Origin of the sequence: Psychrobacter sp. GW64-MNA-CIBAN-0177 (assembly GCF_040309585.1) — a bacterium.
Taxonomy (GTDB): Bacteria; Pseudomonadota; Gammaproteobacteria; order Pseudomonadales; family Moraxellaceae; genus Psychrobacter; species Psychrobacter okhotskensis.
Map to the genome: position 1 here is coordinate 1 of NZ_JBEOOY010000017.1, position 57,671 is coordinate 57,671.

44 protein-coding genes and 2 tRNA genes are annotated in these 57,671 nt (G+C 44.8%); 18 read left to right on the plus strand and 28 right to left on the minus strand.

The features are described from left to right. Positions 1–127 precede the first annotated feature (127 nt). Complete coding sequence (locus AAEY79_RS10520; protein WP_025653236.1) at positions 128–829, minus strand: TrkA family potassium uptake protein; 702 nt, start codon at positions 827–829, stop codon at positions 128–130. A 164-nt stretch (positions 830–993) separates the two neighbouring features. Continuing rightward, positions 994–2,754: a TrkH family potassium uptake protein gene (locus AAEY79_RS10525; protein WP_201567270.1), complete on the minus strand. Its 1,761-nt coding sequence runs from the start codon at positions 2,752–2,754 to the stop codon at positions 994–996. 247 nt (positions 2,755–3,001) lie between these two features. Between AAEY79_RS10525 and cls the strand changes: the two genes are divergently transcribed. Beyond that, a complete protein-coding gene (gene cls / locus AAEY79_RS10530; RefSeq protein WP_352288286.1) occupies positions 3,002–4,453 on the plus strand; it encodes a cardiolipin synthase in 1,452 nt (483 codons plus the stop codon). A gap of 43 nt (positions 4,454–4,496) precedes the next feature. Here cls and AAEY79_RS10535 read toward each other — a convergent pair whose 3' ends face one another. The 7 genes from AAEY79_RS10535 to rsmH all read right to left on the minus strand — a co-directional run bounded on the left by AAEY79_RS10535 (position 4,497) and on the right by rsmH (position 14,257). Then, on the minus strand, positions 4,497–5,483 hold the full coding sequence (locus tag AAEY79_RS10535) for a putative RNA methyltransferase (RefSeq protein WP_352288289.1): 987 nt from the start codon (positions 5,481–5,483) through the stop codon (positions 4,497–4,499). Between the two features lie 174 nt (positions 5,484–5,657). Beyond that, positions 5,658–6,776, minus strand: a complete 1,119-nt coding sequence (mraY, locus tag AAEY79_RS10540; RefSeq protein WP_025653232.1) for a phospho-N-acetylmuramoyl-pentapeptide-transferase — start codon at positions 6,774–6,776, stop codon at positions 5,658–5,660. A 3-nt stretch (positions 6,777–6,779) separates the two neighbouring features. Next, on the minus strand, positions 6,780–8,231 hold the full coding sequence (gene murF / locus AAEY79_RS10545; RefSeq protein ID WP_201567257.1) for a UDP-N-acetylmuramoyl-tripeptide--D-alanyl-D-alanine ligase: 1,452 nt from the start codon (positions 8,229–8,231) through the stop codon (positions 6,780–6,782). A gap of 106 nt (positions 8,232–8,337) precedes the next feature. After that, on the minus strand, positions 8,338–10,047 hold the full coding sequence (locus AAEY79_RS10550; protein ID WP_352288292.1) for a UDP-N-acetylmuramoyl-L-alanyl-D-glutamate--2,6-diaminopimelate ligase: 1,710 nt from the start codon (positions 10,045–10,047) through the stop codon (positions 8,338–8,340). 70 nt (positions 10,048–10,117) lie between these two features. After that, complete coding sequence (locus tag AAEY79_RS10555) at positions 10,118–12,208, minus strand: penicillin-binding protein 2 (protein WP_101211360.1); 2,091 nt, start codon at positions 12,206–12,208, stop codon at positions 10,118–10,120. Next, positions 12,205–12,687, minus strand: coding sequence for a cell division protein FtsL (locus tag AAEY79_RS10560; protein WP_101211361.1), 483 nt, complete (start codon positions 12,685–12,687; stop codon positions 12,205–12,207). Before AAEY79_RS10560 ends, AAEY79_RS10555 begins: the two co-directional genes overlap by 4 nt. 526 nt (positions 12,688–13,213) lie before the next feature. Continuing rightward, a complete protein-coding gene (gene rsmH / locus AAEY79_RS10565; protein ID WP_407074196.1) occupies positions 13,214–14,257 on the minus strand; it encodes a 16S rRNA (cytosine(1402)-N(4))-methyltransferase RsmH in 1,044 nt (347 codons plus the stop codon). Between the two features lie 383 nt (positions 14,258–14,640). Between rsmH and gltX the strand changes: the two genes are divergently transcribed. From gltX to AAEY79_RS10585, 4 genes are all read left to right on the plus strand, one after another. Beyond that, on the plus strand, positions 14,641–16,170 hold the full coding sequence (gltX, locus tag AAEY79_RS10570; RefSeq protein WP_350588187.1) for a glutamate--tRNA ligase: 1,530 nt from the start codon (positions 14,641–14,643) through the stop codon (positions 16,168–16,170). 127 nt (positions 16,171–16,297) lie between these two features. Continuing rightward, complete coding sequence (locus AAEY79_RS10575; RefSeq protein WP_201567447.1) at positions 16,298–16,657, plus strand: hypothetical protein; 360 nt, start codon at positions 16,298–16,300, stop codon at positions 16,655–16,657. 122 nt (positions 16,658–16,779) lie between these two features. Further along, positions 16,780–16,855, plus strand: a tRNA-Ala gene (locus AAEY79_RS10580). A 155-nt stretch (positions 16,856–17,010) separates the two neighbouring features. Further along, a tRNA-Glu gene (locus tag AAEY79_RS10585) sits at positions 17,011–17,086 on the plus strand. A 317-nt stretch (positions 17,087–17,403) separates the two neighbouring features. On the opposite strand, the gene AAEY79_RS10590 is transcribed toward AAEY79_RS10585, so the two are convergent. Then, positions 17,404–18,303, minus strand: a complete 900-nt coding sequence (locus tag AAEY79_RS10590) for a DMT family transporter (protein WP_201567449.1) — start codon at positions 18,301–18,303, stop codon at positions 17,404–17,406. Between the two features lie 402 nt (positions 18,304–18,705). Here AAEY79_RS10590 and AAEY79_RS10595 point away from each other — a divergent pair, with 402 nt between their 5' ends. Continuing rightward, entirely contained in the window at positions 18,706–19,359 is a 654-nt protein-coding gene (locus AAEY79_RS10595; protein ID WP_025653219.1) for a LysE family translocator, read from the plus strand. Positions 19,360–19,538: 179 nt separating this feature from the next. Here AAEY79_RS10595 and acnA read toward each other — a convergent pair whose 3' ends face one another. Both acnA and AAEY79_RS10605 read right to left on the minus strand, forming a co-directional pair. Beyond that, entirely contained in the window at positions 19,539–22,367 is a 2,829-nt protein-coding gene (acnA, locus tag AAEY79_RS10600) for an aconitate hydratase AcnA (RefSeq protein ID WP_201582771.1), read from the minus strand. A gap of 288 nt (positions 22,368–22,655) precedes the next feature. After that, positions 22,656–23,672, minus strand: a complete 1,017-nt coding sequence (locus tag AAEY79_RS10605) for a DUF3025 domain-containing protein (protein WP_352288298.1) — start codon at positions 23,670–23,672, stop codon at positions 22,656–22,658. Between the two features lie 113 nt (positions 23,673–23,785). Here AAEY79_RS10605 and AAEY79_RS10610 point away from each other — a divergent pair, with 113 nt between their 5' ends. Together AAEY79_RS10610 and AAEY79_RS10615 are read left to right on the plus strand one after the other, a co-directional pair. Next, entirely contained in the window at positions 23,786–24,502 is a 717-nt protein-coding gene (locus tag AAEY79_RS10610; protein WP_352288301.1) for a hydrolase, read from the plus strand. Between the two features lie 44 nt (positions 24,503–24,546). Beyond that, positions 24,547–25,116, plus strand: coding sequence for a YchJ family protein (locus AAEY79_RS10615; protein ID WP_352288304.1), 570 nt, complete (start codon positions 24,547–24,549; stop codon positions 25,114–25,116). A 3-nt stretch (positions 25,117–25,119) separates the two neighbouring features. Here AAEY79_RS10615 and AAEY79_RS10620 read toward each other — a convergent pair whose 3' ends face one another. The 5 genes from AAEY79_RS10620 to AAEY79_RS10640 all read right to left on the minus strand — a co-directional run bounded on the left by AAEY79_RS10620 (position 25,120) and on the right by AAEY79_RS10640 (position 29,312). Beyond that, positions 25,120–25,584, minus strand: coding sequence for a PIN domain-containing protein (locus AAEY79_RS10620; protein WP_101210864.1), 465 nt, complete (start codon positions 25,582–25,584; stop codon positions 25,120–25,122). Then, positions 25,584–26,696, minus strand: coding sequence for an AAA family ATPase (locus AAEY79_RS10625; RefSeq protein ID WP_101210841.1), 1,113 nt, complete (start codon positions 26,694–26,696; stop codon positions 25,584–25,586). The genes AAEY79_RS10620 and AAEY79_RS10625 overlap by 1 nt, the downstream gene beginning before the upstream one ends. A gap of 73 nt (positions 26,697–26,769) precedes the next feature. Continuing rightward, a complete protein-coding gene (locus tag AAEY79_RS10630; RefSeq protein WP_101210842.1) occupies positions 26,770–27,666 on the minus strand; it encodes a class II glutamine amidotransferase in 897 nt (298 codons plus the stop codon). Further along, complete coding sequence (locus AAEY79_RS10635; protein ID WP_227523180.1) at positions 27,667–27,999, minus strand: hypothetical protein; 333 nt, start codon at positions 27,997–27,999, stop codon at positions 27,667–27,669. It abuts the gene before it with no gap. Positions 28,000–28,046: 47 nt separating this feature from the next. Next, the gene (locus AAEY79_RS10640) at positions 28,047–29,312 is read right to left on the minus strand and encodes a homoserine kinase (protein ID WP_025653209.1); all 1,266 of its coding nucleotides are present in this window, start codon (positions 29,310–29,312) and stop codon (positions 28,047–28,049) included. A 188-nt stretch (positions 29,313–29,500) separates the two neighbouring features. Between AAEY79_RS10640 and hisF the strand changes: the two genes are divergently transcribed. From hisF to AAEY79_RS10680, 8 genes are all read left to right on the plus strand, one after another. Continuing rightward, the gene (gene hisF / locus AAEY79_RS10645) at positions 29,501–30,283 is read left to right on the plus strand and encodes an imidazole glycerol phosphate synthase subunit HisF (RefSeq protein ID WP_025653208.1); all 783 of its coding nucleotides are present in this window, start codon (positions 29,501–29,503) and stop codon (positions 30,281–30,283) included. A gap of 298 nt (positions 30,284–30,581) precedes the next feature. Next, positions 30,582–31,103: a 6,7-dimethyl-8-ribityllumazine synthase gene (ribE, locus tag AAEY79_RS10650; protein ID WP_025653207.1), complete on the plus strand. Its 522-nt coding sequence runs from the start codon at positions 30,582–30,584 to the stop codon at positions 31,101–31,103. A 248-nt stretch (positions 31,104–31,351) separates the two neighbouring features. Continuing rightward, on the plus strand, positions 31,352–32,428 hold the full coding sequence (gene nusB / locus AAEY79_RS10655; RefSeq protein WP_352288309.1) for a transcription antitermination factor NusB: 1,077 nt from the start codon (positions 31,352–31,354) through the stop codon (positions 32,426–32,428). 2 nt (positions 32,429–32,430) lie between these two features. Further along, entirely contained in the window at positions 32,431–33,480 is a 1,050-nt protein-coding gene (gene thiL, locus AAEY79_RS10660) for a thiamine-phosphate kinase (protein WP_201583134.1), read from the plus strand. 3 nt (positions 33,481–33,483) lie between these two features. Beyond that, positions 33,484–34,065, plus strand: a complete 582-nt coding sequence (locus AAEY79_RS10665; protein WP_101210846.1) for a phosphatidylglycerophosphatase A — start codon at positions 33,484–33,486, stop codon at positions 34,063–34,065. 163 nt (positions 34,066–34,228) lie between these two features. After that, positions 34,229–35,605 (plus strand): bifunctional UDP-N-acetylglucosamine diphosphorylase/glucosamine-1-phosphate N-acetyltransferase GlmU, encoded by a 1,377-nt coding sequence (gene glmU / locus AAEY79_RS10670; RefSeq protein ID WP_352288313.1) that lies wholly within the window; start codon positions 34,229–34,231, stop codon positions 35,603–35,605. A gap of 191 nt (positions 35,606–35,796) precedes the next feature. Further along, positions 35,797–37,641 (plus strand): glutamine--fructose-6-phosphate transaminase (isomerizing), encoded by a 1,845-nt coding sequence (glmS, locus tag AAEY79_RS10675; RefSeq protein ID WP_201567171.1) that lies wholly within the window; start codon positions 35,797–35,799, stop codon positions 37,639–37,641. A 396-nt stretch (positions 37,642–38,037) separates the two neighbouring features. Then, positions 38,038–38,847 (plus strand): hypothetical protein, encoded by an 810-nt coding sequence (locus AAEY79_RS10680; protein WP_201575387.1) that lies wholly within the window; start codon positions 38,038–38,040, stop codon positions 38,845–38,847. 146 nt (positions 38,848–38,993) lie between these two features. On the opposite strand, the gene AAEY79_RS10685 is transcribed toward AAEY79_RS10680, so the two are convergent. The 9 genes from AAEY79_RS10685 to recG form a co-directional block, all read right to left on the minus strand. Further along, positions 38,994–39,809, minus strand: a complete 816-nt coding sequence (locus tag AAEY79_RS10685) for a sulfite exporter TauE/SafE family protein (RefSeq protein WP_201575389.1) — start codon at positions 39,807–39,809, stop codon at positions 38,994–38,996. A 66-nt stretch (positions 39,810–39,875) separates the two neighbouring features. Next, positions 39,876–40,379 carry a flavin reductase gene (locus tag AAEY79_RS10690; protein WP_025653197.1) on the minus strand — a complete coding sequence of 168 codons (504 nt, stop codon included), beginning with the start codon at positions 40,377–40,379 and terminating at the stop codon, positions 39,876–39,878. A gap of 205 nt (positions 40,380–40,584) precedes the next feature. Further along, positions 40,585–41,613: a methionine synthase gene (locus tag AAEY79_RS10695; protein ID WP_350588181.1), complete on the minus strand. Its 1,029-nt coding sequence runs from the start codon at positions 41,611–41,613 to the stop codon at positions 40,585–40,587. Between the two features lie 63 nt (positions 41,614–41,676). Then, the gene (locus AAEY79_RS10700) at positions 41,677–42,699 is read right to left on the minus strand and encodes a DUF1852 domain-containing protein (RefSeq protein ID WP_025653195.1); all 1,023 of its coding nucleotides are present in this window, start codon (positions 42,697–42,699) and stop codon (positions 41,677–41,679) included. Between the two features lie 557 nt (positions 42,700–43,256). Next, on the minus strand, positions 43,257–43,871 hold the full coding sequence (locus AAEY79_RS10705; protein WP_025653194.1) for a YceI family protein: 615 nt from the start codon (positions 43,869–43,871) through the stop codon (positions 43,257–43,259). A 168-nt stretch (positions 43,872–44,039) separates the two neighbouring features. Then, a complete protein-coding gene (locus AAEY79_RS10710; protein WP_025653193.1) occupies positions 44,040–47,144 on the minus strand; it encodes an efflux RND transporter permease subunit in 3,105 nt (1,034 codons plus the stop codon). Beyond that, a complete protein-coding gene (locus AAEY79_RS10715) occupies positions 47,141–48,502 on the minus strand; it encodes an efflux RND transporter periplasmic adaptor subunit (RefSeq protein ID WP_350588180.1) in 1,362 nt (453 codons plus the stop codon). The genes AAEY79_RS10710 and AAEY79_RS10715 overlap by 4 nt, the downstream gene beginning before the upstream one ends. Before the next feature lie 360 nt (positions 48,503–48,862). Then, the gene (locus AAEY79_RS10720; RefSeq protein ID WP_350588179.1) at positions 48,863–49,774 is read right to left on the minus strand and encodes an OmpW family outer membrane protein; all 912 of its coding nucleotides are present in this window, start codon (positions 49,772–49,774) and stop codon (positions 48,863–48,865) included. Positions 49,775–50,211: 437 nt separating this feature from the next. Then, complete coding sequence (gene recG, locus AAEY79_RS10725) at positions 50,212–52,575, minus strand: ATP-dependent DNA helicase RecG (RefSeq protein WP_350588178.1); 2,364 nt, start codon at positions 52,573–52,575, stop codon at positions 50,212–50,214. Between the two features lie 358 nt (positions 52,576–52,933). On the opposite strand from recG, the gene AAEY79_RS10730 reads away from it, so the two are divergent. Next, positions 52,934–53,953, plus strand: a complete 1,020-nt coding sequence (locus AAEY79_RS10730) for a patatin-like phospholipase family protein (protein ID WP_350588177.1) — start codon at positions 52,934–52,936, stop codon at positions 53,951–53,953. Between the two features lie 306 nt (positions 53,954–54,259). Here AAEY79_RS10730 and AAEY79_RS10735 read toward each other — a convergent pair whose 3' ends face one another. Further along, entirely contained in the window at positions 54,260–54,859 is a 600-nt protein-coding gene (locus tag AAEY79_RS10735) for a hypothetical protein (RefSeq protein ID WP_025653186.1), read from the minus strand. A gap of 468 nt (positions 54,860–55,327) precedes the next feature. Between AAEY79_RS10735 and argA the strand changes: the two genes are divergently transcribed. Further along, positions 55,328–56,650: an amino-acid N-acetyltransferase gene (gene argA / locus AAEY79_RS10740; protein WP_025653185.1), complete on the plus strand. Its 1,323-nt coding sequence runs from the start codon at positions 55,328–55,330 to the stop codon at positions 56,648–56,650. Between the two features lie 139 nt (positions 56,651–56,789). Here argA and AAEY79_RS10745 read toward each other — a convergent pair whose 3' ends face one another. Next, entirely contained in the window at positions 56,790–57,521 is a 732-nt protein-coding gene (locus tag AAEY79_RS10745) for an FKBP-type peptidyl-prolyl cis-trans isomerase (RefSeq protein ID WP_025653184.1), read from the minus strand. Positions 57,522–57,671: the final 150 nt, after the last annotated feature.

Consider the following 57,671-nt stretch of genomic DNA (forward strand, 5'->3'; position numbering starts at 1 on the left):
TGTTGGTCATACTAGTTTCCTTCTTTGGGTTATTATAACCTCTTAGAAGCTGTCCAATTTTATTATGCCACTACAGTATGTCGTCATTAATAGGTAGACAATATACCCCTTATTTAGATTTAGCCCGCTACTGCACTTTTACCCCAACGCTACGCAAAAACTGGTTAATATGCTTGTTTGCGCCATAGATTATCAAGACATCTTTATCTTGTAGCACCTGCTCAGGCTCGGCCAATCCTTCGATACTTGGCTTACGTTGCGTACGTCCAAAGCTATCTTCATAATACTCATAGCGCATGGTACTAAGCAATCGAATATTGAATTTTTGCTCAAGCTGTAAGTCGTCGACGGTCTTTCCAATCAAGGCGTTTGGAATACTAAGCTCAACGATACTAAAATGATCGGTAAGCTCAAACGAATCTACAAAGTAGCGCAGTGACAAGCGTTTTGCCCAGCGGTCGGCGGCTTCTTTTTCGGGCAAAATAAGATCGTCCACACCGATGGCTTGCAGCACTTTTTGGTGCAATGGATTGATACTGCGGCTGATCAAGCGCCGTGCTTTTAAGGTCTTAAATAGCGCCGTTGCCATGACATTTGCGCCTTGGTCTTCGCCGATTGCGACCACGACGATATCGGTATCGATAATGGGTAAACCGGTGACGGTATACTCGTCGGTGGCATCCATACAGACGGTATGCGAGATGACTTCTTTATAAGCCTCGACTTTTTGCATACTGCTATCGATAGCAATTACTTCGTGACCTTGACTGGTCAACGCTATACCCAGCGACGAGCCAAAGTTCCCCAATCCTACGATGATATATTTCATATTGTCCTTTTTGTGCCTTAATAATAGTGCCACACTTGAGGTAATAGAACTTTAATTAACAAAATCTTAGTTAACAGGTTCAATTAGCAAGAAATCATTTAATAGCACTTAGTTAATAGCACTTAGTTAATAGCACTTAGTTAATAGCACTTAGTTAATAGCACTTAGTTAATAGTAATCTCTTCCGTGGGATAGCGATAGTTACGCTCGCGCATGTTTTTGAGTAAGGCGATAAACAGGGTTAACATGCCCACCCGTCCAACGAACATAATCACCGAAATCACCATTTTGCTAAAATCCGACAACTCGGTGGTCAAATTCAAACTCAAACCGACGGTGCTATAAGCAGAAAAGCACTCAAAAACCACTTTAATCAAATCCAGCTCAGGTTGATCATAACTGATGAGCGTCACCCCAGTCCCAATGACCAATAACGACAGCCACATGATAGAAAAGGCGCGACGAATCGAAATCTCAGCGATTTCCCGTTTGAAGACTTCTACTCTCGTCTGCCCACGCGCCAAACTCAAGGTATTTAATAGCGCAATGGCAAAGGTGCTGGTTTTGATACCACCGCCCGTCGAGTTCGGTGACGCGCCAATCCACATCAAAAAAATCGTCAACATAATCGTCGGAAAGGCTAGGTCACCCATATCAATGCTATTAAACCCAGCGGTTCGCGGGGTGGCAGCGGTAAATATCCCTGTCACTAACTTGCCATAAAAACTGCCATGGTCAGCCAACACGCCATTATATTCAAACAACATGACCCCAATGAGTCCGACTAGCAACAGTGCACCCGTGGTAATCAGAGTGATTCGGCTATTGATATTGAGCAGCCACGGGCGATAAGCGTAGCGCTGATTGCGACAATATATCAGGCGCTGGGCACGATAGCGTAAATACCGCAGCACATTGACCACAATCACAAAGCCCATACCGCCAAAGATAAAGGTAATGCCAATAATCAGCTGCAGAGGATAATTAAAGCGCAGCGCGTCATCATATAAGCCCGCACTAAAAGTAGAAAATCCGGCATTACAAAAAGCCGAAACCGCATGGAAAATGGAAAAAAATAAGCGCTCGGATACGTCCATGCCGGGTAAATTGTAAATACTGGCGTAAATGAATGCCGCCGCCAACGCCTCAACAGCAAAGGTGACATATAAGATAGATTTGAGGGTTGCCACCACATTACCCGTACCGCGCATATAGGACATCTCACTGATGCTCAGCTGAGTCTCGTAGCTGACACCGCCCTTAAAGAAATAGCTAAAATATGTGACAAAGGTCAAAATCCCGAGACCGCCTATTTGGATCAGACCCATAATAATGACTTGGCCAAAGGTCGTGTAATAGGTCGCGGTGTCTACCACGATAAGCCCAGTAACACACACCGCACTGGTCGCAGTAAATAATGCATCGATAAATGATAAAGGCTGGGTCGTCGCGTTGGGCATCATTAATAGCAAGGCGCCAACCAGTACCACCGACAAAAAACTTAGAATAAAGAATTGGGCTGGGTTCAAAAAAGTACGGTCGAGATTGAAGTCGTGATCAGAGATTTCACGGATAAAGGTCACTAGTACCGCAACCTTAATCGCGACAAAGCCATCAACGGAAACCGCCAAGCCTGAGCGTATTAAATCGGTGAAATGCGCCACGAGTAAAATGACGATAGCGATACTGGTCAACAAGTCAAAGACAGCCACTTTGTTAATCGTTAGCGGTTTTTTGCTATAGAGGTAACGCCCTGCCGTGACGATAAAACCTAAAAAGATAATGACCAAATAAAAGAGATGAAAAACATGCTGTAGCCAGTTCGGTAGCGTAAAACCACTATCGAGAAGCGCCACTGCGACCCCAATGATGCTAATAAAAATCGTAAAATTATTAAGTAATCGATAGCGTATGGCGGCGTGCATAGCCTGAGTCCATGAGAGGAATAACCACGATATTTATACTCCTTTTTTTGACTATTAACTAAAACTGATTTTAGAAAATCGTAACCAGTTATGAACGAATTATCGAAAGTGATTAAATGGACTGACCGTATTGATGACAATCTGATGACAAGTTGGCTACGGTCGAAATGAGATGCCATGATAAAGTACGGATTATTAAATAAAGGCTGCAGCACCCTGCATAACAATAATCACAAAGGACGGCGCCATGGTACTGGACATCTTATTAACCATTCATTTTATATTACTCGTGCTGATATCCTTACGGATACTCTCGCGTCATGATTTGACCTCATCGGCTAGGCTAGCATGGATGGTGGTGCTGTTTATATTGCCTTATGTCGGCGTCGTGGTTTACTGGATGTTTGGTGAGATACATTTAGGGCGTAACTTTAACCGCCAGCATGAGCAAATTATTAATAAACTGCATACCCACAATCCTGAAGTGTTCGGTAGCGACGCGGCTTTAACGCAAGCGATAAAACCTGAGTATCAAGCAGCGTTTGCTTATTCTGCGAACGTCACAGGCTTTCATACTACCGTGGGCAATCATGCGGAACTAATGGCGGATGCGGCAGAAACCCACAAACGAATGCTAGCGGATTTTGAGGCGGCAATCGATCATATTCATGTGCTGTATTATATTTGGCTGATTGATGGCACAGGTATCGATATCGCCCAAGCGCTAATGCGCGCAGCACGGCGCGGTGTGACTTGTCGAGCGATGGTCGATGGCATGGGCTCACGCAAAATGGTGGGCTCAAAGATATGGCAAGAAATGAAAAATGCTGGCGTGCAAGTCAGCGTGGCTCTACCGATTAGCAATCTTATAAAGGTATTATTATTTAGCCGAATTGATCTGCGCAATCACCGAAAGATCACCGTGATCGATGGCAACATTGGCTACTCTGGTAGTCGCAACTGCGCAGATCCTGAGTTTCGCGTAAAGCCCAATTTTGCCCCGTGGGTCGACATTATGCTGCGCGTTGAAGGACCAGTGGTGGCACAGAACCAGATGCTTTTCGCCAGTGATTGGCTGATTAAAAACCCCGATACAGCGGTCGAGAGCTTTTGTTATCCTACCGCACAACCAGACTCATCAGCCTCTACAGGCTTCGCCGCACAAGTCTTTGCCGATGGTCCTACCCAACGCTCGGGCGCAACGCCACAATTTTTAGGCGCGCTTATTAGCCAAGCCCAGCAAACCCTGACCATCTCAACCCCTTACTTTGTCCCAGATTATTCCCTAATCAATGTCTTGTGCGCCACCGCCTATCGCGGCGTAAAGGTCACAATGATCTTCCCCAAACACAACGACTCCTTAGTAGTCGCTGCGACCAGCCGCAGTTATTATTGGCAATTACTAGAAGCAGGAGTAAAAATTTATGAGTACAAGCCGGGATTGCTACATGCGAAGACCTTGACCGTCGATGGCCAGCTAAGCTTAATTGGCTCGACCAACTTAGATTTGCGCAGCTTTGATTTAAATTATGAAAACAATATTGTCTTTAGCGATATCGCCTTGACCGCTGACATCATGGAACGCCAATCTCAATATATCGCTGACTCTGATGAAGTGACAAGCGAGGAGGTCGAAAACTGGCCGCTACCCTATAGAATTTGGCACAATATTGTTGCTACCATGGGGCCCATCTTATAAATAACGGTTGGATGCTAGAGCGTGTCCTCATTATTTATCAGCGCTATTTATCAGAGCTTTTTTGCAAAACATAGACCACAAATTTTGCTTCGGTACTAAATGCTTGCTGTTCAACCGCTGCCAGTAACGCTTGTCTTTTTTCGCTACGGGCACGGTAGGCATAAGGGGTCATGGTCAGCAAATCGGCTAAGTCAGACGCTGATAATGTCATCTCGGTACTGACGCGATGCGTCTCTATTAGCGTAAAGTATGGTGCTAGCTCCTGCAAAAACTTATCAGAATCATGCTCGCGCACGCTATCAAATAGTGCATCGCGCATCGTTGCTAAATGTCCGACATCGGGCTTGGCAATGATTAGAAACCCCTTATCAGCCAATACCTTGGCAAAAGCCTCAGGCAAAATAGGACTAAAAATACTGCTGATACCCGTGACACTATGAGCACGAAGTGGTAGATGCGCCGCACTAGTGACTAACGGGTAAATCACCGTCGTCTTTTCCGCTTCGTCTTTATGTTGTTGATACCACAGCTGACTGGCTGCTTTGCTCACTTTAGCCAATTCAACCAACGCGGGCTTGCTGATATCAGCCGCTATCAAAGTAGTGATACTATCTGAGCCCATCTGCACCATCGCCTGCGTGTAATAGCCTTCCCCGCAGCCGATATCCAACCAGTTGACAGGGTTTTTATCCTGAGCGTTTGCTGATGAAGTGATTGATGCAGTAATTGGCTCAGAGATGACCTCGTTTTGCGCTAATAATTGTTCCATTTGCTGACAGATCACTGTCTGTAGCGGCTCATAATGTCCAGCTGCTAAAAACCGCTTGCGCGCTTCAATAGATTGCTGACTGTCGCCCGGTGCTTTGGATTTTTTTTGTTGCACAGGCAGTAGATTGACATACCCTTGACGCGCCACATCAAACGGATGGGTGGTTTGCTTAGGGTTTAAACTACCATCACAGCGCCACGTATCGGCGGCAGGCTGCAGAGGTGACTGACAAAGGGGACAAATAAATAAGGACACAAGCATCTCAAGATCATCGCAATATGGCTGCCATTTTAACAAAAATTGCGTGGGTTAATGGATAAAAGAAGCAGTTAAAAAAAGGTCTAAGAAAAACAAAAAGCCACCTCAGTGATTGCTGAGATGACTTTTTTAATCACATAAATACTTATTTACTACAGCACCTAGGTTAATACTATTTTAGCGCAACTTCAATGTCATCAAACCAAGTATGACCAATAAAATGGCGATAATCCAAAATCTAGCGACCACTTGTGTTTCTTTCCAGCCAATTTCTTCAAAATGATGATGCAATGGCGCCATCCGAAAGACACGTTTTTTGCGCAGTTTATAGGAGCCAACTTGCAGCATAACCGATAGTGCCTCGGCGACAAATAGACCACCCATAATGGCAAAAGCAATCTCTTGGCGGGTCATGACGGCAATCGTACCGAGCATCGCACCGAGGGCAAGTGCACCCACATCCCCCATAAAGACTTGCGCGGGATGCGCATTAAACCATAAGAAGCCAAGACCAGCACCAATCATCGAACCACAGACAATAATCACTTCAGAGTTATAGGCAATATAAGGGACATGCAAATAATCGGCAAAGCGTACGTCACCCGAGACATAAGCCATCGCGCCTAAACCAGCTGCAACTAATACAACGGGCAAAATCGCCAAACCATCTAAGCCATCGGTCAAGTTGACAGCATTGGAAGCGCCATTAATCACAAAATAGGTAAAGATAATAAAGCCAATACCAAAAGGTACGGCTGAAAACGGAATCATCCAATCCTTAAAAATGGGTATTAATAAATCCTGCATCTCGCGGGTGGTGGCGATGTCCGGTTGCAAGGTGGCGATATAATATAAAGACACACCGACGAACAATGCTCCCATCGACAACCAAAAGTATTTTTTGCGAGCAATCAAACCTTTGGGATTTTTATATTTGATTTTGAGCCAATCATCGGCCCAGCCAACCGCGCCAAAGATAATCATCACGATCAGCAAAATCCACACATAAGGATTGTTAAGGCGTGCCCACAGTAAGGTCGATACCCCGATGGCGCTCAAAATCAATACCCCGCCCATGGTCGGTGTACCAGTCTTTGCCAAATGCGACTGCGGACCATCATTACGAATGGCCTGACCATACTTTAGTGCCCGTAGACGTCTGATGACCGGTCCGCCTAAAAACATACTAAATGCCAGTGCTGTGACGACCGCAAGTAACGCTCGTAGCGTCAACGAAGAAACCGCAGAAAACGGTGTATAATACTGGCCAAGCCAGCCAAACAACCAAACTAACACCGCCTACTCCTCTACTAGCGCATGAATAAGTGTTTCCATTTGCATGGAACGAGAGCCTTTGAACAACACCGTACAAGGCTCAGCCTGTTGCGCTTGCAAGTAAGACTGTAAATACTGCAGCAGACTCTCTTTATCAGCGAACGCATGAGCACTAATCTCAGAAATCTCTTGCGCACCAGCCACGGTGTAAGGCGCGTACTCACCAACACATAGCAGCACATTGATGCCTGTGGTTGCGATGGTACGACCCAAGCTTTGATGCTCGCTCACTGCCGCCTCACCCAATTCAGCAATATCCCCCAACACCATCACCTGTGTGCCAGTTTGTGCCGCCAATACTTTGGCAGCGGCGCGCACCGAATGTGGGTTGGCATTATAAGTGTCATCAATCAGACGATGCATACCAAGCAGCTGACTGTTCAAGCGACCTTTAGCAGGACGCGCGTTCTCAAGTCCGATTACAATGTCATCGACGTCGATATTCAAAGCATGGGCACAAGCCGCCGCCGCCAAAGCATTATTGACGTTATGCTCCCCTGCTAGTGGCAAGCTAATATCATGGACTTGGTTGCCAATGTGTAGCTTAAACTCACTGCGCTCAGGCTCGACATCTAAGTGACTGGCGCTGACATCGGTATTACCAAAGCCAATGACATGTGAGGTATGCTTTTCAGCAATACGGCGTAATTGATTGGTAAAGTCATCTTTATCTGGAACGATCGCAAATTGTGCATCATTCAAGGTATGATAAATCTCTGCCTTGGTCTGGCAAATCCCTTCGCGGCTACCAAACTCACCCAGATGCGCCGTGCCGATGTTCAGAATACAAGCCACATCCGGACGGACAATCTCAGTGGTATAGGCAATCTCACCAATATGATTGGCGCCCAACTCTAAGATGGCATAGCGATGGTGATCGGATAATTCGAGCAGCATCATCGGTACACCCAAGTCATTATTGAGATTGCCACGAGTGATGAGCGTCGGTGCTAATCTGCCGAAGATACTTCCAAGCATCTCTTTACAGGTGGTCTTACCACTAGAGCCAGTAATAGCAATGACGGTTAAATTTTGATGCTGTTGACGACGATACGCAGCCAATTGCCCTAGCGCTAAACGGGTATCGCTCACGACTAGCTGCGGGATATTGGTAGAGATTGGCCGTGAGACGATAGCAGCAACCGCACCTTGTTTCATAGCAGTAGCGATATAATCGTGACCGTCAAAATTGTCACCCGTTAAGGCCAAAAAGATATCACCGGATTTTATCGTGCGGGTATCAGTGGCAATGCGCGTGCTCGTAACATCATTGCTCGATCCTGCTTGTTCTTCACTTAGCTGTCCTGCATCTAGCTGCCAGTGACTATCAAGCGCCGCTGTTGCTGTAAGCAGATTACCTGCCTGCCAGACATACAGCCCTTGCGACTGTATGGTGTTATCGTTGTCGGCTGTCATAGTAGTGATTACCTTATATGATGATTACTTATTTTTTATAACTGCATGTTAAAACTTATAAATATTATTAAAAATTAGTGTTGCTAAACACTCAGACAGCACTTTTTTATACGCGGCCAGCATGCTCTAGGGCGTTTTGTAAAATAATACTGTCGTCAAAATCATAACGGACATTATTGATTTCTTGATAAGTCTCATGACCCTTGCCAGCGATGACCACAATATCATCGGTAGCCGCTTGATTGACGGCATATTCAATCGCTTTTTGCCGTGCTGGTTCGATATGGGTACGCTGATATTGCTCCGCACTCATACCTGCTTGCATATCTTGCAAAATCGCCTGTGGATCTTCAGTGCGAGGATTGTCTGCCGTTAGAATCACTTGATCCGCGCCTGCCAGCCCCGCTTGCGCCATCAATGGGCGCTTGCCAGCATCACGGTCGCCACCGCAGCCAAATACCGCCCATAATTGACCCTTACAATGGGTTTTAAGACTGGCTAATACCTGACTTAAGGCGTCGGGCGTATGCGCATAATCAACGATAAAACAACCATCATTAGATGGCACACGTTGCATACGACCTACGGCACCTTGTAGCTGTGGCACGACTGGCGCAATACGCTCCAAACTGATCTCTAAAGCTACGGCAGCTGCCATAGCCGCAAGCAAATTCGCCACGTTAAAACGTCCAAGTAATGGACTGACGATATCTAAATTATTAACGTTACCATCGCCAAAATCTGTACGCAGGCTAATCTCGACACCTTGTAAGCTGGGCTTAATTTTAGCAGCGACAAAGGTAGCCGTTTTTGTAGCATCCAAACTATAGGTCCAAACCGTCAATTCACTAGCATGGGCGGTATCCAGCATAATCTGCGCATGCTCATCGTCGATGTTGACAATGGCGTGAGTCAAATCTGGGAAGTGGGCTTTATCAAACAGTTTGGCTTTGGCTGCCGCGTACTCTGCCATATCGGCATGATAGTCTAAGTGGTCACGGCTAAGATTGGTATAAATTGCCACCGACACCGGCATGCCTTGCAAACGCTGCTGATCCAAACCATGTGAGCTGGCCTCTAACGCCAGTAGCTGTGCCCCTTCGCGACCCATTTGATATAGAAATTGCTGAACCGCTAAGGCATCGCCCGTGGTATGACTGGCTTGTACCAAAGTGCCAAGCCTACCATTACCTGCCGTACCCATGACGGCGCTGCTCATGCCAGTCAGCTGGGTTAATTGCGCCACCAGTTGACTGATGGTGGTTTTGCCATTGGTGCCCGTCACCGCCACCACTGCTGGTAATGTTACGGGCTGCTGATGCTGCAAACGCGCTTGAATTAAGTCACCCAAAAAGTCACGGATGTTGGGCGCGTATACGACGGGGCAAGGCAAGGAATCTAATTGCTGCTGCGCCGTAGCTTGAGCATTATCAATCAATTCAATATTAGCATGTGGCGGCACATTAGCCGTGGCAAGCAAGGCGATAGGATCGATTTCTGATAGGATAAAAGCCGCATTTTTAGCGGCTTGATAAAGGTAATCACGGCTTTTTTGGCAGTTTGGTGTATGGCTCTTTAGTAGTACAAACACGTCGTTTGACGCTACCTGACGGCTGTCTAAACGAAACTGCTGAAACGGTAAATTGACAAGCGTAAGTCGTTGATTGGAGGCTGATTGGTTCGTTAATGTTTTATCTGCTGCTATTCTCATTGCTGATAATGCCTGCGCTAGATGATGACTATTACAATTGCTAGCATTTATAAGCTGTTGCAGGGTAACAGTGGCACTGGTCAGCGATGAGTTGAGCATGGTCATGAGCAAATCCTAATCGGTTAAAACAAATCAAATCATTAATAGCTGAATACGTAAATATCCATATCCATGCCTACTGGGCTTCAGTTTTTAAGGGTTTATCTAATGGCACATTATAGAGACGTAGCGCTTCTTTCATGACGTTATGGAATACTGGCGCCGCTGTCAGACCAGCATAATGCAGCCCTCGAGGGTCTTCCACTAAGATAACACCGACCAGTCTTGGGTTTGATGCTGGTGCCATGCCCGCAAAGACGTTGCGATACTGATCGGTATAATAACCACCTTTTGGGTTGATACGACGCGACGTCCCTGTTTTACCCGCCACTCGATAGCCATCAATCGCCGCTGCTTTGGCGGTACCACCCTCTTCGGTGACGCTCTCTAACATCTGGACAATCGACATGGCTTGTTCGTGCGCCATGATGCGTTTGCTTGGTTGTACTTTGTCGCTCTTAACCAAGGTTAGAGGATGCATGACTCCGCCTGCCGCTAATGCCGAATAAGCCTGCGCCACCTGCGCTACAGTCGCCTCCATACCATAACCATAACTGATCGTTGCACGACGTGAGGTCTCTTTTTCTTCCGGTGTAACCACAAGCCCACTGCCTTCCGCTGGGAACTGTAGCGGTGTCTTTGCACCGAATCCAAATTGCTTTTGCATATTGGTAATGGCATCAGCGGGCAAAGATAAGGCTATCTTGGTCGAGGCCACGTTACTTGATTTTTGTAAGAGTGTGGCAAGATTGATGGTGCCCAAATTATTATGATCACGAATGGTATAGCCACGCACACGAATTGAACCCGGATTGGTATCAATTAAAGTAGTCGGTGTGTATTTGCCCGAATTGAGAGCCGCAGCCACGGTAAATGGCTTCATGACTGAACCCGGCTCAAATACATCGAGGAGCGCACGGTTACGCTGGTTTTCACCAGTCATCTCATTCAGGTTATTGGAGTTAAATGATGGCCATGTCGATAGTGCCAACACTTCGCCAGTTTGTACATCGACGACCATACCAGTTGACCAGCGCGCTTTTTGCACACGTCCTACTTTCTCTAGTTCTTTATAGAGCAGATACTGTAGACGCGAATCAATGGTCAACGCCACATCTTTGCCAGGTATTTCTGGCTCAATCTGTTTAATCTCTTTTAGGCTGTTTTGTTTGGCGTCTTTGAGTACCAGTACTTTACCATCATCACCCGCCAGCTCTTTTTCGAATTGACGCTCTATGCCTGCCCGTCCTTCGTAACCACCTTCAGGATCGTTGGCATTTTGCCCCATAAAACCCAACAGCTGCGAGTTTGGTTGTGGCTGCGGATAATAACGCTGAAAGAAGTTTTTCTCATACACGCCCGGGAAGTCAAGCGAGCTAACACTTTCGGCTATTTCAGGCGTGACTTTGTTGAGTAGTGGCAAATAATGCGAGCCTGCGCCCGATGGCAGGGCGGCTTTTACCGCTTCTTCATCAGTCACATCAATACTGTCATCGACAGCAGTGACTTTCTTTAGCTCACTGACCGGAATGTTGGCGGCCGCTGCCAGCCGAGTCAGATCCATATTATCCAGACGTTTTTGCATACGCGCTTGTAACTGTGGACTATTCGGATTGGTAATTTTGATACGTTTAAGCTCATAGTATTCGCGCGAATAATCATGCGGACTAAAGGAGACAGTCGCAAGCGGCGCACTAACAGCTAAGGGTAAATTATTGCGATCGGTAATCATACCGCGATAGGACTTTTGCGTCCGTACGCTGGTGATAAGCTCGTCACCTTTATCTTGATAAAACTGTGCGTTAGCCACTTGAATATAGTAGGCACGCCCTATCAGTAGCGCCAACACCACAAGCGCCACGCCCCAAACGGTACGGAATCGGTTTTTGTCATACTCAAAGCCGCCACGAGAGGAGGCACCAGTGGCCTTATTAAATACAATTTTTTTACGGTTTTTGACACTGGTATACGCGCCTTGATCTTCATTCTTTTTGAGGCGACCAAAGAGCTTGGCTTTGCGATTGTCTGAAGATTTGCTGTCAGTTTGCCCAGATTTAGCAGCACTGGCTCGGCGTAATGGTTTGGTTACTTTGCCACTGGCGGGTTTTTTGCTGGGGTTTTTTGCTGATGTTTTACCACCATTGGCGTTTGGCTTTTTATCACTCATTGTCCTGCCTCCGCAAGATTGGCGTCGCTCACGGGAGCATCGGTTTCGACAACGTCTGAATCATTGGCTCTAATCAGCTCTGCGCTAGTTGGCTGGGCTGGTGCCAATGCGACGGCCGCACCCGGCTGAATGATCAGCTTATCCTTGAGAGTGGGTGAAAACATACCAAGCTCGGCAACGGCGCGACTGGCAATTTGCGGTGTGGCACTAAAGGTTTGCTGTTCAATTAATAGGCGCTGGTGCTCAATTTGCAGTTTGCGTTCTTGTTTTTTCATGTCTTGCAAGGTTCTATAATCCTGATGATATTGCTGCACTTCCTCAGCCGTTTTGATACCGCTCCAGACGATGGCTGCTGCCAATAGCAACAACACCGCCACATAAATGCTGACCACATTAAAGCGGCGCACGAATAGCTCGCCAACATCAGTGGTATTGGCCATTGCGGCGCGACGGTTTGCAGGTTTGTCAGATATTGCCATGACGATCTCAAAAAAGTAAACTTCAAATATAAAAGAGCGGCGACTGTATAAGGGTTATAAAAATCTCATCCCTGATCAGTACCCTCAATAAAAATAAAACCAAACGCGCTGTGCAATGATAGCCATAAAAACCCGCTATGATTGACATTTACTCTACAAGCTATAATCAAAATATCCTAAAAACGCGATGCTATTGCTGATATCAATTTTTTGTCGCCTCTGTCTGCGCAGGCACAGCAAGCCAGAAAAATAGATATCAGCAGTGCGTGATGGTTCGATATTACTTTTTACTGACTATAACTGTCTTCTACTCTAAGCTGACAAAGAAAATAATAGCTAATGATCATCGCTAAATTAGCGCAGACATAAACAAAAAACTAGCTGCTGAGCCTAGCAGATAATATTTACAGCTTTTTAACAGTTGCGTAAACATTAAGACATTTAGTCACATTCACTAAACAGCATACTAGGGTGTGTCCTGAATTCAACTGATAGCGATCTAAATGAGCTAAAAACGCTTTTACTGCTATAGCGTCTGTTGATACTCAGTATCGGTACGAGTCGCCATGCGTAACCATGCGCTACGTGAGCGTGGATTTTGACTCACCTCATCTTTGCTAGGGCCCACGCGTTTAGGCTTGCTAAAATAACGCGGACGCTTAGGCGGCATCGGCAAATTCTCGTCTTCTGGATACTGCCCTTTACTATGACGCTGCAAAAACTGCTTAATGCGGCGATCCTCTAATGAATGAAAGCTAATGACCGCCAGCTGCCCGCCTGACTTTAGAATCGGGATGCTTTGTGCTAAAAAATCATCGACATCGCCAAGCTCATTGTTAATGAAGATACGCATCGCCTGAAAGCTCTGCGTCGCTGGATGCTTACCACGCTGCCAGTTTGGATGCGCCACTTTTATCACTTCTGCCAGCTCAAGTGTGGACTCAAAACTGTCCATCTGCTTAATTGCACGTGCAATACGACGGCTGTGACGCTCTTCGCCAAACTCATAAAGCACATTGGCTAAGGTTTCATCATCGACTTTGGCAAGCCATTCAGCGACGGATTGACCACGACTGGTATCCATGCGCATATCGACCGCACCATCGCGCATAAAGCTAAAACCGCGACTACCATCATCAATTTGCGGTGAAGAAATGCCCAAATCTGCCATCAGACCATCGACCTCAGTGATACCCATAGCGGCTAAGCTGTCCGTCAAGGTCGCAAAGCTGTCATGCACCACTTTTACGCGACTATCGGTATTTGCTAGTTCGCGCGCAACACTAATGGCTGTTGGGTCTTTATCAAACACAATCAAGGTGGCATCGTCAGCCAGCTGGCTTAATAGCAAGCGGCTATGGCCACCACGGCCAAAGGTTGCATCGACGTAGATGCCGCTCATTCGTAAGCTGCTTTGGTTGTCACTGTTTTGTCCTGCGTCGCCGGTTTGCTTGGGCAGTGATTTGACACCCAACACCGCCGCGACCGCTTCTTGTAGCAGCACAGCATCGTGGACAAAACTTAATTCATCCGACACTTTATGGCCTTGACTAGAATCTTGCGCAGAAATGTCTTCCACAGAAGATCGGCTAACCACTGACTCAGCGCTATCGGTAGCAGCAGGACTGGCGTTAACATTTGGCTTTGGCTTAGATTTTGATAATGACACAAACAACTCAGTAGATGACGACCATCGTGGCCAGTAATAGTAAAAAATCGGATGAAAATAAACAAGTTATGCCTTGCCTAGCATTATTATCGCAAGGATACATCTGTAGTCAAGCGCTAGAAGGGCTTTTCATTAAAAATATCCCATCTCTCTGTTATACTAGCGCTATATTTTACGCTATTTTTCTACCTTGACGGCTATTGTTTCATCCGTATTTTTTGTTCAAAGCTTTGATTAGCATTTTTCACTGCCCTATTCATTAACTACCCTATTCTGAGATTTTTATGATGCAACCATCGACTTCTACTAGCGGCACACGCCCTGTTCGTACCCGCATTGCACCCTCACCGACTGGCTTTCCTCATGTCGGCACTGCTTATATCGCCCTATTTAATTTAGCCTTCGCTAAAGCCCATGGCGGCGAGTTTATTTTACGTATCGAAGACACCGACCAAACACGCTCAACGGAGCAATCTGAAAAAATGATTTTGGATGCGCTGCGTTGGGTCGGCCTTGACTGGGCGGAAGGTCCAGACATCGGCGGTCCGCACGCGCCTTATCGTCAGAGCGAGCGTAGCGATATTTACAAAAAACACGCTGAGCAGCTGATAGAAAACGATCATGCGTTCCGCTGCTTTTGTACCAGTGAAGATCTAGACACCATGCGTGCTGAGCAAATGGCCAATGGCGAGACGCCACGTTATGACGGTCGCTGTGCACATTTAAGCTCTGAGAAGACTCTTGGACTTCTTACAGCAGGCATGCCTCACGTAATTCGTATGCGTGTACCCACTGAAGGCATCTGCCAAGTACATGACATGCTGCGCGGTACCGTTGAGATTCCTTGGACCCAAGTCGATATGCAAGTGCTTCTCAAAACTGACGGCATGCCAACGTATCATTTAGCCAACGTTGTCGATGACCACTTGATGGATATCAGCCATGTACTACGTGGTGAGGAATGGCTGAACTCTGCACCGAAGCATCAGCTACTTTATGAGTATTTTGGTTGGGAGATGCCGGTTCTTTGCCATATGCCACTGTTACGTAACCCAGATAAATCAAAGCTGTCGAAACGTAAAAACCCAACCTCTATCACCTACTATCGTGATGCTGGCGTGCTACCTGAAGCTTTGCTGAATTACCTTGGACGTATGGGCTACTCCATGCCTGACGAAGCAGAAAAATTCACCTTGGACGAGATGATTGCCAGCTTTGATATTCAGCGTGTATCGCTTGGTGGCCCTATTTTCGACATTGAGAAACTTAATTGGGTCAATAGCGAATGGCTACGTGCACTTACTCCTGAAGAGCTAAAAAATAAAATCCTCGACTGGGCAAGTAATAGCGATAAATTAACGGCTATCGCAGCAGCCATTCAGCCACGTATCGAACTACTGTCTGATGCAGTCAATTGGGGCGGCTTTTATTTTCAAAACCTCCCGGATATTAATGCCGAAAGCTTTACCCATAAATCATTGACACCTGAGCAAATTATCGAGATGCTTCAGCTGTCATTATGGCAGCTAGAAGTCTTGCCAACGTGGTCAGAAGAAAATATCTACGCCACTTTAAAAGGGCTTTCGGCTCATCTCGATATTAAGATGCGTGACTTTATGGCACCGTTCTTTATCGCTATCGCTGGTAGCACCTCATCGACACCCGTCATGAACTCTATGGCGATTATCGGTGCTGATATGACGTTGACGCGCTTGCGTCATGCGGTTGATGTACTAGGCGGCTTGGGTAAAAAGAAGCTTAAAAAACTAGAGAAACAAGCGGCTGAGTTGCCAGACTTTTTGGCGGCTGAATAGCTTCTCTGCCGAATAATAAATTAGCTGAAATTTTGAATTTGAAAGGGTCATGCCAGTTCTGACCCTTTTTCATTTTTAGTCAGTATTACTACTCTCATACTATTAAACATACGAATTGGAAACAAATATGGCCGCCAAAACCGTCACGATAGAAAGTAAAGATTATGTCTTCAACACCCTAAAAGAAGCGCAGAAATACTATGATACCATCGTAAAAGAGCTTTATGATGCCAAACTCACCCTGACAAAGGGTCAAGATTTTGAAGATCTAAAGTGGATATATACGACTTACTCTGATTATAATAAATCAGCGCGATTAAATGAGTCTGAGATTATAGGCTTTAAAGGTATCAGCACAGTACAACAAAAAGGCGGGCAATATATCCCCACAGAATGTGCTGCTATTGTTTTTTTAGATGGCACCGAAGAAGAATTCTTTACCGATAAAGCCATTAAAGAGATTGCTAGTCAGCAAAATCCACGCTAATTTAGGCTTATTAAGTAGCTAAATCCGCTTTAAACGCTTTTTTTCGCATATTTATCGATTATTTTGAAAATAGCGGTTGACAAGACTGCTGCTGTTACCTAAAATACGCACACTCTTAGCGAGGGGCTATAGCTCAGTTGGTAGAGCACTTGCATGGCATGCAAGGGGTCAACGGTTCGACTCCGTTTAGCTCCACCATACTATTTACGACAAAGCTCAGTTTACTGAAACTTTAGAATAAATACTCGCTAGTAGGACGATATCAGCACCTAGGCAAGGCTTGCTCTATTAATAGATAAGCTCTCTGATATTGTGAAGTACCGTTGTAGCCATTTGGTTATGACACTCTATGCGTCCCCATCGTCTAGAGGCCTAGGACACCGCCCTTTCACGGCGGTAACGGGGGTTCGAATCCCCCTGGGGACGCCACTATACGGCGTCACTTATTAGCACTTTTGCTTAGTACCTTTAAGCATCAGGTAAGACTAATAAGCGAACAATATAAAAGCCCAGTCATCATACGGCGACTGGGCTTTTTTACGTCTGTCGTTTTTATAATGGCTTGTTGCAACTTACTTCAAATATAGTCAATCCTATACAACTCAGATACGGTGTCAGTCTCGCTTAGCCTACTATTTGCAGTACTTTCACTCGTCTTCCTTGTATCCAAATTATATTGAACCGACTATACCATTCATCGCTTGAGCGTTTATCGGACAAACCTTTAGCCTGTCCGATAAAGCAGTTTACGACTTGACCAAGCCTTTTAATGACAAGTTTAATGATAAATAAGTGCCAAACAAGATCACGACTGAGCCAATGATCGCGCCGATATCCAGTGCTTCGCCAAGCAAGATATAACCAAAAAATATCGCAAAAATAGGGATAACCAGCGTAATACTGGTCGCGCGCATCGGGCCGATATTTTTGATCAACTGGTTCATAAAGATAAGGGCAATGGCGGTCGAAAACACCCCAATACAAATCACGGATAGCCACGCTTTTGCGCTAATACTTGCGCCATACGGAAAATTATAAACAGCTATAGGTAGCATGACTAGGCTGGCGATAATGAGCGAACCTGCAGTGATCGCAATCGGCGAGAGGTCTTCTAAGTAGTTCCTAGTAACATTAGCGCCTACTGCATATCCTACTGCCCCAAGTAAAGCGTACCCCATTGGTAGTAGCGTTGAGCTTAGATCTTGTGCTCCTTGCTCACCAAACAAGTTCTCACTCATCAAAATCACTACGCCAATAATCCCAATCACTAAGCCTAATATTTGCTTTTTAGCGAGCTTTTCATTAAAAAAGGTACTGGCAATAAAGCCGCTCATCATCGGTACAGCAGCATTAAGTACTGCTAACACCCCCGCATTCACTGACTGTGCTGAAAATGAAAACAATGTAAAGGGAATGGCGGCTGAGAATAATCCGACGATAGTAAGCATTTTCCATTTTTTAAGAATACCCACTCGGTCTTTTGGGCTGAGCAATAAAAAGACCACCATGATGGAGCCTGCAAATATCACCCGTAGGCTGGCAAACGCCAACGAGCCAAACTCAGGGACGCCCACTCGATAAAATATAAATGAGAGCGACCACATAAAGGAAAGCACAAAGAAGGTAATAAGGTCGCGTCTAGTCATGGTTCACTCAATTTGGCAGGCTATTTATGTAGCGGTGTTGACTGGGTTGGTTAAGTCATAAAAAATATCGTGATGATAACGCTTTAATGGCTTTAGAGATGCTGTTTTTATGTATTTTTGCGGGATAGATATCAAGAAATAGGCAAGACTTCTTGAGTTTTGGCAAGACGAAAATTTGAATGTAGCGCAGGTTTGTAATGATTGGGATAACTTGGTTTGAATGAGATTGGTTTGAACAAGATTGATTTTATGGATGTCCGGCGTGATAGGATTTGACGAAAGATGGGTGTTCTTGCTAATTCAACTTAAGCTCACTACTATCTACCCTATAAAAAACTTATAAAATATATAAACACTCTATAACATAGGGATATCTAGAGCCATCAAAGGGAGGTGCTTGTTGTGTTTGGTATTGAAAATTATCTAGGATTTATCGCTGCCGCCATTTTATTAAACCTAACACCTGGTTCGGATACCATGTACATCATTACTCGTAGTGTCTCACAAGGGCAAAAAGCTGGGTTTTATTCAGTACTAGGCGTGACTTCCGGTGCGTTGATTCATACTTTATTAGCGGCGCTAGGTCTATCAGTATTATTGGCCAATTCCCCAATAGCATTTATGATCGTCAAATATATTGGTGCCAGCTACTTGTGTTATTTAGGCTTTAAGATGCTAACAAGTAAACAAGCACCTTTGATAACGAATAACGTGCAAGACCACAAAAACATTGCAACTATGAAGCCTTTCAATTATTGGCAGATATACAAACAAGGGGTGCTCACCAATACCTTTAACCCCAAAGTGGCTTTGTTTTTTGTCGCTTTCTTTCCTCAGTTTATCGACCCCAGTTATGCTCATAGCATGTTGTCATTTTTGGTATTGGGGCTGACCTTTGCCACCACGGGTTTGATATGGTGCTCGTGTTTGACATTATTGGCGTCAAAGTTCAGCGAAAACCTAAGAAAAAACCCTGCCATTGAGTCTGTCTTGAACAAAATCAGCGGTGTCGTATTTATGGGACTGGGCGTTAAATTGTTGACTGACAAAGGTTAAGCAAGTTGGAATAAAGAGTAGAGGACATAAAGTATTTAAAGAGAATTGGAATGAGAACTTCAGATAATTCAATGAAATAAACTTCCCAATACTTACTTATTCCTTCTCACCCAATAAAAAAGCCCAGTCCCCTATATTAAGGAGACTGGGCTTTATATGATTCTAACTTTAATTAACCATTAAGCAGCGTCTTTACTCTCTGCTGCTAATTGGCGTAGTACATAGTGCAACACGCCGCCATGACGCACGTATTCGCGCTCTTTTGGCGTTTGTAGACCGACGTTAACCTCAAAGGTTTCAGTTGAACCATCAGCGCGAGTAGCAGTGACTTTGGCAGTTTTGCTCTCACCATTATCGAGACCACTAATGCTGATGACTTCTGAACCATCAAGCTTGTAAGTCTCAGCGTTTTCACCTTCTTTAAAGGTCAATGGCAACACGCCCATGCCCACTAGGTTCGAGCGGTGAATACGCTCAAATGAGCTGGTCAATACCGCTTTGACACCGAGCAAAATAGTACCTTTGGCTGCCCAATCACGGCTAGAACCAGAACCATACTCCGCGCCGCCAAGAACAACGAGCGGACGCTTGTCTTCTTTATACTTCATCGCGGCATCATAGATGGCCATTTCTTCACCATCTTGTAGCGTCGCGCTGTCACCCTTGAAGTAATAGGTATAGCCGCCTTCCTTACCGCCCATCATGGTATTTTTGATACGGATGTTGGCAAAGGTACCACGAGTCATGACTGCATCATTACCACGGCGTGAGCCATAGCTGTTGAAGTCTGCTTCCATCACACCGCGCTCTTGCAAGTACTTACCTGCTGGTGAGTCTGGATCGATATTACCTGCTGGTGAAATATGATCGGTGGTGATTGAGTCACCAAATAGACCTAAAATACGCGCGCCTTCGATATCAGGAATGCCTTCTGGCTCCATGGTCATACCATCAAAGAACGGTGGGTTTTTGATATAGGTTGACCCTTCATCCCATGGATACAGCTGGCTATCCGCTGAGCTAATTGCGTTCCACGCTGCACTACCGTCGAACACTTCGCCGTAGTTTTTGCGGAACATATCAGCATCGATATTGTTGGCAATTAACTCGTTAATTTCTTCTGAAGTTGGCCAGATGTCTTTTAGGAATACATCATTGCCATCTTGATCCTGTCCTAGCGGATGAGTCGTCAGATCGATATCGACTGTACCGGCTAGTGCATAGGCAACGACCAACGGTGGTGATGCTAAATAACTGGCTTTGACATGCGAGTGAATCCGACCTTCAAAATTACGGTTACCAGACAATACAGCCGCTGCGACTAAGTCATTATCCTCAATACCTTTTTCGATTGATTCGAGGAGCGGTCCTGAGTTACCGATACAAGTCGTACAACCATAACCGACCAAGTAAAAGCCTGTTTTTTCCAGCTCATCCATCAGTTTGGTTTTTTCTAGGTAATCAGTAACAACTTTAGAACCAGGTGCTAATGAGGTTTTGACCCAAGGCTTAGCCTTTAGACCTTTAGCAGCTGCTTTTTTGGCAACCAAACCTGCACCAATCATCACCGCAGGGTTTGAGGTGTTGGTACAAGAGGTAATGGCGGCAATCACAACTGAGCCATCACGCAACTTGTGGTCTGTCTCATCAATTTTAACAGTAGAGAAAACCCCATTGGCAGGCTGATATCCATCATTTTGATTACTATTGACCTTTGGCTTTGCGGCCAAGGTCTCGGCTTGCTCTTGCTCACCACCTTCTTGGTCAAAGCGTACTTTACCTTCAACTTCCGACTTGCGATCTTTGGTCATTTTTTCTAGCGTTTCGCCAAATTTTTCGTGCATATCAGACAAGTTGATACGCTGTTGTGGCAAGTTAGGACCAGCCAGCGCAGGCTGTACTGAGGACAAGTCTAGATGCAAATTGCTTGAATAGGTCGCCGCTGGGGTGTCGGCATCGTGCCACATGCCTTGTGCTTTGGCATATTTTTCGACCAGCTCAATTTGCGCTTCGTCGCGGCCTGATAGACGCAGATAATCAATCGCCATTTGGTCAATTGGGAAAATACCACAAGTTGCGCCATATTCTGGTGACATATTGGCAATCGTCGCACGATCGGCAAGCGGCATGCTGTGCAGGCCTTCACCGTAGAATTCGACAAACTTACCTACCACACCATGGGCACGTAGCATTTCAACCACACGCAATACCAAATCCGTGGCGGTGACGCCTTCGGTCAATTTACCCGTCATCTCAAAACCAACGACTTGTGGAATCAGCATCGATGATGGCTGACCAAGCATGGCCGCTTCTGCTTCAATACCGCCCACGCCCCAACCAAGCACACCAATACCATTAATCATGGTGGTATGACTGTCAGTACCAAATACTGTATCAGGATAGGCAGTAAGCTCACCGTTGACATCAGCGGCCATCACCACACGAGCTAAATACTCAAGGTTAACCTGATGGACAATACCGGTCGCTGGTGGTACGACGACAAAGTTTTCAAAGGCGTTACGACCCCAATGCAAGAACTCATAGCGCTCATTATTACGCTTAAATTCGATCTTTTCGTTCAAATCTAGCGCATCTTCGCGGCCATAAGCATCGACTTGTACCGAGTGATCGACGACCAGTTCACTGGGAATAAACGGGTTAATTTGCTCGGCTTTACCACCCAGCTCAACCACGGCATCACGCATGGCGGCCAAATCGACGACCGATGGCACGCCAGTGAAATCCTGCAAGACGACGCGAGCAGGCATAAAGGCAATTTCTTTTGACGCTTCAGCACCTGCGTCCCAATTGGCGACGGCTTCGATGTGGTTTTTACCCACAGACTGACCATCATCTTCGTTACGCAATAGGTTTTCTAATACGACTTTCATGCAATATGGCAGCTTACTGATATTGCTATAGGTTTTGGTTAGCTCAGGCAGGCTGTAGTAGGAATGTTCCTTGCCATCGACCGACAAGGTGTCTTTTACGTTAAAGATATCACTCATGGTAGCTTCCTTATCTACTGGGTAGATTGTTATGAATTTATTGTTATAACTGGTGGCTAGATTAACTTTGAATTTATGAGCTTAAAGAAAAAAGGCTGATAAAATTTGCATCGACTGACCACTGGAATCAAAGAAAAAGATAAATAGTGTTTCCGTCGTTTATAACGACTCCCCTTCACCATAACAAATTTAGAGCCCTTTGTTAACGCCTAGACGGTGTCAAATCGTGGCACAATCGTAAACGTAACAGCCGCTTAGCGGTTTATTAATAAGGTGTTCAATGATTTTTCACTTTTTCTTTTGACGGCGACCATGACGAAACACATAGTTATCTTCATAAAAGCTCATATCAGCATTTTCTGCCCAAAAATGTGGCACGCCCAAAATAGGCAAGGGAGCCAGCTGGCGCGGTGTGACATTATCTTGTGACAGCAATTTATCCATATATTGAGCAATTTTGCCATCTAGATAGACCATGCGTGCAGATAGCGGCAAGGCAAAAAAATCTTGCGGCACAAGGATGACGATACTGTGCGCACATAAAGGTTTGCGCGGTTTTATCAATTGCTCAAGCAGTGCATGACCAAAAACATAAACCGCAGCCCGAGACTGACTATTCAGTTGTTGTGGATTGTCCCACTGCGCGCGCGGCTCTATCAAACTTGCCTGCCAATCGAAATTAATCAAAGCCTCGCCAATACGCGGCTCAGACGTCACTAGTACCGCCCCATTTTCATCAAATACGGTGATGGTATCGCGGACGCGTCCTCGGCTAGCACCAATCCCCTGCTGGGCAATCTCCGCCATATGATAATAATTAAGCAGCGCTTTAGTCTTTGGAAAAGTCAGCCAAATACTGCCGTTAAATAAATCATGCAAGTTATCACGTGTCGGGATATTGCCTGTCGTGGCGATAAAGCGCTCGTACGCTTCGCCTTCTGGCAACGCATTTTGCGAGACGAATTGTAAGGTTTGCGCCTGATTATTGAGCGCAGGTTTGGTTTGTGGCAATGACTGCTGTAGGCCTTCCGCCTGTTGCTGTAATGCGGTATTTAAAACCTTAGCGAGAATATCAGGTGTATGTTCGACTTTATCTGTCTGAGCAGGCTCATTATTTAAGCCACTGAGCTGTGTGATGGCTCTATTGATATAGTCTAACTGCTGTAAATGAGCCAACCACGGTGCTTGCCAATCAATCTTAGCAAAGCTTTTGTCAACACTGCCGGCGCGTGTAGAGAGACTGATTATAGGCGCTTCAGAAGAAGCCGTTGAATAAGGTTTGGCAGGTAAATCAGTGGCGGTCATGTTCACTATCTCTATTAGACGTAGGGCTTGTCTATGGTATCATAGAGCGCTTTTTTGCTGCTAGATAGGCAGCTCTAAACACCCTCTTTAGCGATATTTTATGGCAACTCTTTATGGCAAATTTTAATACCCACTTAAATGTCGCATTCATGGCCAGTGGTACGATGAGTCTCGCGGTTTATAAAGCAGGATTGATTGATGATTCAGGGTTTTTGATGTGCGTGGCGCTTGGTACCATCGGTGGGCTGTTGCCTGATTTGGATTCTGATCATTCGACACCGATTAAGCTGGGTTTTAATATTATCTCGTTTATCTTTGCCTTTGGTTTGGTGATGCATTGGCGCAATGAGCTGAGTTTACTGGCGCTAATAGCCTTATGGCTAGTTGGCTACGGCTTTATGCGTTACGTGGTGTTCGCTATCTTTACCAATATGACGGTACATCGCGGTGTCATTCATTCCGTTCCTTACATGGCGATACTGGGGCTGGGACTGAGCTGCTTAAGCTATTATGGCTTGCACCTTCCCCTGACTGCCAGCTGGTTTTACGGTTTGTTTTTATTCGGCGGTGCCATGGTACATTTGGCATTAGATGAGCTATATAGCGTCAATTTATCAAATATGAAAATGAAGCGCTCATCGGGTACGGCGATGAAGTTTTATCAGCATAAAGATAAGTGGTGGTATCTGCTGCTGTATGTCATCCTTGCATTATTAATATACTTTGCACCGCCTTTCGATGAATTTTGGCAGCAATTACGTGACCCAGCACCTTGGGCAAAGCTAAAACTCGGTCTATGGCCAGAATTGATAAAAAACTGGCTAAATTGAAATTTATAGAACTGTTAAAAAATGAATAACAACTCGAGTAAATAATGTCGACTTCCCTACAAACCTGCCCTTGCCAAATTAACCCACCCTCAAACGTTATAAGCTCACCGCTACTTTATCAAGACTGCTGTCAGCCGTATCATGAGGCTGTTTATAATGATGCTCTTTATATTGGTGAGGTTGGCAAAGCAGATGGTATAAAAGCGGAGACAGCCGAACGTCTCATGCGCACGCGCTATAGCGCCTTTGTATTGGTCAAGCCAGAATACATCGTCAAGACCACGCTACCTGCGCAGCAAAAATTGCTAGATATTCAGGCGATTGAGTCTTGGGCAAAAGAAACAGATTGGGCAGGATTAGAAATCGTAGCGCATACACCAAAGCTCGGTAAACGCCATGCGCAGGTTGAGTTTAAGGCTTATTTCAAGACAAATGAGGATTTGCAAGCACATCATGAGTTGTCTGCCTTTGTGAAGATGACAGACAAAATCAATAATGATGAGCGTTGGTACTTCTTAGATCCAACCGTTTCAATGTCTGTCAGCCAAAAACAGCCGTGTATTTGCGGCTCTGGTGAAAAATTTAAGAGGTGTTGTGGGGTGTACTTGAGTTAGAAACTAAATTAGTTTTCCTTCGTAAAGAGTATATAGCTTCTCAAGCTGCGGCAAGTGCTTGTCATTAGATAGCAATTCGATATCATTAACCTTAGCCGTAGCAAAATGAAATATATCAAACTGACGTTTATCAATATTTTTATTGACATTATTTTCGTTGGCAATAAATTTATCTAGTCGGTATAAGTCAGCAGCTAAATCTGCGACATCTTGACTGATATCTAAAGTGGTGAGCATGTTCATCACGTTAACATATCTTTTAACCTCGTCATCTCCTTTCTTCCACAAAAAGTATCTTAGAAACTCATAACGGATGAGTGGTGTGATGACTACTTCGACGTTATTTGAAGCTATTTCAGCACGTAAAGTCTTTAATTTTTGCAAAAGATTAGCGTCATTTTCGTCAACCTTATCCTCTAGTAAATAAATTAAATAATTGGCATCAAGCAATAGTTCTCTTTCACTCATCATTGCCCTGCCTCTAGTTGTTTAATTTTTTCATCTAATAAACTGATAAGCATCTGCTTTGCTTCTGCTTGCTGTGGCGCATTATCACGTGCCAGCTTAAGACGATTGATATCAATATCAAAGGCATCTTTTAGTAGGTCTACAAATGCAGCATTATTCGGATGCTCTATCAGCTCAGTTTTTACGATTCCATCTTCTTTATCACGATACAACTCATAAGCTTCGCCATGTTGTAACTGGCTCAAAACAATAGCAGAGTGAGTAGTGATATAAAAGGTAGTATTAGGGAATAGACGTTTCAAGGTAGGAATAATAGTCGCTTGCCATTTGGTATGAAGATGGCTTTCTATTTCATCAATGAAGACCACCCCTTTGACATGAGCGATATTGGTTTCATTAGTGAAATAACTGTAACCTGCGATAATGGACTGCATGATTTTTAGTATTGAGGCAAAGCCACTAGATAATTCAGACAGCTCAGTTTTCTGTTCAGCTACCTTGATAAATACGCGATTGCTACCTGATATTTCAAGAAACTTACTATCAATTCGCTCGTCTACTTTGTTAAGTAAATTTAGCAGCGTGGTAATTTCAACTTCGCGATTATCTTCTACAGCTTGATAAGGGTTAGCAGATTGAGCACGCTGAATTATCCATTGATTTAATAACTCACCCATCCCAATGCTCTGCATTTCTTTGCTATTTAATGCAGAAAGATTTGTACTAAGATAATTTGATAAGCGAGGACCGTAAGATAAAATACTTTTTTCAAAATTACCTTCATGATATTTGATTGTGCCTCGATTCAAAGCTCCAATCATGACTACAGCCATACCATGACTTTCGAAACCTTTCAAATTTTCATTAGAAACATTATTAAATGTTCGCCCGTTAGCAATTATATTATCAAATGTGAATAGCTCATCGCTCATAGTGCTAGGATGAAGGATTTCATTGGTAGTAAAATATAAAGCAAACAAAGCCTCTAAACATCTGGTCTTACCAATGCCATTTTCACCGATTAGACAATACACTCTTTGGTCAGGTTGAAAACTGAGATGTACATCACCGACACCTACTAGCTGTTTTATTTGAATGTCATTGCCTAACATGGCTTCACCTAATTTTTATTAAACTATTAATTTCATAGTGGAACAACCAATTTAAAAATACAAGCCAACCATCCTAAACACTCGCCCCAACCGCCCGTGCCACCGCAATTCCTTCGTCAACCGTCAAAAACTTACGCTGGCTTGGGCTGTCTTTAAAGAGGATCTCGCCGTCTTGGAAGATGAGACATTCATTGACCGCCAGTTGTTGCCATTTTTCATTTTCAGTCAATGGCACGGTGACTAAGATAGTGACTTTATCCTGATCTGTGGTCACATCACCAAAGTTAATCGCCAAATCATCATCAGCCAGTTTGGCTTCCCCAAAAGGCGCTTTACGAGTGAGATAAAACAATAAGCTACCGGCATAAGCCAATTGCCATTTGCCATTAGATATCAAGCAATTAAACAAACCATTAGCAGACAGATAGCGACATTGGATGGTCAAAAAATTAAACAGCGTTTTGTCGTCAGGTCGGGTTTTAAAGCTGCTTTTTAGGCGATTGACCAGATAACAAAACGCCATTTCAGAATCAGTTGTGCCGACTGGTTGGCAATGTGACGCGTTACCATTGTCTTGCAAGCGTTGACAGCGTTTAATAAACTCGCTATTCATCTGCCCATTGTGCGCAAATACCCACTGCTCGCCCCAGACTTCACGGACAAAAGGATGAGTATTCGCCAAACAATTTTGCCCTTGGGTGGCTTTACGAATATGGGCGATAACATTCATGGCTTTAATCGGATAATTATTAACCAAATCAGCAACGGGTGACAAATGGCTTGGTTTATTATCATGGAAAAGACGCAAACCAGTTGAAGCATGCTCTGAGTCGCACTCACTACGCTCAAAAAACGCAATGCCAAAGCCATCTTCATGACTGTCTGTCATACCGCCGCGCTTGCGGAAACCTGCGAAGCTAAAGCCAATATCGGTTGGCGTATTACAGTTCATTCCTAAGAGTTGACACATTTACGCGTTACCACCTTTATTATATTGATTGTCTGCTGCGTCATGATTAACCGGATTACCTGACACAATACCAAGTTCTATATCACTCATACTAGCCAACAAATCCGCCCCAGTATTGTCATCGCTTTCAACACCATCTAGGATACGCTGGGCTTGTGCCAAATCCGTGTTTTCTACCCACAGCACGACACCAGAATTCATCCCGGGAATCGCACTGAGCGGTTGCAAGGACACGGTAATGCCATTGTTGCGCAGCAGATTGGCATGCAGCTCGCCTTGCATATTGGTGTCGTAGCGTGCCAGTTTGTGCCAGTTATCAACTTGATCGGTCATGGTAAATTCCTTTTAAACAGTTAAATGTCTTGTTAATACAGATGAATTTAATAGAAGTCAAAACCTGATGACCAGTTAATTTGATTTAGCGGATAAGCATCAATATGAAAACCGTTTGGATACTCTTTAAAACCAGGTTGTGATTTTAATTGGTTGATAGCTGCTTGCGCTTGTTGCTCAGTAGCAAATACGCCGATTAATTTAAAATCTTCGACATCGTTGTTTTTATCATCGTCTTTATAAAGCGCGTGTTCTAAAACAAACACCGTATTTTGCGCTTTTTCAACATGTGACCAATGATAAGCAGCAAGGCGTTTCATCAGGTCAGGGTTTTTGACCATGATATTATCGCCAGTACGCCCTTCGGTACGGTTGTAATGGATAACGTTTAAACGCAATAGCCAAAAAATAACCGCCGCTTTGGCCAGCATAACAGGCAACGCTCGTTTTTCATCTTCGCCAAGCTGACGTTTTGACTCATAGCCTTGCAAAAAAGCCACCATTTTACTGCGATCAAAATTCACCGACTCGCCTTGCTCAGCATCGCCCCACGTGGTACAAAAATCATTAATCGTAATGGCAATATCCATCACATAATGCTCGACGCTGACTTCGGTAAAGTCTAACAAGCCTGTGAGGCGCTCTTCACCTTTTTGGATATTATTTAACGATAAGTTCCACAGCGTATTATCAGCAAACATATCTAGATGACACAAGCCTTTTGGCAAGGTCGCAAGCGGTAATTCGCTATATGACTGCCAAATATCGCTCATCAGCTTGGCTTCGTCACCGGGCATAAACTGCATTTCACGGTCACGTACTTCTGACCATGGATACAAAGGTACGCCATATTCTTCCGCAGGCTGTAATACTTGCAGCGTCTCATGCAGCATGGCTAAAGCGGCACCAATCTCATGACACATCGCTTGCGTGGTTTGCTGTGGATGCGAGCCAGCCAAACAAGGTACTAAGGTAATGGCTTTATTGTCGTAATGGATAACATAGCGTTTATCACCACTATTTTTATCCCTGTCTAATCCTTCACCATCGATCAACGCTAATGGCGCAGCGACCGGCAATTTACCATCTAATTGATTAAGGATAACTGCCATTTTTTCGATATCTTCTGGTGGCCGCTCTTCAAATAAGGTAAATACATAAGAGTGCGCACCATCTACATCATCAGTCGTCTGAATAAACCAGTTAGAGTTCTTAATGCCTTGGGTAATCGGAATGGCGCGCGCAAACGAGACGCCAAAGCGTTGGCAAAAGGCGGCAAACTGATCATTGGTTAACTGGGTATAGACGGACATGACATCTCACTTTTGGCAATTAAATAAAAAGTTAAATAGGATAGATTTAAACAGCAATGGCGACAATTGTAGCGCGCTTGGGCAAACGATAGCGAAAAGCGTAATAATCTTGCGAAAATCTGCCTGATATGGCGGTGATTTTGCTAGACTAGCGCATTGAGAGAATTGATTATAAGGTGAAAGACCCTATGTTAGCAAAGCGTATCATTCCTTGTTTGGACGTTGATAATGGACGCGTGGTCAAAGGCGTGCAATTTGTCGATATTAAAGACGCTGGCGACCCTGTTGAAGTCGCCAAGCGCTATAACGAACAAGGCGCTGACGAGATTACTTTTTTGGACATTACGGCCACCAATGACGAGCGCGACACCACCTATCATACCGTTGAACGTATGGCAGAAACCGTGTTTGTGCCATTAACGGTCGGCGGCGGTGTGCGTAAAATTGCGGATATTCGTAATTTACTCAATGCAGGCGCGGATAAAGTAGCAATTAATTCAGCAGCAGTATTTACCCCAGAGTTCGTCGGTGAAGCGGCGCAAAAATTTGGCAATCAATGTATTGTCGTGGCTATCGACGCCAAACGTGTCGCGGATATTGATGTTGATGGCATCATCATGCCGCGTTGGGAGATTTTTACCCATGGCGGTCGCAAGCCAACGGGCATCGATGCCGTCGCTTGGGCAAGTAAAATGGCTGAACTCGGCGCTGGCGAATTATTAGTGACGTCGATGGACGGTGACGGTACTAAAAAAGGCTATGATTTAGCTCTGATGCAACAAATTACCAGCCGCGTCAATGTGCCTGTCATTGCCTCAGGCGGCGTCGGTAATTTACAACATTTAGCGGAAGGAGTATTACAAGGTGGGGTCGATGCTGTGCTTGCCGCCAGTATTTTTCACTTCGGTGAATATACGGTGCAAGAAGCCAAAGAATATATGGCAGCGCAAGGGATACAGATGCGCTTATAAGACGTTTGTAAAATGCAAATAAATTAGAAAAAATGTTATCATAGCGCTAACTGCTTATTATCATTTGGTTTTCGTTCATTTAACGCTCAATTCGTTTGCGTGATAACCAATCAAATAAGTGATACCATTCACAAAAATTAGAGTAGCAAGGAAAACGAGTGTAAGTACTACGCATTGTAGACTAAACAAGTTTGACACAGCTAATCGTACTTTTTGGGTTTGGTATTATTTGAATCTATCATTATATTTAGCTACTCCTACATTTTAATTAAAAGCCCATGAGGCGAAGGATGTTTTTATGTCGAATTTACAACAACAACGCAATGACGTGACCCATATCGATGGCAACCTGCATCAAAATGAAGGCGCTCGTATTGGTATCGTCGTCGGTCGTTTTAACGGTTTTGTCGTGGAATCATTGGTAGATGGTGCAATCGATGCCCTACTGCGCCATGGTGTATTGGGTAGCAATATTACCGTCATCCGTGTACCTGGTGCATTTGAGTTGCCATTGGTTGCCCAACGCGCGGCTGAGTCAGATCGCTTTGACGCCATCATTGCGTTAGGCGCGATTATTCGCGGTAGCACGCCGCATTTTGACTTTGTGGCGAGTGAATCAGCCAAAGGCCTAAGCAGCGTTGCGATTGATTATAATATTCCTGTTGCCAACGGTGTATTGACGACTGACAGCATCGAGCAAGCGATTGAGCGTTCTGGCACGAAAGCCGGTAACAAAGGCTCAGAAGCCGCCATGGTCGTGCTAGAGATGATTGCAGTGCTATCACAGCTAGACATTGACGACGATAGCGATGACGCTTAATTAAACTCGTTACTTATTCATACTCATTAACATTTGAGTATTTTTAAGTCAGATTAAGCACCGTTGATTATTAATAAGCATTATTGTTGATTAAACTATTTAGGGCTATGGTTATTGCAATAGCCCTAAGTGTGCAGTGTAAATGTTCAACAGCAGTATCCAAAACTGTCTGGTAAATTTACCAGCCGACCACTATTTAACATTTTATTTTAAAACTTCTTATCTTAAAAACTAGGTATAGACCCCTTATGACTGACCAACTCAAGCGCGCTATTAGCGCGGCGAAAACCGCCCAAACCAATGATAGTCAAGCTGAAGCCACGCGTATTGCGAGCAGCAGTGCGGGTGATCAAACCTTCGACATGAGTGAGTCTTCTTACAAGACCAGTCACACCGCTATCCGTAAAGCGCGCCGCTTTGCGATGCAAGGTCTATACGAATGGCTCGTCACTGACCGCCGCTTCGATATTGATGGTAAGCTTGGCTGGAAGGCCAATGCGCCGCATGATATCGCTGCTCGTACGCGTGCGACCAATGCCATGCATACGGTACATATCGGCTATTACCATGAAATGATGCGCGATATTCCTGAGCAGATTGAGGCGTTAGATGCGCTTATTAGTCAGCATCTTGATCGTGAAATCGATAAATTGGATACCGTTGAACACGCTATTCTTTTGATTGGTGCTTATGAGCTGCAAAATCGTTTAGAAATCCCTTATAAAGTCGTGCTTGATGAAGCGATGAAGCTGAATAATCACTTTGGTGCCACTGACGCCCATAAACTGATTAACGCCGTCCTTGATAAAATGGCGGTTGAGCTACGTGCTGTCGAAGTAGAAGCAGATAGTAAAGCCAATCTACGCACCTCACAAAAAGCGGCCGCTAAACCTGCAGTAAAAACAGATAGCAATACAGATAACAGTGCTGATACACAGAGTATTGAAGAAAAACCAACTGCGTCAAACAAGCCACGTATCAGTGCCAATAATGCTACCGTTAAACGCAACAGCGCTAGTAAAGCCAGTGCCAATATTAGTGACTTTAAGGCAACTAAGAAAAATGCTGCTGAAAACACGGTTGAAAATGATACTGTTAAAACAGCGACTGCGGCAGAACCAATTGTTGAAGAAGGCATTGTTGAAGAAAGCATTGTTAAAAAAGATATCGTCGTTGATGAACAGCCTGCAGAAGAAAAGGTAGCTGCTGACGCTGTCAATAATGACAGCAACGAAGAAAATACGGCCGTTGATATTGGTCTAATTGACTCTAATCTTGTTAGTTCTGATGAAACTGTTAGCCCTGATGCAAAAAGCCAAGACTAACCATGAACGAATTTGAGCTGATCGAGCGCATATTTTCCCAAATGCAAATGCCACAGTCATTGTCCAACATTGTCAAAAAAGGCAGTGTCGAAAAAGGCATTGGTGATGATGCCGCGGTGATGAGCTTGCCTGCAGGCGCGCGCTTGGTCAGTTGCATCGATACACTCGTCCAAGGTCGTCACTTTAGCGCTGATTGGCAACAAGTCAATGAACTGGCATTTGCCATCGGTTATAAAGCGGTTGCGGTTAACGTCTCAGACATTGCTGCGATGGGTGCAACCCCGCATAGCATTCTGCTAGCGTTGGCATTACCAGAACGCTTGGCGAATGAGCAATGGTTAAGTGAATTTGCTAAAGGCTTGTTTCATGCCTGCCAATTATTCGGGGTTGCCCTTATTGGTGGTGATACCACGCGTAGTGATAGCTTAATATTAAGTGTCAGCGCACAAGGATTGCTTGCTGCCAACACGGCAGCTGTTTACCGTTCAGGGGCGAAAGTGGGCGATAAAATATATGTATCAGGGTCGCTCGGCGATGCCAGCTATGCCTTGCAGCATCCTGACAACGCCGAAGGCGTAGAGCTTGCACATCGATTGCACATGCCGACCCCGCGTATTGCCTTAGGGGCAGCCTTAGCAAAAATTGGTGCTACAGCGATGATAGATATCTCTGACGGTCTTTATCAAGACCTTGGACATATCTGCCAGCAAAGCGGCGTTAGTATGCGCCTTAATCTAGAGCAGCTACCTACTAGCAAGCCATTAGCAAGCGTAGATTTATCTGAGCGCTTATTATGCCAGCTGACGGGTGGTGATGATTACGAATTGGCTTTTACTTTGCCTGCTGATATCGAACCTCGTGTTAATAACAACAGCAACACGCCAGTCACCTGTATCGGTGAGGTGACTGCGATGACAAATCATAAATACACAGACACATCTACCGCTTTACGTCCTGAGTTATTTTATCAAGGACAACTAGTCACCCCAACTCATTCCGCGCCATTTTCAACATGGCCCGACCTTACTGGTTACCAACATTTTGCAGGTTAATCCATGACCGATCAAGACCTCTCCAAGCCTGATATCCGACAAGCAAATGACTGCCCACCGCTACCAGCAAATGCTAGCCTGCTTGATCGTGCGGTTTATTGGCTTGGTATTGGTTTAGGTAGTGGCTTGCCTCGCCGTGCGCCCGGTACTTGGGGGTCGGTGGGTGGTTTAATCGTCGCCATACCTCTAATGAGCTTAGGTTTTGTGCCATTTTTGATTATTACTATCCTATCCTGCCTCATTGGTATTTGGATATGTGGTCGTACCTCTGAGCTGATGCAAGGTCATGATGATCCGCATATCGTCTGGGACGAATGGGCTGGTATCTGGATTACTTTACTGCCATTTTCTTATATGAGTGTCTCTACTGCCAGTTATTGGCAAGACATCTCACAGAGCTTATCGGTCATTGCGCTTATCATCGCTTTCGTTTTGTTTCGCTTTTTTGACATTATTAAGCCACCACCAATTGGTTGGGCAGATAAGAAGGTCGCTGGCGGTCTCGGTATTATGCTTGATGATATTATTGCTGGCGTAATGGCGGCAGCGGTATGGATAATTGTGATGCTCGGTATGCTGTTATAGCCAATACTCTATAAGCAGATGCGCAGTTAAGCTTTCTTATATTAATTGTTATGTAACTTTTTATATAACTTTAAGTTACAAAGCTTGCACGTCATTGCGTTTTTTCGTCTCAACATTTGCGTTATAATAATAGATTATATTTTGTTACATTTAACGAGCTACTATGACCTCTCCTCTTTCTGTCATTATCCTTGCTGCCGGTAAAGGCACACGTATGCAGTCGGCTAAGCCAAAAGTGCTACAGACACTGGCTGGCAAATCATTGTTAAGCCACGTATTAGATACCTGTCATCAGCTGACGGTGGATGAGACTATCATCGTCCATGGTTTTGGTGGCGAGCAAGTAAAATCAGAAATTACCAGCCAATATGCGCAGTCCTCAATTACTTGGGTCGCCCAGACTGAGCAATTAGGCACAGGGCATGCGGTCAAAGTAACCTTAGCTGACTTACCAGCAGAGGGACAGAGTCTCATTCTGTATGGTGATGTGCCATTGGTCAGCTGCCAGACGCTAGCGGCATTGAAGGCAGCTAACACTAGTGGCATGTCGATGCTGACGTTAACGGTTGATAATCCATTTGGCCTCGGTCGTATCAAACGTGATACAAACGGCAATATCGAAGCCATCGTCGAGCAAAAAGATGCCAGCGCTGATGAGCAGAATATCCAAGAGATTAATAGCGGTATCTATTGCGTCGACAATGCCCTACTGCATAAATATCTACCAAAGCTCTCTAATGACAATGCGCAGCAAGAATATTATCTCACTGATATTGTCAAAATGGCCGTTGCTGATGGCATTACGATTGCCGCGATAGAGCCTGAACATACGTTTGAGATTGAAGGTGTCAATAACCGTCAACAGCTGGCCAGCTTGGAGCGCACATGGCAGGGTAAACTGGTTGCAGACTTACAAGAAGCGGGCGTCCAGTTTGCTGATCCGACGCGCGTTGATATTCGCGGTAGCTTGAGCGCAGGTCAAGATGTATTCGTCGATGTTGGCGTGGTGTTTGAGGGCGATTGTGTCTTGGGTGACAACGTTTATATCGAAGCGGGTTGTGTCATCAAAAACGCGAAAATTGGTAATGCCTGTCATATTAAACCTTATTGTGTGATTGATCATGCTGAGATTGGTGCAGGTGTCGATGTTGGTCCTTTTGCCCATTTGCGTCCAGAAACCGTATTGGCTGACAATAGCAAGGTCGGAAATTTTGTCGAAATCAAAAAATCGACGATCGGTCATGGCAGCAAAGTCAATCATTTAAGCTATGTTGGCGATGCCACGGTTGGTACAGGCGTCAATATTGGTGCTGGTGTCATTACTTGTAATTACGACGGCGCCAATAAATCGCAAACCATCATTGAAGACAATGCTTTTATCGGCTCTAACGCCAGCTTGGTCGCGCCAGTAACCATTGGTGATACCGCTACGGTTGCAGCAGGTTCAGTGATTACTAAAAATGTCGATAGTAAAGCATTAGCCTTTGGTCGCGCGCGCCAAACGCAAAAAGATGACTTCCAGCGACCGACTAAAAAATAACGGCAGCTTTGACAGTTAGTTCAATGAAGCTAGCTCTGAGCAAACTTAAGCAGTACGACAATGATTTGTGGTGCTGCTTATTTATATTTATAGATTAAACAAACATCATTACATATCGAAACATCATCAAAATCTAAACTATTGAAATATCGAAACATCAAAACATGAAACATCGAATTTAAGGAATCACTATGTGCGGAATAGTCGGGGCAGTTGCTGAGCGTAATATCGCTAATATCTTACTTGAAGGTCTTAAACGTTTAGAGTATCGCGGCTACGATTCCGCCGGTTTGACCGTCATTCGTGATGGCGAATTACACCGTGAGCGTCAAGTAGGCAAAGTACAAGCCTTGGTCGATGCCGTCGCAGTCAATCCAGAGTTTTTTGATGGTCATATTGGTATTGCGCATACACGTTGGGCCACGCATGGCGAGCCCGCCCAACGTAACGCCCATCCGCACGTATCCGGTAAAATTGCTGTTGTCCACAATGGTATCGTTGAGAACTACGCCGAGCTAAAAGAAGAGCTGATTGCTAAAGGCTATGAGTTCACCTCGCAAACCGATACCGAAGTCGTCGCTCATTTAATCAATGATATCTACAAAAGCACACCTGATTTATTAGAAGCAGTTCGTGCGGTTATTCCTTTATTACATGGTGCTTTTGCCCTTGGTATTGTGCATATTGATTGCCCAAACGAGCTGATTACCGTCCGTTTGGGCTCGCCACTGGTCATCGGTGTGGGCATTGGTGAGAACTTTATCGCCTCCGACCAATTAGCGCTTTTACCCGTGACCAATCGCTTTATGTATTTAGAAGAAGGCGATATCGCCAAATTGACGCGTAGCAGCATTAAAGTTTATGCCGAGGGTGTCGAGGTGAAACGTCAAATACATGAGATCGACGCCGCCCAGCATAATGCTGATAAAGGCGAGTTTAAGCATTATATGCTCAAAGAAATCTATGAGCAGCCAGATGCGGTCGCTCGTACGGTTGAGATGGCGTTAGATAGCGATGAGCCGTCTAAACTGCGCGATGACTTTTTACAGCGTCATGAAGCACAATTAAAAGGCATTAAACATGTCCAAGTCATCGCTTGTGGCACCAGTTATCACTCAGGTTTGGTGGCAAAATATTGGTTTGAGAGCCTAATTCGTGTGCCTTGTTCCGTTGAAGTCGCTAGTGAGTTCCGCTACCGTAATCCGGTCGTCGTTGATAACACATTAGTCATTTGTATTTCGCAATCTGGTGAGACGGCCGATACTTTGTCAGCGCTACGTGATACTCAAAAGCAAGCACCAATAGGTCTGGTCAGCTTGGCCTTGTGTAATGTACCGACATCATCACTGGTACGTGAGACGGATATCTTTTTACCCACGCTTGCCGGTCCCGAGATCGGCGTTGCTTCTACCAAAGCCTTTACGACTCAGCTTGCCGCTTTGATGCTATTGGTCTTAAAAGTGGGTGTCGTGCAAGAGCGTATGACTGGCGAAAACTTGAGTACCCTGCTAGGTCAATTACAAGAACTACGTGGTCAACTGCATGCCAGCTTAAACCTCGACGCCCCTATCAAAGCCATGAGTGAACACTTTGAATATAAGAAAAGCTGCTTGTTTTTAGGTCGTGGCCTGCAGTTCCCAATTGCCTTAGAAGGCGCATTGAAGCTAAAAGAAATCTCTTATATTCACGCAGAAGGCTATGCAGCAGGTGAGCTGAAACACGGTCCATTGGCATTGGTCGATAAAGACATGCCCATCGTTGTACTAGCGCCCAAAGACAGTATGTTTGATAAGCTAAAAGCCAACATGCAAGAAGTACATGCGCGTCACGGTGAGCTGTTTGTATTCGCCAGTGAAGAAAGCAAGATGGTCGCAGAAGATAGAATGCACGTGGTCTATGTGCCTGATGTTTGCGAGACGCTAGCCCCTATCGTCTACAGTGTACCCGTCCAGCTATTGTCCTATCATGTGGCAGTCATGCGTGGTACTGACGTCGATCAGCCACGTAACCTCGCAAAATCAGTTACGGTTGAGTAGATTAAGACATTGATTTTAATACATATTTAACTATAATAGTATTATGTACTGCTGAATCCTGCGCTATCTTTATAACGAGATGACGCAGGATTTTTTTATGGATAACAACAATAGATAGAGCCAATTTAGTTAGAAAATGACTTAATATAAGATTACTATTAAGACGATAAACATGTCGAAAACAATTAAAATACTCGTTTTTCAACCTATTTACCATAATCACCGTTATGGAAGCAATAGGGGTTTTTGGGTTCTCTACTGCCCATTTTAGATAGTGAAAGGTAGTGATCTAAGGTAGTAAACTTTGCCTAGGTATTAAAAGTAAAGTACTGGATAATATTTGAGATAACGAATTCAAAAATAGAGATGGTGTAAAATATTTATTTGGAGTAACGCATGCTATTCAATCCAGTGAGACGAAGAGAAACTGCAATGATCGATTTCTTGATAAATACTGAATATGATGCAGAAAGACCGATGGGTAACGTTGCTTTGAGCGGTATAAATATGCTTATTGGTGATTGGATAGTCGGCTTAAAACCAGAAAATGAGGTCATTCTACCCAGTCGCATTGAGTGGCTACAAATGGCTATTGACACTAATGAGGTTTTTGATGGCCCTTATGAAAGTGCAACTTTCCATAAATATAACCTATATAAACACTTAGCACTTGCTAAATGGTTATATACAGGCGTAGATAGCCAAAAAGACTGGCAACATGCTAGGGTTCTTTTCGTTGATAACTATACCTCTGGGAAATGGTACGAAACAAGGAAACTAAGAACAGATGCTTTGGACAATTATTTAGCCTTATGTATCCAAGCAGAAAGTTATCAAGCTGGAATTGATGAATTTGAAAAATATCATGGGCAGAAAAAAATTTCGTTAAAAACAAAAACGATAACACCTAGATACTATGGTTATTTAGTTTGTCAAAATAAGTTAAACCTCGTTCATAATGATGCAACTATGATTGAGTTAGGTAGAAAATTATTGGTAGCTAATTTGGAAGATCACCCATGGCTAGGCTATGGTCAGTACTCTACAGCGGCTATGTGGTTAAAAATAGTATATTGGCATAACGATAAAAATTTAACGCCAGAACAGACGCTTCTTAAGTGTTATGACAATATGCCCAACGTACAAAAACCAAATTTTGAAGGAGGCCTCAAAAAACGGTCATTTCTTAGATTCTTCAGGGTCTAATATATGTGGCTTCTTTAAGCTATACCCCAAGGAAACCAGCTATTTCACCCTTCAAACCTATTAACAGACCACTAAGCTAAATATGATTTTCGGCACTAAGTAATATAATTCCGTTCATCAACCTTGCATCTTAAATACGTCAATATTTAAACCAGCCCTTTATAAAGAAAGTAAAACCCTACCACGGTTAATAATAACGCAAAACATTTTTTTAGTAATTGTGGTGACAGTATATGAGCGACTTTCGCCCCTAGCTTAGCGGTGAAAAAGCTCATAATACTAATGCCTAAAAAGGCATAAATATGGACGAAGCCAATGGTATTGGGCACATCGACTTGCTGCTGCATGCCAAAAATCATAAAGCCCAACGCACCAGCAATGGCAATCGGCAATCCACAGGCTGCTGATGTGCCAACGGCTTTTTGCATGACCACGCCATAACGCGTGAGATAAGGAACGGTTAAGCTGCCACCACCGATACCAAAAATGGCAGAAGCGACACCGATAACCCCGCCTGCTGCTAATTGCTTAGGCTTAGACGGCAGTTCTGGATTAACATCATTAGAATGACTAGCGACCTGCTTTTTACCCCCAAAAAACATTTTATAAGCGACCCAAAGTAAGAATACGCCAACGATAAGCTGGAGATATAGCCCAGATATTTGCCCTGCTATTCCTGCGCCCAAAAAGCAACCAAGCGCTAGACCTGGTGCGAGATTTTTAAAGACAGGCCACATGACCGCGCCCTTTTTATTATGCGCCATGAGCGAGCTAATAGAGGTGACAATGATGGTTGCTAGTGATGTCCCTAACGCCAAATGCATGATATTGTCAGGGCTGTAGCCCATTTGAGTAAAGACAATAAATAATAATGGTACGATGATGGTGCCACCGCCCACGCCAAATAGCCCTGCAGCAAAACCTGCCAGCGCCCCAATTATTAAAAAAATGAGTATTTCCACGGGATAGTTACTTCTCGGTTAAAGGATAGTTTTATAGTCGATGCTAAATAAAATAGATACGTTATCTTAAACGATTTCTATCTGACCTACTTGATGGTAAGCACGATTAAAATACACCAAACTTTCATCAGTGCCACCTTGTGATACGGCGTGCTTGATGGCGACTACACGACACATAAAGACGCTATGTGTGCCTACTTCTTGAATATGCTCAATCTCACAATCAAAACTGACCAGCGCATCCTCTAAAACAGGCGCACCTGTCGCTAATTGCGTCCAAGCGCCCTGTTTAAATCGTTCTTCCGAACTTAATTTTGAGGCAAAGGCATTAGATATTGGCTCATGCTGTGCGCCTAGTACATTGACACTCAAGGTTTTATTTTCAAGAAAGTGGGCATGTGAGCGAGAGGTCTGATTCATACAGACCAGCAAGGTAGGCGGTGTGTCTGTGACGCTACATACCGCAGATGCCGTAAACCCATGAATACCAGAGTTACCTTTTGTGGTAACCACATTAACGGCAGTCGTCAATAGCGACATGGCATCTCTAAAGTCGGTGGCTTCAATCATAATTTCAGTCCTAAATTTATCACAGATTATTTTTAAAACGCGCTCAGCTGTAGGCTGGGTTTTTGACCCAGCATTGTATTTTTAAAAATATAGAAGCTGAGTTAAAAACCCAGCCTACAATAATTAAATTTTATAGCTATAAGTTTGTTTAGTAATAACTGAGGCCATTCATGGGCTTAAACAAGCTAGGGCTTGTTAAGAAATGCTAAACGCTTAGCTCTTTGCGAATGATTGCCGCGCCCTCGCTCAACGCTTTCAACTTGCCGCGTGCTACCTCGCGAGGCAAAGGTGCCATGCCGCAATTGGTCGAGGGATAGAGCTTATCGGCATCGACGAATTGTAGAACTTTGCGTAGGGTATCTGCCACTTCTTCAGGGGTTTCAATAGTATTGGTTGCCACATCGATAGCGCCGACCATTACTTTTTTACCGCGAATCAGTTCAATCAAATCCATCGGCACGTGCGAGTTTTGGCACTCAAGCGAGACGATATCAATGCTTGACTGCTGCAATTTTGGAAACGCTTGCTCATATTGACGCCACTCGGAACCCAGTGTTTTTTTCCAGTCATTATTAGCCTTGATGCCATAGCCGTAGCAGATATGCACCGCCGTTTCACACTTTAGACCTTCAATAGCACGCTCTAAAGTGGCAATACCCCAGTCGTTTACGTCATCAAAGAACACATTAAACGCAGGCTCATCGAATTGGATAATATCCACGCCAGCTGCCTCAAGCTCTCTCGCCTCTTGATTCAGAATTTTGGCAAACTCCCACGCCAATTTTTCACGGCTTTTATAATGGCCATCATACAGTGTATCAATCATCGTCATAGGCCCTGGCAGCGCCCATTTGATTGGCTGATCGGTTTGCGCCCGCAAAAACTTAGCGTCGTCTACAAACACTGGCTTTTGACGGCTCACCGCCCCAACGACTGACGGCACACTGGCCTCATAGCGATCACGGATCTTAACGGTTTTACGATTCTCAAAATCGACGCCATCTAGATGCTCAATGAAGGTGGTCACAAAATGCTGGCGGGTCTGCTCGCCATCACTGACGATATCTATCCCTGCATGTCTCTGTTCTTGCAATGTCAAACGTAGTGCATCTTGTTTGGCTTCACTTAACTGCTCCCCTTCTAATGCCCAAGGTGACCAGATTTTCTCAGGTTCTGCCAACCAAGAAGGTTTCGGTAAGCTGCCAGCGGTTGAGGTTGGTAATAATAATTCCATATTGGTTACTCTTTTATATTTTAGTCTTTTAGTTTTTTTTATATGTCTGTTGATAAAGGTCTATTAAGCCGCGCGTTTTTTTACCGCTTCTTTTTGCACAGTCTCACTTGTCACTACATAGTTTGCCGCCCACTCATCAAGAATAGCCTGATATGGTTTAATGAACTCATCTTCGGTAAATTTGCCTTGCGTCACCGCCATCTGGCTGCGCTCCTCGCGGTCATAGACAATTTGAGTCAGTGAATAATCTTGGTATTTCAAACTTGGCTGATATACGTGACCAGCGGTTGAGTTGGCATTATAGATTTCAGGGCGGTAAATCTTTTGAAAAGTCTCCATCGTACTGATAGCACTGATTAGCTCAAGGTCGGTGTAATCACTCAGCAAATCGCCCGCGAAATAAAATGCTAAAGGCGCCACACTACCGGCAGGCATAAAGTAGCGCACTGTTAAGCCCATTTTATGGAAATAGTCATCGGTTAAGGAATACTCATCTTGCTTGTATTCAAGCCCTAGTACAGGATGCTGATTGCCAGTACGCTGATAGACTTTACTACTTGACACACTCAGACAAATCACAGGTTGTTTATCAAAGTTGGTTTGATAGGCCTCTGAGTTCAATAAGTGTTGAAACAGTTTGCCGTGCAAATCACCAAAATCGGCTGCTGGTGGCGATTTTGGGTTTTTCTCAAAATGTTCCGGCAGTACAATGCTAAAGTCATAATCGCGCACATAAGAGGAGAAGCTATTGCCAATCATACCGTCAATACGCTTGTTTTCTTTATGATCCACAATCGTTGTTTTTAAGGTCTCAATGACTGGGAATGTATGACCATTGCCTTCGATATCCAAGTCAGCAGAGATGATATCAACTTCAACGGAATAACGGTCGGCTGTTGGGTTATCCCAATGCGCGAGATCATTAAAACGGTTATTTATCATAGTCAGCGTTTTGCGTAAGTTCTCTTGACGTCTCTCGCCACGCGCCAAATTGGCAAAGTTAGTCGTCAGACGTGTGCTGTCTGCTGGCTGATAGTTTTCATCAAAACGAATGCTCGAGATGGAATATGTAAATTGTTTACTCATGATAATCTCCTACCCTAATCTCATTGACTGAGATAACACCAAATTTTTGTATGTGGTAATCATACCTAAATCAATACATGAATAAAAACGATACAATTTTAATATAAGATGAATATTATTCATGTTAGAAGAGTTGCCACACGATAGAAGAAAACTGATATCAGCAATATCGTCGCGTTTTTAGGATATTTTGACTATATGATGGATACGGCAGCCCTATCTAATGCAAGAGCTAAGTAGGCACCAATAAGGAAGATAGGAAGAGTCTGGCGATAAGTAATGACTCAATAAAAAAACCAAAACTCTATAAGTCTTGGTTTTTCTGCTTACCATGACAAATATACTTCACACGGTTACATAAAAAATCTGCTTCTAAGCCTAGAGCGTGTCCTCAATTCAAACGCTTGTATCTAAATGGACTAAAAATGGCTAAATTTTGCCAAACATTGTCAAATAGCTGATTAATATCTCGATATTATTTGCGCTACTTTCCTCTTTTGACGGCAATTTATCTTATTTTTATGACCATTTTTAAAATGAGGACACGCCCTAGAAATCTACTGCTTTGCCGCCTCAATCTGAATATCCAAATCAACTTTTTCAGTGATACCTAACAAGGTATATTTGCTAATGCCCCACTTGGTTCGATCAAGCGTCGTCTTAAAATCTCCACCGCACACGGATTTTTTTAGTATAAAGCTAAAATAGCAGTTGAATTTGGTTGCTGTTAACGTAATAGGGTTGGTCTTACCATGCATTGTCAGCATGCCATCAACTTTAGTGACCCCGGCGCTGCCTTTTTCATCTGCAAAATGCCACTTAGTAGACTTAAAAGAAGCCAATGGGAACTTTTCAATATCAAAGAAATCTGCACTTTTAAGAGTGTTATCAAATTCTTTGTTGCCAGTATTTAGACTGTTTAGCGGAATAACCAACGAGACATTGCCTAGCTTAGACTCTGGGTCGTACTCTACCTGACCCGTTATATTGTAAAAGCCACCTGTATTGGTAGAAGTACCAAAATGGTCAATCGCAAAGCGGGCATTGGCATGGGTTGGATCGATATTATAGGTGGTAGCTTGACTACTAGTGATACCTAAAGCAAGCAATAGAAGCGCTGCCAGAGGCTTACGATAAGATAAAACGACGGGTGGTAGTGAGAATCGACGCATAACGACATTCCTTTGTAGCGGTCTATGGTAGGTCAATCACGTCCGCTGTGATCAACAACTTTGTCCATATATAATGACGCTAAGACCCTATTTAAGCAATAAATATTGTCTTGCGCCATCATCATGTCATCATTCACGACCTATTAATGCCCTACAATAGGGTATGCCCTAGACCTTTTCCTCCATCGTTGCCTGCTTTTCTTTGCCATGCGGCATTAGCCATTTAGCAAACCAGCCTGACAAATCATCCATCAAGGTATAAACCACTGGAATCACCACTAAGCTTAATAATGTGGAGGTTACCAGACCACCAAGAACAGCAGCTGCCATCGGACGACGGAAAGTAGGATCCGCATCGCCCCAGCCAAACACCAATGGCAACATGCCAGCACCCATCGCAATAGTGGTCATAATGATAGGACGCGCGCGCTTATGACAGGCATCAATAATTGCCTCAAAACGTGCCATGCCACGACGCTGTGCAATCAGCGCATAATCGACCAGCAAGATAGAGTTCTTGGTAGCGATACCCATTAGCATGATAAAGCCAATCATCGATGGCATAGACAGACTACTATTGGTAATCACCAAGCCGACGAAGGCACCACCAATAGACAAAGGCAATGCCATCAGAATGGTGAAAGGTTGTAGCAGACGTCCAAATAACAGAATAAGCACGCCTAAGATACAGACCACACCGACAGACATAGCGATAATAAAGCCGCTGAATAACTCGGCCATGTTTTCTGCCTGACCTTGATCAATGACAGTAATTGACGATGGTAGTTGCTGCATCGTCGGTGTACTTTTGACCGCTTGCACCAAATCACCCAGCTCGCCACTGGCAGGCTGGACAGTAATCGTAATAGCGCGCTCTCTATCAAGCCTATTAATCTGAGCAGGTCCTGTGCCAAAGTTTAGCGACGCAACCTCACCGACCCGCACCCCTTGACCTGCAGGCTGGGTATTCGGCACATACAAACCCTCTAGTTGGCTGACATTTTGCTTGGCAATATCTGGCAAGCGCACCACGATAGGTATCTGCCGCGTGTCTAAGTTCAGCTTGGATAAACGCTGCTCATAGTCACCAACGGTCGCTATACGTAACGTGGTAGCGATATCTTGGGTGGTCACCCCTTTATCAGCCATCGCCAATCGGTTCGGCGTCACTGTCAGCTCCTGACGCGGCAAACTGCGGTCGCTGGTCACTGATCCAGCACTCGGTAACGCACGGATATCTGACATGATCTGCTGGACGGTCTGTTCTAATACTTCTGGATTGGTACTGGTTAAAGAAAAATTATATCCTGTCTCACCGCCGCTCGATAGACCGACCGTAAAACGAGCACCCGGTACTTCTGCCAACATATTACTAATTTTTCGTTCAATCTCTTGTTTAGAGATACGCTCTGCTCGCGGCGCTAGCACAATATCCAAGCCAGCGATGTTTTCTGCTTTACCCCCGCTTGAAGCGGAATCCATCTCCTGCTGCGCTTCCCCCACTGAGGTAAAGATATTGGTCACTTCAGGCATGGCTAAAATACGCGCACTGGCCAGTGCGGCAACGCGCTCAGTATCCTCTAAGGCCACATCAGGCGTAAGCTCAATTGCCACACGCGTTTGGTTAATATCGTTATCGGGAATAAAAGACGTCGGTAGCAGTTTTACCAATGCCAGCGAGGCCACAAACAAGACCAAGGTTGCGCCCATCGTGAGCCAGCGATGCTGCAACGTCCATGAGACTATCTTGAGATACCACGTCATCATTTTGCTTTGTTTTTCGACGTACTTTTTTTCTGGTCGTAGGATATAGGCCGCCATCATGGGCGTGATCAAACGCGCCACCATTAATGAGGCAAAAATTGATAAGGCGGCCGTCCAACCAAACTGACGAAAGAACTGACCGACAATACCACCCATAAAAGCGGTGGGCAAAAATACTGCAATTAGGGTAAAAGTCGTGGCGACTACTGCCAACCCAATCTCATCGGCGGCTTCCATCGCCGCCTCATAAGGCGTCTTACCCATACGCAGATGGCGAATGATGTTTTCGACCTCAACGATGGCATCATCGACCAGTACGCCAATGACCAGTGACAGTGCTAACAGGGAGATAATATTGAGACTAAAGCCAAACAGATACATGCCTAAAAAAGTAGGAATGACGGATAGCGGCAACGCCACTGCCGCTACGATGGTGGCACGAATATTCTTTAAAAACAGGAATACCACTACTACGGCGAGCAAACCGCCTTCAATGAGCATACGTAGTGAGGCTTGATAGTCTTCTGCAATGGGAGTGGCCCGGTCATAGACTTTTTCAATATTGATATTGCCGACGTCTGCGGACAGCTTGGCAAGCTCTGCATCGACCAGCTCCATCACTTCAACTTCACTGGCGCCGCGTGAGCGCGTAATATTAAACGCCACCACCGTTTGTCCATCGAGTTTGGCAATAGAGCTTGGATCAGCCGCGCCATCAGTGATTTGTGCCATACGCCCAAGCGCTTGGGTGCCACCTGTTGGTACAGCTACTTGCAGATCATTCAGCTCACCTGCGCGCTCGACCGCACCCAACACCCGAATGGTTTGCGTGGTTGTGCCCACTTCCGCTTCACCACCTGAGCTGTCTTGTTGAATACCCGCTATTTGTTGCGACAGCTGAGTAATAGAATACTTTAGCCCACTCAAAGCGATAGGATCCGCCGCGACGGTAATCTCACGCTGTAAACCACCGATCCGGCTTACCGTACTGACGCCCGGAATGTCAGAGAGACGCTTGGTAACGGTATCATCCACGAACCAAGAGAGGTCTTCTACATTCATGTTATCAGCAGCCACCGAATAGGTGACGACTGGGAATCCGGCAGTTGAGACCTTCGTAATGATAGGATCATTGGCCGCTGCTGGTAGGTCGCCCTGCACTTCACCGACCGCTGAACGCACATCGTCGACCGCTTCTTGGATATCTTTTTCTAAGACAAACTCAGTGACCATCGTGGCCGCCCCAGTTTGTAGCGTCGTCCGAATATGCTTGACACCTTCAATACTAGTGAGCTTATTTTCTATCTTTTTGGCAATATCGTTTTCGAGCTGCGACGGTGCGGCACCCGGCAAAGTCACCGTGACCACGACCGCTGGCAAATCAATATCTGGAAACTGCTGCACCTTCATTTGCATAAAGCCGTAGAGACCGCCCAAAGTCAGCAGCACAAACAGCAAAATAGCCACTAAAGGGTTTTTAATCGAGTAAGCTGATACGTTTAAACTCATGAGCGCGCCTGCGTAGCTGTGTTAGTAGCGGCTTTATTCGCGGTGGTAGCATCCGTTTGCTTGCCTGTTTTGTCATTGATTTGGTTCAGCCCATCAACGATACGCACTAAATCCCCATCATTCAAAAAGCTACCACCTTGCTTAACAATCTGACTGTCAGCCGCTAACGGCTCGGCGACTGCCACATTATCACCGAGGCGCTCGCCCAACGTCACTCTTTGTTGTTTGACACGGCCCATGGTTTTGCCGTCTTTCGTCATAACGTTGGTGATTAGCATCACATAGTCATAGCCATCGTTGCTCACGATCGCACTATTGGGTACGGTTTGAGTGCTCGCACTACCTAACAAGAACTCGCCCGTTTGATACATGCCCGCGCGTACTTTTGAGTTTGGCGCAAGGCTAGCATAAATGGTGATTTGGCGATTATCATCGGCCGTTGGCGCAATACGATTAACTTTACCCATGACCGAATCGCCGGCTGGCAAGCTGACGCGCACTGGCGTACCGACACTGACTTCGCCTAGCAGCTTAGGATCGATATCCGCACGCCACTCTAAAATACCGCCTTTAATAATGGTAAATAATGGCTCGCCTCCAGCAACGCCTCCAGCAACGCCTCCAGCAACCATACCGACTTCCGCCATTTTTTCACTGATAACACCGCTGACTGGCGCGAGCACATTGGCGTTCTTCACACTCAAGCGTTGGGTACTAAGACGCGCTTTCGACGCTTGCAAGGCCGCCTCTGCCTGTAGCTTTGAGGTACGATAGCGATCCGCTTCTTGCCTACTAATGGCATCAATCTCAATCAGCGGTAGGACACGAGCGGCATCGGCAGTTGCATTGGCAAGCGTTGCTTCGGCTTCGGCAACATCGGCTTCTGCCTGCAAGACTTGCTGCCGCATGGCATCAGTATCAAATATCGCCAGGACTTGCCCCGCTTTGACCCGATCGCCTTCTTCAACCAACACCTGCTCGATAGCCACACCATTTACTTTAGGGCTGACATTAGCGACATCTTTGGCACTGATGGTGCCGTCAGCGCTTAAGGTATTGCCAATACTGTCTTGGCTTGGCATCACCGTTTCGACCGAAAGCACTGCCTGTTGATTGCTACTCTCTTTTGGGACAGCATTTGCGCTTTGTGCCTTGTTAGCCGCTGATGAATCAACACTCGCATCTTTATCGCCGCCCCAATACTTACCGACCAAAACCCCAATCACAAGGACTACGGCTAATACTGGCAATAACCACCAAGGATATTTCGATGATGATTTGGGCGCACGTGCGTCCGCTTGGCGGTAAGGTGGTAGCTCAGACTCAACTGGCAGCTTGTTGTCTTCAACATCGCTCATGATAACTCTCTGTCAATACAGGCAATTAGAAAGGGTATAAAGTTAGAAAAATTATAGCTAAAAAAGGGGCTATTTATGATTACAATAGTCTATAAATTTATTGAGGATAGCATATATTAAGTCATCATCTTATTTTTATATATCGTGTTTTAGCTTCGTAAGTCTGCTTCTATTAATAAAGGACGGGCGTAAAACTGGCAAAGCGAAGCGGATAAAAATGATAACTAAGTAAAACGACTGCTTGATAAATTTGTCTAAATCAAACTTCTTTTTAACTTTTAAAAAGCACAACGCACATCCCTAAGAATGTGCGCTATATTTATCAAGATGCTACTAACTTAATGTTTCTTAACTCGTTTATTAAAAGCGATAGCCAACGCCAAGATAGGTAATATACGGATCGATATCAAGGTTGGTTTTCGCTCGAATCAACTCTTCACCACTATCGTTTTGAACGGTGATGGTCGTATCACTATCGAGTTTTGCATAGGATACAGATCCAACGCCAAACCATTTGTCATTAAAGTCATAAGTCGCGCCAAGCGTCACGATAGGTGCAAAGGCGCTGTCTGCTTCAACATCTACGCTCATGCCCTGACCCGATTTTACATTTTCTAATGCAGCGCCCGCTTTCCCATCCTTAATATTTTGGATTTGATGACCAGCCATTTCTAAATCGTTACGAATACCGTCATTGAGCTCGATATCATTAAAATAAGCATACATCACCCCTGCGCCGACATAGGGGCGAAATTTATTGACCCCAGATTTGCCAAATTGATATTGCACCCCAGCTGCTGGCAGCCACGCGCGAGCGCTTGAAGATACCCCGCCGCCTTGGGTTAAATCAGTAATGGGAATATTTTTTGAAATATCAAAATCGCCCAATAATCCGCCTGCAATACCGCTAGGACTGACTTTGCCCGAGAGCGGTGCATATACTTGCCCTTGCCCTAAAATATCAACTTTGGGCGGTATACCGGCTTTGACCTCAATCGACCAATGATCATTCATATAATAGTTAAATAACAGACCAAACGTATCGACATCATCGGCCTCAAGACCCGTACCAGCACTGGTCCAGCTCTCTAAGCCATTAACGTTGACTGTGCCCGATGCACCCAACTCTCCTAGATCCGTATCAGCTGGCAAAATACCTAACAGCCCATTTACGGCTCTTAATGTGCCGGAATCTTGATCAGGGTCGATGACTTCTCGAACCGTTGAGATACGTACACTACCATTTTCTAACGTCCTGTTAGAAGCTATCAAAGCAACGACTATAGTATTATTTGGCCACTTTTCGTTCTAACTAAAACGCCAAAACAGCCACATACTAGCAAACCAGCACGGTCACAAGTAGTGATGCAGCAACATAAACTGCCATAGTAGTGAACATATATCAACCGAAATTATCGAACAAATAAGTCAATATTAGTTTATTAAGATATTTGAGCGCGAATATTTGAGCGCAAGCTATCGCAATACAGATAAACTATAAACAATTGATTATAATCATATTTTATATTCATAAATTGATATTAGCTAATAAATATAAACAGTAATAAAACATAACTTTATAAATTATTCGATAATAGTATGGTTGGCTCAAGATAATTCAGGTAAAAGGAAGACGAGTGAAAGTAAGACAAGTAGTAAACTTAATGAGTCTAATTTATATAGGATTGACTATACGGATAAAAAACCTGCTATGCATTGGTGTAACGGCTGGCTTCTGGCATCCAGCGATGGATAAGCTGACTGACATCTGCTTTACGTGCAGGATCAGCAATTAAGTGTTTGGCAAGGTGCTGGGCAATGGCAAATAATTGCGCATCACGAATCAGATCGGCCAAATAATAACCGACATTGCCCGTTTGACGTTTACCCAGCAGCTCACCCGGCCCGCGCAGCTCTAAGTCTTTTTGGGCAATGACAAAGCCATCGGTACTGTCGCGCAATACATTTAAGCGCTCCGTGCCTGTTTCTGACAACGGCTTTTGGTATAACAACACACAGTAGCTTTTGGTCGAACCACGCCCGACGCGTCCACGCAATTGATGTAGCTGTGACAACCCTAAACGTTCGGCATTTTCAATGACCATGAGCGACGCATTCGGCACATCGACGCCAACCTCGATGACCGTTGTGGCAATGAGCAGATCAAGATTTCCGGATTTGAATGCTTGCATGATGGCTTGTTTGTCAGCGGACTTCATCTTGCCATGGACGAGACCAATGCGAATATTTAAGCGCTCATTTAGGTCTTCATAAGTGGCTTCCGCCGCTTGCGCATCCAGCACACTAGATTCTTCTACTAATGAGCAGACCCAATAGGCCTGCCTGCCCGCCTCACAATTAATCGCAATACGCTCAATCACCTCATCGCGGCGATTACGGTCAATGGTCACTGTCGTAATTGGTGTACGACCGGGTGGCAACTCATCAATGATAGAGGTATCCATATCACCATAGACGCTCATCGCGAGCGTACGCGGAATGGGCGTTGCCGTCATAATCAGCTGATGCGGCGTGCTATTGGCTACGCCTTTATTGGTCAAGGCCATACGCTGCTCAACGCCAAAACGATGCTGCTCATCGATAATGACCAAGCCCAACTTGGCAAACTGTACTGTTTCTTGAAACAACGCATGAGTCCCAACCACTATTTGCACCGTATTCTCACTCACCGCCTCTAATGCTTCGCGGCGCTGCTTCGCGGTTTGTTTGCCAGCCAACCAGCCGACCCCAACACCTAAGGGTTCAAACCAGTTTTTAAAATTGACCAAATGCTGCTCTGCTAAAATCTCTGTGGGTGCCATAACCGCCACTTGCCAGCCACTGTCGAGCGCATAGCCTGCCGCACCTGCCGCGACCAACGTTTTACCAGCGCCCACATCGCCTTGTACCAGTCGCAACATCGGAATAGAAGTCGCCATATCAGCTGTGATGTCTTTCATCACCCGTTGCTGTGCGCCTGTTAAATCAAAGGGTAAAGCGGCAAACAACTTATCCGCAAGCGGGCTTTGAGCGGCACATTTAGGTGCTTTATGCTGATGTAATTGCTGACGTCGATATAACAAACTGAGTTGATGCGCGGTTAACTCTTCAATGATTAATCGCTGGCATGCCGCATGAGTACGAGCACTTAATTGAGTGAGCAGCTGATATTGCCGACCAGCATCGGTATAAGTGGGCGGCGTGTGCAATAACACTAAGGCTTCAAATATCGTCAGGTTATAGACATTACTATTGGCAATACTAGCAGCGGCTGTATGGGGTTCATTATTTGCACTATAAGTAGAAGGGCTGGTTTTATTGACACTATTATTAATCGAATTGTCAGGCACACTGCGGGCAAGCGTTGAAAAAATATCGTCCGGAAAATCATCTTCTACAATTGCTGATTTAGTAGGCTCAAAGGGCGCTAACGGTAAATCAGCGACCACGGCAAAATCCTCATTGGTAAACAGCGTCATCGGTAGACCTTGACTGCGCACAGTTTGTAGCGCCAACTTAATCAAAGTACGCAATTTATTCTGATGCAAGCCTTTGACACTAGGATAAATGGGCTGCAACCCAGTATTGGTCATGGCGCTGCTATCAGTAATGATTTGATACTCGGGATGATGCATCTGCTTACCATAACGGCTGACTTTTACTTCGCCGAACAATTGCAATTGCGTGCCCAAACTCATGGTCTGCGCCAGACCTCGATAGACTTTAAAAAACCGTAAAGATATCGTCCCAGTGTCATCATCTACAATCACGGTCATGCCACTGCGCTTGACATCGACGTGTACCACGCGCCCAGTGATTAACGCTGCTTGTCCATGCCCCACGTCTGCTATCGATACCAGTCGGCTACGGTCTTCATAATCTCGTGGCAGGTGCAGTAGCAAATCAAAGATTCGCACAATACTCAACTGTGCCAGTTGCTCGGCAACCTTGGAGCCAACACCTGCCAGCGCCGTCACTGGCATATCGAGTGCCGACATAGGCTGCTCAGATCTCCAATGCTCGGCTGACTGAGTTGAGGAAGGTGATGAGGCGTGACTAACCGATATGGGCATCAAAAATCCTAACGATATTGGTTTTACATTGCGTAAGTGCAAAATAGTTTATTAGGCACTCTGATACTACTTACGACCTATAAAAGCGATGATAATCAACTGGCTATAAAAATACTGAGTCAGACTCATTATAACTGACAATATGATTGATTATGCTAAGCTATTTAGTAATACTGCGTCTAGATGCTGTGATGCTTTGTGGAGACATACATCCAATCTATCCTTTATGGATTAGCAACTTTACCGATAAGAAACTTTATCGATAAATAGCTTGCTTGATAAATAAATGTCTCAAGAATTAAACGTATAAACAATCAACCAATGCCCTAACTTATGATGATTTTATAAGGTCTTTTTTATGTTTGCGCCCACTTTACTGCCTCAATCTTATCATCATTTGCTATTCCTGCGTATCATTGTGCTTGCCATATTGTCCCTAAGTATCAACGCTTGTAGCACGCTGACACCGCCACCAACATCAGTAGCACCCATAGCAGATGCACCAAAAGTTGCATTAGTATTGGGCGGCGGCGGTGCCAAAGGTTTTGCGCATGTTGGCGTAATTAAGGCGTTAGAAGCAAACGGCATCAAACCAACTTTGGTCGTTGGCACTAGCGTCGGCAGCTTGGTTGGTAGTCTATATGCTAGCGGTTACACGCCAGCACAGCTTGAGCGCTTGGCATTGACCACCACTGATAGCGAATTGACGGACTTTACCTTATCCAACCAAGGCTTTATAGAAGGTATCAAACTCAAAAACTTTATTAATACCAAAGTTGGCGGACGCCCTATAGAGTCTTTTCCCATACACTTCGCTGCGGTCGCGGCTGAGAAGCACACACTAAAAAAAGCGGTCTTTAGCACGGGAGATGCTGGACTTGCCGTTCAAGCGTCTTGTAGCGTGCCCAATATTTTTATTGCCCCGCGTATTCCCGAAAAAGTTGGCAAAAAATATATTGATGGCGGTGTGGTCAGCTTAGTGCCTGTCGATAGCGCGCGTGATTTGGGGGCAGATATCATCATCGCTGTCGACGTGACAGTGCCTACTAGCAAAAAGAACGTAACGAACAATCTTTTACCTGCTATCACCTCATTGAGTGGCTTTTGGGCATTACTTGAAGACAATCTGTCCTCTAATGTAGCACCTAATACCACTTCCAACGTTGCTTATGCAGACGCCAAACACAGCGCATCGATACGCAATGAACGCGGGCGCGCTGACATCGTCATTACCCCTGATGTCGGTCATATCAGCTCATTAGATACCAGTCAACGTAGTGCCCTTATTACGGCTGGCGCGCAAGCCACCACACCACAAATCAATGCAATTAAGCAATTAATTAAAGCAAAATCGCAGAGTAAATATGCGACTCTATAGCGATATATAATCAAAATACCCTAAAAACGCCACGGTATTGCTGATATCAATTTTTTGTCGTCTCTGTCTGCGCAGGTACATTACAGCAAAGAAAATTGATATCAGCAGTGCGTAATGTCTCGATATTATCTGCGCTATTTTCCTTGTATGACTGCAATTGACCTCACTTTTATCACCATTTTTAAAATGAGGACACGCCCTAGAATTTCAGCCATTAAAAAAGCACCGCAGTCATAAATCGTGGTGCTTTTTACTGTTAGCTAGATCAATTCTGCTTAAACAGACGGCATCAATTAATAAGCAAATTTATTTAACGCGGGCGCGATATTTCACTGCCACGGTGTCATTAAGGCCAACCCCTTCGATATCCCAGCGTACCGATTTATAGTATTTCAATGGGATTTCTTGCAGTTGGTTGTCTACTTTGCCACGTAGCGGCATACGGGCGAAAGTATTGCCATCGGTGCTACCATAGGGAAAGTCAGGAGAGACCGCGCGCAATAGTTCTACTTGCTCAGGGATACTCATGGTGACCGTCATTTTACGGACGCGATCAGCATTGGTATTGGTAAAATACCCTTGATACTCTAAGACATTGCCTGACTGCAAACGAGTATTGGCATTAACCGGCACCAAGACCTCTTGACCATTGGCATCAACACTAATCAGCGAGGCGGTAATTTTGCTATTAACGGCTTGCACGGTAGAGTTACCGCTATTGGTGCTTGCTTGATTGCTGTTGGACTGCACAGCAACTGAAGTATCGATCGCTTGCTCTGGGGTCGGCAGCATCGCTGATGCTTGGGTGACCGCCATGACACCGACGAGCGTACCGGCTATCACGTGAAACAAGCGGTGGCCGCTAAAAGCGCTAAAAGGATTGGCAAGATGGTTACTTTTTTTCATGACTTTCATTATCCCTAGTTAATATATCGGTAAAACGCAGCTGGCAAAACCTGACTGTCTGGTTAATGCATTTTCAATGCTTTTTAAACTCTGACACTTATCGCTTTAACTTTTTAATTTTCTCGCGGTTTGGATAGACGAGACTTTATATGAGCAATACACTTAATGACGACATCTCAGATTATGAGCAGGCTATCATCATATACGCTCCATGCTAGTAACGTTCATTTTTATTGATTATCTGCGTTAGCCGTCTGTAAAGCAATAGCGATTAGCATAGCAAAAAGCGTTTGTAGGTACACTAACCGCGTGTTGAGGTTGTGTATATCGTCAATCTACTATAAAGATTGATTAACGCTATTGAAATAAAAGATAGCTCATAACGGCGTTTTTTGCTATGGTAATTCTTTAGCGACAGGTATCTTTTGTCACGCCCCTTTTCTTATTCTGACTACTATTGCTCCTATTATGACTACTAGCGCCATGCCACAGATTAATCCTGAATACGTTCATTGGTTCCGCAACTCTGCCCCCTACATTAATACCCATCGCGGTAAGACTTTCGTGATTATGTTTGGTGGTGAAGCGGTCAATCATTCGAATTTCAGCACGCTTATTCATGACTTTGCCTTGTTACATAGCTTGGGTATCAAGCTAGTCTTGGTACATGGAGCACGACCGCAGATCGAAAAGAACCTGCAAGGGACTGATATCACCTCGCCGTTGCATGAAGACATTCGAGTGACGCCGCGTGTGGCGATGCCTTCTATCTTACAAGCCGTTGGTGCCATCCGCTTACAGATAGAAGCACAGCTGTCGATGGGACTGGCCAACTCACCCATGTATGGCTCGCGCATCGATGCCGTTTCGGGCAATTTTGTCACTGCTCGTCCCTATGGCATTCGTAATGGTGTCGATTATCAGATGACCGGTGAAGTGCGCTCTATCGACGTTGAGGCGATTAAAAATAACCTACTCCACGATCATATTGTGATTTTAGGCTCAATGGGTTATTCGGCGACAGGTGAAGTCTTTAATTTACTCGCCGAAGATGTAGCATTGAGCGCTGCGGTGGCACTTGGCGCGGACAAGCTTATATTTTTGGGTGAAGAAGCCGGCATCAATGACGATGACCGCTTGCTACGCGAGATGATTCCAAACGAAGTCGATCGCTTCTTACGGGATCGGGACTTAAACTGTGAGATTAACTACTTTTTAAATTGCGCCAGTAACGCTTGTCGCCAAGGTGTCCATCGCACCCATATTATCTCTTACGCCAAAGATGGCGCGCTATTGGAAGAGCTATTCACCCGTGATGGCTCTGGTACGCTCATTAGCCACGACCCTTATGAAGAGATTCGCCGCGCAGATATCGACGATGTCGTGGGACTTATTGAGCTGTTATCGCCATTAGAAGAACAAGGCATCTTAGTCAGCCGCTCGCGCGAACGCTTAGAGCAAGAGATTGATCATTATAGTGTCATTGAGCGTGATGGTATGATTTTGGGCTGTGCAGCGCTCTATCCATTAGATGCGGATGCTGCAGAAGTGGCTTGTGTCGCGGTTCATCCTGAATATCGTAGCGGTAGCCGCGGTGCTGACTTGCTGGCATTTTTAGAGCAGCAAGCACGCAGCCATGGTCTGCATAAGTTATTTGTTCTGACGACTCGTACCGCGCATTGGTTCGTTGAGCAAGGCTTTGCGGAAGTTGAGGCAAGCGCTTTACCAGAAGCGCGCCGTAAAAAATATAATAACGGTCGTAACTCTAAAGTGTTCCAAAAAACGCTATAGCACCAAAATCTCTATAGTCAGCGCCTAGGTTAAGTCGTTAAAAGCTCACTTAATTACCGCACACGAAAAAGCCCTCATAATAGTTATGAGGGCTTTCTTATTTCTTATAACCACTATAGGTTAAAAGTCTAATAACGCATTATTTTACTTTTAACAGCTCAACCGTAAAGATCAATGTGCTGTTAGGCTCGATACCTGAGTTGCCCGCTTCGCCATAAGCGATGTCTGATGGGATATAAAACTCATATTTGCCGCCCTCTTTCATCAACTGTAGACCTTCGGTCCAGCCAGCGATGACTTGATTCAGTGGGAACTCAATTGGCTCACCACGCTCATAAGAGCTGTCAAATACCGTACCGTCAATCAATTTGCCTTCGTAGTTTACTTCGACCACGTCAGTTGCTTTTGGTGATTTACCAGTACCTGGGGTGATGACTTTATATTGTAAGCCAGAAGCCGTCTCTTTTACGCCTTCTTTTTTCGCGTTTGCCGCTAAGAATGCTTCACCAGCAGCTTTATTGTCAGTCGCTTTGCTTTCCATATCTTTGACAAACTTCGCTTCTTGCTCTTTTTGATAGGTCATCAATACTTCTTGCATTTGCTCTTGCGTCAATGCGGAATCATTGCCTTCATAACCATCACGGAAGCCTTTTTCAAAGGTATCAAGATTTAGATCACCGACCGCTTCTTTGTTACCTTCAGCCATCATATAGCCCAAGCTATAACCTACTTTTTCATTGGCTGGGCTTTTTTCAGTGACTGAAACGCTTTGGGTAGAAGTTTCTTGATTACCATTATTAGTACTACAACCGGTAACTAATAACATAGCACTAGCAAGTGCACTAACGCTTAAAGTGGTGATTTTTTTCATATATTACTCTCAAATTGTAAGAATAGTGGCGAGATGTCACATATTTCTATAATAACAAATCTTAGTTTTAGGAGCCACGGTTAGGATAAAATTATCGGGCTAATGTACAGTCTGTGTTAAAATTTATCATAAAAATAACAAGTTATCACA

Bases quoted from the DNA above. Each gene is read 5' to 3' on its own strand.
- AAEY79_RS10745 (WP_025653184.1), bottom strand. From the start codon at position 57,521: ATGAAAAAAATCACCACTTTAAGCGTTAGTGCACTTGCTAGTGCTATG.
- acnA (WP_201582771.1), bottom strand. From the start codon at position 22,367: ATGAGTGATATCTTTAACGTAAAAGACACCTTGTCGGTCGATGGCAAG.
- AAEY79_RS10575 (WP_201567447.1), top strand. From the start codon at position 16,298: ATGGCCGCCAAAACCGTCACGATAGAAAGTAAAGATTATGTCTTCAAC.
- AAEY79_RS10730 (WP_350588177.1), top strand. From the start codon at position 52,934: ATGTTTGCGCCCACTTTACTGCCTCAATCTTATCATCATTTGCTATTC.
- AAEY79_RS10710 (WP_025653193.1), bottom strand. From the start codon at position 47,144: ATGAGTTTAAACGTATCAGCTTACTCGATTAAAAACCCTTTAGTGGCT.
- ribE (WP_025653207.1), top strand. From the start codon at position 30,582: ATGTCGAATTTACAACAACAACGCAATGACGTGACCCATATCGATGGC.
- thiL (WP_201583134.1), top strand. From the start codon at position 32,431: ATGAACGAATTTGAGCTGATCGAGCGCATATTTTCCCAAATGCAAATG.
- nusB (WP_352288309.1), top strand. From the start codon at position 31,352: ATGACTGACCAACTCAAGCGCGCTATTAGCGCGGCGAAAACCGCCCAA.
- murF (WP_201567257.1), bottom strand. From the start codon at position 8,231: ATGACAGCCGACAACGATAACACCATACAGTCGCAAGGGCTGTATGTC.
- argA (WP_025653185.1), top strand. From the start codon at position 55,328: ATGACTACTAGCGCCATGCCACAGATTAATCCTGAATACGTTCATTGG.
- AAEY79_RS10735 (WP_025653186.1), bottom strand. From the start codon at position 54,859: ATGAAAAAAAGTAACCATCTTGCCAATCCTTTTAGCGCTTTTAGCGGC.
- AAEY79_RS10555 (WP_101211360.1), bottom strand. From the start codon at position 12,208: ATGAGTGATAAAAAGCCAAACGCCAATGGTGGTAAAACATCAGCAAAA.
- AAEY79_RS10705 (WP_025653194.1), bottom strand. From the start codon at position 43,871: ATGCGTCGATTCTCACTACCACCCGTCGTTTTATCTTATCGTAAGCCT.
- AAEY79_RS10640 (WP_025653209.1), bottom strand. From the start codon at position 29,312: ATGTCCGTCTATACCCAGTTAACCAATGATCAGTTTGCCGCCTTTTGC.
- cls (WP_352288286.1), top strand. From the start codon at position 3,002: ATGGTACTGGACATCTTATTAACCATTCATTTTATATTACTCGTGCTG.
- AAEY79_RS10590 (WP_201567449.1), bottom strand. From the start codon at position 18,303: ATGACTAGACGCGACCTTATTACCTTCTTTGTGCTTTCCTTTATGTGG.
- AAEY79_RS10560 (WP_101211361.1), bottom strand. From the start codon at position 12,687: ATGGCAATATCTGACAAACCTGCAAACCGTCGCGCCGCAATGGCCAAT.
- AAEY79_RS10690 (WP_025653197.1), bottom strand. From the start codon at position 40,379: ATGATTGAAGCCACCGACTTTAGAGATGCCATGTCGCTATTGACGACT.
- AAEY79_RS10550 (WP_352288292.1), bottom strand. From the start codon at position 10,047: ATGACCATGCTCAACTCATCGCTGACCAGTGCCACTGTTACCCTGCAA.
- hisF (WP_025653208.1), top strand. From the start codon at position 29,501: ATGTTAGCAAAGCGTATCATTCCTTGTTTGGACGTTGATAATGGACGC.
- AAEY79_RS10625 (WP_101210841.1), bottom strand. From the start codon at position 26,696: ATGTTAGGCAATGACATTCAAATAAAACAGCTAGTAGGTGTCGGTGAT.
- gltX (WP_350588187.1), top strand. From the start codon at position 14,641: ATGATGCAACCATCGACTTCTACTAGCGGCACACGCCCTGTTCGTACC.
- AAEY79_RS10610 (WP_352288301.1), top strand. From the start codon at position 23,786: ATGGCAAATTTTAATACCCACTTAAATGTCGCATTCATGGCCAGTGGT.
- AAEY79_RS10520 (WP_025653236.1), bottom strand. From the start codon at position 829: ATGAAATATATCATCGTAGGATTGGGGAACTTTGGCTCGTCGCTGGGT.
- AAEY79_RS10695 (WP_350588181.1), bottom strand. From the start codon at position 41,613: ATGGAATTATTATTACCAACCTCAACCGCTGGCAGCTTACCGAAACCT.
- AAEY79_RS10635 (WP_227523180.1), bottom strand. From the start codon at position 27,999: ATGACCGATCAAGTTGATAACTGGCACAAACTGGCACGCTACGACACC.
- AAEY79_RS10620 (WP_101210864.1), bottom strand. From the start codon at position 25,584: ATGAGTGAAAGAGAACTATTGCTTGATGCCAATTATTTAATTTATTTA.
- glmU (WP_352288313.1), top strand. From the start codon at position 34,229: ATGACCTCTCCTCTTTCTGTCATTATCCTTGCTGCCGGTAAAGGCACA.
- AAEY79_RS10535 (WP_352288289.1), bottom strand. From the start codon at position 5,483: ATGCTTGTGTCCTTATTTATTTGTCCCCTTTGTCAGTCACCTCTGCAG.
- AAEY79_RS10615 (WP_352288304.1), top strand. From the start codon at position 24,547: ATGTCGACTTCCCTACAAACCTGCCCTTGCCAAATTAACCCACCCTCA.
- glmS (WP_201567171.1), top strand. From the start codon at position 35,797: ATGTGCGGAATAGTCGGGGCAGTTGCTGAGCGTAATATCGCTAATATC.
- recG (WP_350588178.1), bottom strand. From the start codon at position 52,575: ATGCCCATATCGGTTAGTCACGCCTCATCACCTTCCTCAACTCAGTCA.
- AAEY79_RS10715 (WP_350588180.1), bottom strand. From the start codon at position 48,502: ATGAGCGATGTTGAAGACAACAAGCTGCCAGTTGAGTCTGAGCTACCA.
- AAEY79_RS10700 (WP_025653195.1), bottom strand. From the start codon at position 42,699: ATGAGTAAACAATTTACATATTCCATCTCGAGCATTCGTTTTGATGAA.
- AAEY79_RS10680 (WP_201575387.1), top strand. From the start codon at position 38,038: ATGCTATTCAATCCAGTGAGACGAAGAGAAACTGCAATGATCGATTTC.
- AAEY79_RS10605 (WP_352288298.1), bottom strand. From the start codon at position 23,672: ATGACCGCCACTGATTTACCTGCCAAACCTTATTCAACGGCTTCTTCT.
- AAEY79_RS10630 (WP_101210842.1), bottom strand. From the start codon at position 27,666: ATGTGTCAACTCTTAGGAATGAACTGTAATACGCCAACCGATATTGGC.
- AAEY79_RS10665 (WP_101210846.1), top strand. From the start codon at position 33,484: ATGACCGATCAAGACCTCTCCAAGCCTGATATCCGACAAGCAAATGAC.
- AAEY79_RS10525 (WP_201567270.1), bottom strand. From the start codon at position 2,754: ATGCACGCCGCCATACGCTATCGATTACTTAATAATTTTACGATTTTT.